This window comes from Pseudomonas sp. 008, assembly GCF_016861935.1.
In the GTDB taxonomy this organism is placed as follows: domain Bacteria; phylum Pseudomonadota; class Gammaproteobacteria; order Pseudomonadales; family Pseudomonadaceae; genus Aquipseudomonas.
Genome location: NZ_BOMA01000020.1, coordinates 1 through 57,671, shown reverse-complemented (window position 1 = coordinate 57,671; position 57,671 = coordinate 1). Strand labels below are relative to the sequence as shown.

Annotated in this window: 48 protein-coding genes, 1 tRNA gene, 1 pseudogene and 2 riboswitches (1 of these 52 running past the window's edge); of the genes and pseudogenes, 26 read left to right on the top strand and 24 right to left on the bottom strand. The window is 60.6% G+C overall.

The features are described from left to right. Positions 1 to 546 carry the 3' portion of a leucine-rich repeat domain-containing protein gene (locus JUI81_RS29710; RefSeq protein WP_204125558.1) on the top strand. The gene continues 3,285 nt to the left of window position 1, outside the view, so only the last 546 of its 3,831 coding nucleotides appear in the window; the start codon falls outside the window, past its left edge; it ends in the stop codon at positions 544 to 546. 42 nt (positions 547 to 588) lie between these two features. Here the strand turns inward: JUI81_RS29710 and JUI81_RS29705 are convergent, their stop codons facing one another. Both JUI81_RS29705 and JUI81_RS29700 read right to left on the bottom strand, forming a co-directional pair. Next, positions 589 to 1,083 carry a DUF934 domain-containing protein gene (locus tag JUI81_RS29705; protein ID WP_018927639.1) on the bottom strand — a complete coding sequence of 165 codons (495 nt, stop codon included), beginning with the start codon at positions 1,081 to 1,083 and terminating at the stop codon, positions 589 to 591. Beyond that, positions 1,067 to 2,725, bottom strand: a complete 1,659-nt coding sequence (locus tag JUI81_RS29700) for a nitrite/sulfite reductase (RefSeq protein WP_019578477.1) — start codon at positions 2,723 to 2,725, stop codon at positions 1,067 to 1,069. Before JUI81_RS29700 ends, JUI81_RS29705 begins: the two co-directional genes overlap by 17 nt. Positions 2,726 to 3,246: 521 nt before the next feature. Between JUI81_RS29700 and JUI81_RS29695 the strand changes: the two genes are divergently transcribed. After that, positions 3,247 to 4,332, top strand: a complete 1,086-nt coding sequence (locus tag JUI81_RS29695; RefSeq protein WP_204125557.1) for an ABC transporter substrate-binding protein — start codon at positions 3,247 to 3,249, stop codon at positions 4,330 to 4,332. A 6-nt stretch (positions 4,333 to 4,338) separates the two neighbouring features. On the opposite strand, the gene JUI81_RS29690 is transcribed toward JUI81_RS29695, so the two are convergent. Continuing rightward, positions 4,339 to 4,569 (bottom strand): DUF2970 domain-containing protein, encoded by a 231-nt coding sequence (locus JUI81_RS29690; protein ID WP_018927642.1) that lies wholly within the window; start codon positions 4,567 to 4,569, stop codon positions 4,339 to 4,341. 119 nt (positions 4,570 to 4,688) lie between these two features. Then, positions 4,689 to 8,399: a methionine synthase gene (metH, locus tag JUI81_RS29685; protein WP_019578479.1), complete on the bottom strand. Its 3,711-nt coding sequence runs from the start codon at positions 8,397 to 8,399 to the stop codon at positions 4,689 to 4,691. A gap of 155 nt (positions 8,400 to 8,554) precedes the next feature. On the opposite strand from metH, the gene JUI81_RS29680 reads away from it, so the two are divergent. Together JUI81_RS29680 and nfuA are read left to right on the top strand one after the other, a co-directional pair. Beyond that, the gene (locus JUI81_RS29680) at positions 8,555 to 10,840 is read left to right on the top strand and encodes a fatty acid cis/trans isomerase (RefSeq protein ID WP_204125556.1); all 2,286 of its coding nucleotides are present in this window, start codon (positions 8,555 to 8,557) and stop codon (positions 10,838 to 10,840) included. A 217-nt stretch (positions 10,841 to 11,057) separates the two neighbouring features. After that, entirely contained in the window at positions 11,058 to 11,642 is a 585-nt protein-coding gene (nfuA, locus tag JUI81_RS29675; protein ID WP_007946504.1) for a Fe-S biogenesis protein NfuA, read from the top strand. A 222-nt stretch (positions 11,643 to 11,864) separates the two neighbouring features. On the opposite strand, the gene cobM is transcribed toward nfuA, so the two are convergent. From cobM to JUI81_RS29655, 4 genes are all read right to left on the bottom strand, one after another. After that, complete coding sequence (gene cobM, locus JUI81_RS29670) at positions 11,865 to 12,611, bottom strand: precorrin-4 C(11)-methyltransferase (protein WP_007941756.1); 747 nt, start codon at positions 12,609 to 12,611, stop codon at positions 11,865 to 11,867. 82 nt (positions 12,612 to 12,693) lie between these two features. Next, positions 12,694 to 13,107, bottom strand: coding sequence for a cobalamin biosynthesis protein (locus JUI81_RS29665; RefSeq protein WP_019578481.1), 414 nt, complete (start codon positions 13,105 to 13,107; stop codon positions 12,694 to 12,696). Continuing rightward, positions 13,104 to 13,808: a CbtA family protein gene (locus JUI81_RS29660; protein ID WP_019578482.1), complete on the bottom strand. Its 705-nt coding sequence runs from the start codon at positions 13,806 to 13,808 to the stop codon at positions 13,104 to 13,106. Before JUI81_RS29660 ends, JUI81_RS29665 begins: the two co-directional genes overlap by 4 nt. 11 nt (positions 13,809 to 13,819) lie before the next feature. Beyond that, a complete protein-coding gene (locus JUI81_RS29655; RefSeq protein ID WP_018927647.1) occupies positions 13,820 to 14,023 on the bottom strand; it encodes a CbtB domain-containing protein in 204 nt (67 codons plus the stop codon). A gap of 121 nt (positions 14,024 to 14,144) precedes the next feature. Next, positions 14,145 to 14,373, bottom strand: a riboswitch (cobalamin riboswitch). 118 nt (positions 14,374 to 14,491) lie between these two features. Next, positions 14,492 to 14,707, top strand: a riboswitch (cobalamin riboswitch). 101 nt (positions 14,708 to 14,808) lie between these two features. On the opposite strand from JUI81_RS29655, the gene cobW reads away from it, so the two are divergent. The 5 genes from cobW (at position 14,809) to JUI81_RS29630 (ending at position 23,387) form a co-directional block, all read left to right on the top strand. After that, the gene (cobW, locus tag JUI81_RS29650) at positions 14,809 to 15,876 is read left to right on the top strand and encodes a cobalamin biosynthesis protein CobW (protein WP_028940951.1); all 1,068 of its coding nucleotides are present in this window, start codon (positions 14,809 to 14,811) and stop codon (positions 15,874 to 15,876) included. A 3-nt stretch (positions 15,877 to 15,879) separates the two neighbouring features. Next, the gene (cobN, locus tag JUI81_RS29645; RefSeq protein ID WP_204125555.1) at positions 15,880 to 19,788 is read left to right on the top strand and encodes a cobaltochelatase subunit CobN; all 3,909 of its coding nucleotides are present in this window, start codon (positions 15,880 to 15,882) and stop codon (positions 19,786 to 19,788) included. A 203-nt stretch (positions 19,789 to 19,991) separates the two neighbouring features. After that, on the top strand, positions 19,992 to 20,999 hold the full coding sequence (locus tag JUI81_RS29640) for an ATP-binding protein (RefSeq protein ID WP_204125554.1): 1,008 nt from the start codon (positions 19,992 to 19,994) through the stop codon (positions 20,997 to 20,999). Between the two features lie 119 nt (positions 21,000 to 21,118). Next, entirely contained in the window at positions 21,119 to 21,664 is a 546-nt protein-coding gene (locus JUI81_RS29635; protein WP_204125553.1) for a VWA domain-containing protein, read from the top strand. 76 nt (positions 21,665 to 21,740) lie between these two features. Beyond that, positions 21,741 to 23,387: a phospholipase D-like domain-containing protein gene (locus JUI81_RS29630; RefSeq protein ID WP_204125552.1), complete on the top strand. Its 1,647-nt coding sequence runs from the start codon at positions 21,741 to 21,743 to the stop codon at positions 23,385 to 23,387. A gap of 186 nt (positions 23,388 to 23,573) precedes the next feature. On the opposite strand, the gene JUI81_RS29625 is transcribed toward JUI81_RS29630, so the two are convergent. Continuing rightward, positions 23,574 to 24,797: an NADH:flavin oxidoreductase/NADH oxidase family protein gene (locus JUI81_RS29625; RefSeq protein WP_204125551.1), complete on the bottom strand. Its 1,224-nt coding sequence runs from the start codon at positions 24,795 to 24,797 to the stop codon at positions 23,574 to 23,576. A 77-nt stretch (positions 24,798 to 24,874) separates the two neighbouring features. Here JUI81_RS29625 and JUI81_RS29620 point away from each other — a divergent pair, with 77 nt between their 5' ends. Then, positions 24,875 to 25,306, top strand: a complete 432-nt coding sequence (locus tag JUI81_RS29620; protein ID WP_050438319.1) for a MerR family transcriptional regulator — start codon at positions 24,875 to 24,877, stop codon at positions 25,304 to 25,306. A 70-nt stretch (positions 25,307 to 25,376) separates the two neighbouring features. Here the strand turns inward: JUI81_RS29620 and JUI81_RS29615 are convergent, their stop codons facing one another. Continuing rightward, the gene (locus JUI81_RS29615; RefSeq protein ID WP_204125565.1) at positions 25,377 to 25,805 is read right to left on the bottom strand and encodes a co-chaperone YbbN; all 429 of its coding nucleotides are present in this window, start codon (positions 25,803 to 25,805) and stop codon (positions 25,377 to 25,379) included. A 58-nt stretch (positions 25,806 to 25,863) separates the two neighbouring features. Then, a complete protein-coding gene (locus tag JUI81_RS29610; protein ID WP_204125550.1) occupies positions 25,864 to 26,277 on the bottom strand; it encodes a hypothetical protein in 414 nt (137 codons plus the stop codon). 442 nt (positions 26,278 to 26,719) lie between these two features. Between JUI81_RS29610 and JUI81_RS29605 the strand changes: the two genes are divergently transcribed. From JUI81_RS29605 to JUI81_RS29570, 8 genes are all read left to right on the top strand, one after another. Next, positions 26,720 to 27,565 (top strand): transporter substrate-binding domain-containing protein, encoded by an 846-nt coding sequence (locus JUI81_RS29605; RefSeq protein WP_204125549.1) that lies wholly within the window; start codon positions 26,720 to 26,722, stop codon positions 27,563 to 27,565. Between the two features lie 52 nt (positions 27,566 to 27,617). Next, positions 27,618 to 28,280, top strand: coding sequence for an amino acid ABC transporter permease (locus tag JUI81_RS29600; RefSeq protein ID WP_018927655.1), 663 nt, complete (start codon positions 27,618 to 27,620; stop codon positions 28,278 to 28,280). Positions 28,281 to 28,288: 8 nt separating this feature from the next. Next, positions 28,289 to 28,951, top strand: coding sequence for an amino acid ABC transporter permease (locus JUI81_RS29595; RefSeq protein WP_018927656.1), 663 nt, complete (start codon positions 28,289 to 28,291; stop codon positions 28,949 to 28,951). Further along, the gene (locus JUI81_RS29590; protein ID WP_019578494.1) at positions 28,948 to 29,739 is read left to right on the top strand and encodes an amino acid ABC transporter ATP-binding protein; all 792 of its coding nucleotides are present in this window, start codon (positions 28,948 to 28,950) and stop codon (positions 29,737 to 29,739) included. Before JUI81_RS29595 ends, JUI81_RS29590 begins: the two co-directional genes overlap by 4 nt. A gap of 30 nt (positions 29,740 to 29,769) precedes the next feature. Next, on the top strand, positions 29,770 to 30,159 hold the full coding sequence (locus JUI81_RS29585; RefSeq protein WP_018927658.1) for a RidA family protein: 390 nt from the start codon (positions 29,770 to 29,772) through the stop codon (positions 30,157 to 30,159). Positions 30,160 to 30,285: 126 nt separating this feature from the next. Continuing rightward, positions 30,286 to 31,050 carry an IclR family transcriptional regulator gene (locus tag JUI81_RS29580; RefSeq protein WP_018927659.1) on the top strand — a complete coding sequence of 255 codons (765 nt, stop codon included), beginning with the start codon at positions 30,286 to 30,288 and terminating at the stop codon, positions 31,048 to 31,050. A 37-nt stretch (positions 31,051 to 31,087) separates the two neighbouring features. Then, positions 31,088 to 32,305: an amino acid deaminase gene (locus tag JUI81_RS29575; RefSeq protein WP_028940942.1), complete on the top strand. Its 1,218-nt coding sequence runs from the start codon at positions 31,088 to 31,090 to the stop codon at positions 32,303 to 32,305. A 13-nt stretch (positions 32,306 to 32,318) separates the two neighbouring features. Then, the gene (locus JUI81_RS29570; RefSeq protein WP_204125548.1) at positions 32,319 to 33,254 is read left to right on the top strand and encodes a sugar kinase; all 936 of its coding nucleotides are present in this window, start codon (positions 32,319 to 32,321) and stop codon (positions 33,252 to 33,254) included. Positions 33,255 to 33,323: 69 nt separating this feature from the next. Here the strand turns inward: JUI81_RS29570 and JUI81_RS29565 are convergent, their stop codons facing one another. Continuing rightward, entirely contained in the window at positions 33,324 to 33,599 is a 276-nt protein-coding gene (locus JUI81_RS29565; protein ID WP_007933743.1) for a peptidylprolyl isomerase, read from the bottom strand. Between the two features lie 66 nt (positions 33,600 to 33,665). After that, the gene (locus JUI81_RS29560) at positions 33,666 to 36,203 is read right to left on the bottom strand and encodes a PAS domain-containing protein (RefSeq protein ID WP_204125547.1); all 2,538 of its coding nucleotides are present in this window, start codon (positions 36,201 to 36,203) and stop codon (positions 33,666 to 33,668) included. A gap of 118 nt (positions 36,204 to 36,321) precedes the next feature. Here JUI81_RS29560 and JUI81_RS29555 point away from each other — a divergent pair, with 118 nt between their 5' ends. Then, positions 36,322 to 37,431 carry a PilT/PilU family type 4a pilus ATPase gene (locus JUI81_RS29555; RefSeq protein WP_204125546.1) on the top strand — a complete coding sequence of 370 codons (1,110 nt, stop codon included), beginning with the start codon at positions 36,322 to 36,324 and terminating at the stop codon, positions 37,429 to 37,431. A gap of 8 nt (positions 37,432 to 37,439) precedes the next feature. Here the strand turns inward: JUI81_RS29555 and JUI81_RS29550 are convergent, their stop codons facing one another. The 11 genes from JUI81_RS29550 to JUI81_RS29500 all read right to left on the bottom strand — a co-directional run bounded on the left by JUI81_RS29550 (position 37,440) and on the right by JUI81_RS29500 (position 51,837). Continuing rightward, positions 37,440 to 39,395 (bottom strand): acetoacetate--CoA ligase, encoded by a 1,956-nt coding sequence (locus JUI81_RS29550; RefSeq protein WP_204125545.1) that lies wholly within the window; start codon positions 39,393 to 39,395, stop codon positions 37,440 to 37,442. A gap of 202 nt (positions 39,396 to 39,597) precedes the next feature. Beyond that, positions 39,598 to 40,371, bottom strand: coding sequence for a 3-hydroxybutyrate dehydrogenase (hbdH, locus tag JUI81_RS29545; protein WP_028940939.1), 774 nt, complete (start codon positions 40,369 to 40,371; stop codon positions 39,598 to 39,600). Positions 40,372 to 40,378: 7 nt separating this feature from the next. Continuing rightward, positions 40,379 to 41,770 carry a GntP family permease gene (locus JUI81_RS29540; RefSeq protein ID WP_204125544.1) on the bottom strand — a complete coding sequence of 464 codons (1,392 nt, stop codon included), beginning with the start codon at positions 41,768 to 41,770 and terminating at the stop codon, positions 40,379 to 40,381. Positions 41,771 to 42,057: 287 nt separating this feature from the next. Beyond that, positions 42,058 to 43,473, bottom strand: a complete 1,416-nt coding sequence (locus tag JUI81_RS29535) for a sigma-54-dependent Fis family transcriptional regulator (RefSeq protein WP_204125543.1) — start codon at positions 43,471 to 43,473, stop codon at positions 42,058 to 42,060. 58 nt (positions 43,474 to 43,531) lie between these two features. Beyond that, entirely contained in the window at positions 43,532 to 45,112 is a 1,581-nt protein-coding gene (locus tag JUI81_RS29530; RefSeq protein WP_204125542.1) for an ABC transporter ATP-binding protein, read from the bottom strand. A gap of 14 nt (positions 45,113 to 45,126) precedes the next feature. Further along, positions 45,127 to 46,149 (bottom strand): ABC transporter permease, encoded by a 1,023-nt coding sequence (locus JUI81_RS29525; protein ID WP_028940936.1) that lies wholly within the window; start codon positions 46,147 to 46,149, stop codon positions 45,127 to 45,129. Beyond that, entirely contained in the window at positions 46,149 to 47,210 is a 1,062-nt protein-coding gene (locus tag JUI81_RS29520; RefSeq protein ID WP_096480592.1) for a microcin C ABC transporter permease YejB, read from the bottom strand. Before JUI81_RS29520 ends, JUI81_RS29525 begins: the two co-directional genes overlap by 1 nt. Beyond that, the gene (locus JUI81_RS29515; protein ID WP_204125541.1) at positions 47,210 to 49,078 is read right to left on the bottom strand and encodes an extracellular solute-binding protein; all 1,869 of its coding nucleotides are present in this window, start codon (positions 49,076 to 49,078) and stop codon (positions 47,210 to 47,212) included. Before JUI81_RS29515 ends, JUI81_RS29520 begins: the two co-directional genes overlap by 1 nt. Before the next feature lie 135 nt (positions 49,079 to 49,213). Continuing rightward, complete coding sequence (locus JUI81_RS29510) at positions 49,214 to 49,495, bottom strand: peptidylprolyl isomerase (RefSeq protein WP_007933754.1); 282 nt, start codon at positions 49,493 to 49,495, stop codon at positions 49,214 to 49,216. A 95-nt stretch (positions 49,496 to 49,590) separates the two neighbouring features. After that, complete coding sequence (locus JUI81_RS29505) at positions 49,591 to 50,472, bottom strand: triacylglycerol lipase (RefSeq protein WP_019578507.1); 882 nt, start codon at positions 50,470 to 50,472, stop codon at positions 49,591 to 49,593. 276 nt (positions 50,473 to 50,748) lie between these two features. Continuing rightward, positions 50,749 to 51,837, bottom strand: coding sequence for a 3-deoxy-7-phosphoheptulonate synthase (locus tag JUI81_RS29500; protein WP_019578508.1), 1,089 nt, complete (start codon positions 51,835 to 51,837; stop codon positions 50,749 to 50,751). 645 nt (positions 51,838 to 52,482) lie between these two features. Between JUI81_RS29500 and JUI81_RS29495 the strand changes: the two genes are divergently transcribed. The 7 genes and pseudogenes from JUI81_RS29495 to JUI81_RS29465 form a co-directional block, all read left to right on the top strand. Beyond that, positions 52,483 to 53,241, top strand: a complete 759-nt coding sequence (locus JUI81_RS29495; protein WP_204125540.1) for a carbon-nitrogen hydrolase family protein — start codon at positions 52,483 to 52,485, stop codon at positions 53,239 to 53,241. Then, the gene (locus JUI81_RS29490; RefSeq protein WP_019578510.1) at positions 53,242 to 53,685 is read left to right on the top strand and encodes a GNAT family N-acetyltransferase; all 444 of its coding nucleotides are present in this window, start codon (positions 53,242 to 53,244) and stop codon (positions 53,683 to 53,685) included. It begins immediately after the preceding gene. A gap of 127 nt (positions 53,686 to 53,812) precedes the next feature. Further along, a complete protein-coding gene (gene uvrY / locus JUI81_RS29485; protein ID WP_008015884.1) occupies positions 53,813 to 54,454 on the top strand; it encodes a UvrY/SirA/GacA family response regulator transcription factor in 642 nt (213 codons plus the stop codon). A gap of 2 nt (positions 54,455 to 54,456) precedes the next feature. Further along, positions 54,457 to 56,280, top strand: a complete 1,824-nt coding sequence (gene uvrC / locus JUI81_RS29480; protein ID WP_007933764.1) for an excinuclease ABC subunit UvrC — start codon at positions 54,457 to 54,459, stop codon at positions 56,278 to 56,280. A gap of 33 nt (positions 56,281 to 56,313) precedes the next feature. Further along, positions 56,314 to 56,874 (top strand): CDP-diacylglycerol--glycerol-3-phosphate 3-phosphatidyltransferase, encoded by a 561-nt coding sequence (gene pgsA / locus JUI81_RS29475; RefSeq protein WP_007933765.1) that lies wholly within the window; start codon positions 56,314 to 56,316, stop codon positions 56,872 to 56,874. 63 nt (positions 56,875 to 56,937) lie between these two features. Beyond that, positions 56,938 to 57,013, top strand: a tRNA-Gly gene (locus JUI81_RS29470). A 253-nt stretch (positions 57,014 to 57,266) separates the two neighbouring features. After that, positions 57,267 to 57,510, top strand: a pseudogene (locus JUI81_RS29465) (Arm DNA-binding domain-containing protein); the annotation flags it as partial. Between the last annotated feature and the right edge of the window lie 161 nt (positions 57,511 to 57,671).

Here is a 57,671-nt window from a genome sequence, read left to right as displayed (position 1 = left end):
ACGTCGTTGGACCTGCGTAATAACCAGATAACCCGAGTGCCGCCAGCAGTGCTGAACCAGGCTATCTCGAGGGACCGTGTGCTGCTGCAGGGCAATCCATTGACGGATGAGGACACCTTGTTGCGCATTGTCGATCATCGGCGGCGAACGGGTATCAACCTGTGGTTAAGCGATCCCGGGGTTAATTACGGGAATGTCATCGAGTGGTTGCGCGAAGGCGATGGGGAGTTGCAAGCGACGCGACGATTGATCTGGCAGAGGCTGGCAGCCAGGCCCCTTGGCGCCCGGTTCCTGAGGATAATGGATGGACTGAGTCTGACGGCGGACTTCCGGGTCGATTATCTGTCGCTTCAGGCGAGGGTGTGGCGACTGCTCGGTGAAGCCGATGCTTCGCAAGCGCTTTGGGAAAGACTGGTTCAGGATATTGAATCGGCCGAGGTCGATCCTGAAAACCCGTTTGCGCTGTTCACGGCACTTGAGGACCGTGCCCGGTTTTATCGGAACTGGGAGGCCATGGGACGACCGTTTCCGATAGGCACGCAATAAGGGAAAAACCTTGAACCCCGCAAGGGGTTCAAGGTGTGACGATCAACGGCGACGGAACAGCGGCAGCGGTTCGTCTGTTGCGGCCTGATAGGTCACCGAGAAGTCCTTGAGGCCTTCAAGGGCTTCGTAGGGGTCTTTATCGGCGCGAATGGCAAACGCATCGAAACCGCAGCGGTGCATGTAGAACAGCTGGTCGCGCAGCACATCGCCAATTGCCCGCAGTTCGCCTTTGAAACCATAGCGGTCACGCAGCAGACGGGCGTTGGAGTAGTTGCGACCATCGGTGAAGGCCGGGAAGTTCAGGGCGATGACCTGGAAGTTCGCCACGTCGTCACCGATTTCTTCGGCTTCTTCGTCGGCATCCAGCCACACACCCAGGCCGCCATCGCGGGCCATGAGCATGCGGCTGTGTTCGCGCCACATGTGCAACGGGACGATCAGGTCGTCGCAGTTGCTAATCTCGTCGATGTTGAAATCTTTCGGCAACAGGTGCCAGGTTTCGTCGACGACTTCGTTGTTCTTAATTATTCGCTGCATAGACGCGCTCCTTGAAGAGGTCGATGCCGATACGCTGATAAGTGTCGATGAAGCGCTCGTCTTCGGTACGTTGTTCGATGTACACGTCGATCAGCTTCTCGATCACATCAGGCATGGCTTCCTGGGCGAAGGATGGGCCGAGGATCTTGCCCAGGCTCGCATCGCGGCTGGCGCTGCCACCCAGGGACACCTGGTAGAACTCTTCGCCTTTCTTGTCCACTCCGAGAATACCGATGTGGCCGACGTGGTGGTGACCACAGGCGTTCATGCAGCCGGAGATGTTCAGGTCCAGCTCGCCAATGTCGAACAGGTAGTCCAGGTCGTCGAAACGGCGCTGGATCGATTCGGCGATCGGGATCGACTTGGCGTTGGCCAAGGAGCAGAAGTCGCCGCCAGGGCAGCAGATGATGTCGGTCAGCAAGCCGATGTTCGGCGTGGCGAAACCTTGCTCGCGCAACTCGCTCCACATGGCGAACAACTGGCTCTGCTCGACATCGGCCAGAATGATGTTCTGCTCGTGGGAGGTGCGCAGCTGACCGAAGCTGTAACGGTCGGCGAGGTCGGCAACGGCATCGAGCTGCTTGTCGGTGATGTCGCCCGGTGCAACGCCGGTCGGTTTCAGGGACAGCGTCACGGCGACGTAACCCGGCTTTTTGTGGGCCAGGGTGTTGCGGGCACGCCAGCGGGCGAAACCCGGGTGTTGCTTGTCGAGGTCGGCCAGTTCGGCCGTCTGGTTTTCCAGAGCCTTGTAGTCCGGATCGACAAAGTGCTTGGCCACGCGATGCACTTCGGCCTCGGTCAGCGTGGTCTGGCCACCGCGAAGGTGTTCCATTTCCGCATCGACTTTCTGCGCGAACACTTCAGGCGTCAGGGCCTTGACCAGAATCTTGATCCGCGCCTTGTACTTGTTGTCGCGACGGCCGTAGCGGTTGTAGACCCGCAGAATGGCGTCGAGGTAGCTCAACAGGTCCTGCCACGGCAGGAATTCGTTGATGAACGCGCCCACCACCGGAGTACGGCCCAGGCCGCCACCGACCAGTACACGGAAGCCCAGTTCGCCCGCGGCGTTGTGCACCGGCTCGAGGCCGATGTCATGGACTTCGATGGCCGCACGGTCGGACGTCGAACCGTTGATGGCAATTTTGAATTTACGCGGCAGGTAAGCGAATTCCGGGTGGAACGTGGTCCACTGACGGACGATTTCGCACCATGGCCGCGGGTCGATCAACTCGTCGGCGGCGACACCGGCGAACTGATCGGTGGTGACGTTGCGCAGGCAGTTGCCGCTGGTCTGGATCGCGTGCATCTGCACGGTCGCCAGCTCAGCCAGGATGTCCGGGATGTCTTCCACAGCCGGCCAGTTGAACTGCACGTTCTGCCGGGTACTGATGTGGGCGTAGCCCTTGTCATAGTCGCGGGCAATCTTGGCCATCATTCGCGTCTGGCGCGAAGTGAGTTGGCCGTAAGGCACCGCCACCCGCAGCATCGGGGCAAAGCGCTGGATATAAAGGCCATTTTGCAGGCGCAGGGGGCGGAATTCTTCTTCGCTCAGCTCGCCTGCCAGATAGCGTCGGGTCTGATCACGGAACTGCTTGACGCGGTCCTCGATGATCCGCTGATCGTACTCGTCGTATACGTACATATAAGTCCTGTTCTCAGGCTTGGGCCGGTCGGATACAGCTGCGTTTTCGCAAGCTTTCATCCGATTCTGCCTCGGCAATTCTGCGCGCACGGCCGCGCACTCCCAACGGAGCCGACGCAAGATACCAGTTTGCAGTTATGCGCAAAAGTGATGTTTGAGTATATGCAAAGAACCAAAACGACTAATGAAAGTCGTTGAGATAAAACCCTCATTTGTCGTGCGGGCAATCATCGTCTTAACTGTGCTCGAGTCTTTATGCAATCACCGATAAAACCGACAAGAGGCGATGCAATGAGCAACCCAACCAAAGCAAGGAAAAGCGATAGCACGGTCGATGCCTGGGCGATTCTGTTCCTGATCATCCTGGTCGTGGGTACGGCGGTATTCTGGGTCAGCCATCAATAAACGACCCCGTCCGGGCCCGGCGCCGACGATTGTCGGACTAAAGCCGGAATAAGCGCCGTTTCCAGGGACTTCGCTGGCTATAATGCGCTGCGGATTTTCGGGGGCTCGGACGATCAATGTTGAAGTTCTTCTGTGGTGTAGTGCTGGCGCTTGGCGCGGTCCTGGGACCGTGTGCCCAGGCGGCGTCCGTATTGTTCCTCAATCCCGGGACCAGCCAAGAGACGTTCTGGGTCAGTTACTCGCAGTTCATGCAGGCCGCGGCCAAGAACCTGGGCATGGATTTGCAAATCCAGTATGCCGAGCGAAACGCCGAGACCACACTCAAACAGGCCCGCGAAGCGCTGCAAGGGCCGAGTCGGCCGGACTATCTGGTGTTCTCCAACGAACTGTATGTCGCCCCCGAAATCCTGCGCCTGGCTCAAGGCAGCGGGGTGAAGCTGTTTTTGGTCAACAACGGCCTGACCGCCGACCAGATGCGCCTGCTCGGCGCACAGCCGGGTAAGTATCCCGACTGGTTGGGTAGCCTGGTGCCCAACAATGAGGAGGGCGGCTACCTGATGCTCAAGGAACTGATTCGCCTGCATGGTCCGGTCGCACCCGGTGAGGTCATCGAACTGGTGGCCTTTTCCGGCCTGAAAATCACGCCGGCCGCGCAACAGCGTGAGCAGGGCATGATGCGGGCATTGGCCGAACACCCTGAAGTGCGGTTGCGCCAGTTGGTGTATGGCGGCTGGACCCGCGAGCGTGCCTATGAACAGGCCAGGTTATTGTTCAAGCGTTACCCGCAAACATCGCTGGTCTGGTCGGCCAACGATGAAATGGCTTTCGGTGCCATGCAGGCATACGCCGAAACGGGAGGCCAGCCGGGCAAGGATGTGCTGTTCAGTGCCATCAACAATTCAGCGGCCGCCTTGCAGGCGCTGTTGGAAGGGCGGCTAAGCGTGTTGTTGGGCGGGCACTTCACTCTGGGCGGCTGGGCTCTTGTGCAGTTGCATGACTACGATCAGGGGGTGGATGTCAGCCAGTACGGCGGGCGCGACCGGCAGATTCCGTTATTGCAGCTGATCGACCACGCGCAAGCCCGGCGACTGTTGGCGATGAGTGCTACCCAGGATTATGGCGTGGATTTTCAAAAGCTCTCGGCCAAAGGGAGACCGACGTCGTATCGCTACCCGTTCAGCCTGCAAACCCTGATGCACTGAGTCGGCTCAGATCCCGGCCAGATGTAGCACCAGTTTGACGATGCCGAACAGGGTCAGGGCGAACACCACCGTGAACAGAATCCCCAGAATCACGAAATGACTGGGCTTGCCGTGGGTGAAATCCCGCGCCCGGTTTTTCCCGCTCTGCACCCCGAACGCCGCCGCCATGACGCTGTGCAGCATCTGCCAGAAGGTCGGCGGTTTGTTGTGGTTATTATTGTCGACTGGATCGTCCATAAATCCCCCGTCACGAATGTGTATGAGGCAAGCATAGACAACAGGCACGAACTCTGTGGGAGCCTTTGTGGCGAGGGAGCAAGCTCCCTCGCCACAAAGGCTCCCACAGGGGAAGGGGGTTAGTTGTCGTAACCCAGGTTAGGCGCCAGCCAGCGCTCGGTCACGCTCAACTCCTGGCCTTTGCGCGAGGTGTAGCTCTGCACCTGATCCTTGTCGATCTTGCCCACGGCGAAATACTGCGCCTGCGGGTGAGCGAAGTACCAGCCGCTGACCGCCGCCGCCGGGAACATCGCGTAGTGCTCGGTGAGGAATACGCCGCTGCGGCCGGCCTTGAGCTCTTCCGCTTCCGGATCCAGCAGCTTGAACAGCGTGGCTTTCTCGGTGTGATCCGGGCACGCCGGGTAGCCCGGAGCAGGGCGGATGCCGGTGTATTGCTCTTTGATCAGCGCCTCGTTGTCCAGCGTCTCGTCCTTGGCGTAGCCCCAGTAGTCTTTACGCACTTGCTGGTGCAGCCACTCGGCGCACGCCTCGGCCAGACGGTCGGCCAACGCCTTGACCATGATCGAGTTGTAGTCGTCGCCCGCTTCCTGATAGGCCTTGGCCACTTCTTCGGCGCCGATCCCGGCGGTGGTGATGAAACCACCCACGTAGTCGGTCACGCCGCTGTCCTTCGGCGCGACGAAGTCGGCCAGGGAGAAGTTCGGCTTACCGTCGGTCTTGATGATCTGCTGGCGCAAGTGATGCAGCTTGGCCAATGGCTTGCCGTCATCGCCGTAGACTTCGATGTCATCGTCGCGCACCTGGTTGGCCGGCCAGAAACCGAACACCGCACGGGCGCTGATCAGCTTCTCGTCGATCAACTTGGCAAGCATTTCCTGGGCATCGGCGTACAGCGCGGTGGCGGCTTCACCGACCACTTCATCCTGCAGGATGCGCGGAAACTTGCCGGCCAGGTCCCAGGAGATGAAGAACGGTGTCCAGTCGATGTATTCGGCCAAAACCTTCAGGTCGATGTTGTCCAGCACCTTGGCGCCGGTGAACGTCGGTTTGACCGGCTCATAGTTGGCCCAGTCGAACTGCGGTTTCTTGGCGATGGCTGCCGGGTAGCTCAGGCGCTCGGTGCGGGCGCTGCGGTTGGCGGTGCGCTCGCGAACGTCGATGTATTCCAGGCGGGTCTTCTCGACGAAACCGGCTTTCAGTTCCTTGGACAACAACTGCGTCGCCACGCCCACGGCGCGGGAGGCATCGGTGACGTAGATCACCGCGTCGTTGCTGTACTTGGGTTCGATCTTCACCGCCGTGTGCGCCTTGGAGGTGGTCGCGCCACCGATCATCAGCGGCAGGTGGAAGTCCTGACGCTGCATTTCGCGGGCCACGTGAACCATTTCGTCCAGCGAAGGCGTGATCAGGCCGGACAGGCCGATGATGTCGCATTTCTCGTCTTTGGCGACTTGCAGGATCTTCTCCGCCGGCACCATCACGCCGAGGTCGACGATGTCGTAGCCGTTACAGCCCAGCACCACGCCGACGATGTTCTTGCCGATGTCGTGCACGTCACCCTTGACGGTGGCCATGAGGATCTTGCCCTTGGCCTCCGGCTTGTCGCCTTTTTCCAGTTCGATGAACGGGATCAAGTGAGCCACGGCCTGCTTCATCACGCGGGCGGACTTCACCACTTGCGGCAAGAACATTTTGCCGGCGCCGAACAGGTCGCCGACGATGTTCATGCCGGCCATCAACGGGCCTTCGATGACTTCGATCGGGCGCGCGAACGACAACCGCGATTCTTCAGTATCTTCAACAATGTGCGTGGTGATGCCCTTGACCAGCGCATGCTCCAGACGCTTGTTGACGTCCCAGTTGCGCCACTCTTCGGTCTCGGCTTCCTTGACGCTGCCGTCGCCCTTGTACTTGTCGGCGATGGCGAGGAGGGCGTCGGTGCCTTCCGGAGTACGGTTGAGGATCACGTCTTCAACGGCGTCGCGCAGCTCCACCGGGATCTGGTCGTAGATCTCCAGTTGGCCGGCGTTGACGATGCCCATGGTCAGGCCGTTGCGGATTGCATACAGCAGGAACACCGAGTGAATCGCCTCGCGCACCGGGTTGTTGCCACGGAACGAGAACGACACGTTGGACACACCGCCGGAGCTCAGGGCGTAGGGCAGTTCGTCGCGGATGTAGGCACAGGCGTTGATGAAGTCCACAGCGTAGTTGTTGTGTTCTTCGATACCGGTGGCCACGGCGAAGATGTTCGGGTCGAAGATGATGTCTTCCGGCGGGAAGCCGACTTCGTTGACCAGAATGTCGTAGGAGCGTTTGCAGATTTCTTTCTTGCGCGCTTCGGTGTCGGCCTGGCCGGCTTCATCGAAGGCCATCACCACCACCGCGGCGCCGTAGCGTTTGCACAGTTTGGCGTGATGAATGAACTGCTCGACACCTTCCTTCATGCTGATGGAGTTGACGATGCCCTTGCCCTGGATGCACTTGAGGCCGGCTTCGATCACTTCCCACTTGGAGGAGTCGATCATGATCGGTACGCGGGAGATGTCCGGTTCGCCGGCAATCAGATTGAGGAAGGTCACCATGGCCTTCTTCGAATCGAGCATCCCTTCATCCATGTTGATGTCGATCACTTGGGCGCCGGCTTCGACCTGCTGCAGGGCGACTTCCAGGGCCTCGGTGTAGTTGTCTTCACGGATCAGGCGGGCGAACTTGGCGGAACCGGTGATGTTGGTCCGCTCGCCGACGTTGACGAACAGCGAACTGCGATCGATGGTGAACGGTTCCAGGCCCGACAGGCGGCAGGCCTTGGGGATGTCCGGAATTTCACGCGGGGCGTAACCGGCGACCGCTTTGGCGATGGCTTCGATGTGGCCCGGCGTGGTGCCGCAGCAGCCGCCGACGATGTTGAGGAAGCCACTTTGGGCGAACTCTTCGATGACCTTGGCGGTTTGGGCCGGTAGTTCGTCGTACTCGCCGAATTCGTTCGGCAGACCGGCGTTCGGGTGCGCCGACACGTGGGTGCCGGCCTTGTTCGACAGCTCTTCCAGGTACGGGCGCAATTCGCGGGCGCCGAGGGCGCAGTTCAGGCCGACGGAAATCGGCTTGGCGTGGGCCACGGAGTTCCAGAACGCTTCGGTGGTCTGGCCGGAGAGGGTGCGGCCAGAGGCATCGGTGATGGTGCCGGAAATCATGATCGGCAGCTCGACGCCCAGCTCTTCGTAAACCCCTTGCACGGCGAAGATCGCCGCTTTGGCGTTGAGGGTGTCGAAAATGGTTTCGATCAGGATCAGGTCGGCGCCGCCTTCGATCAGGCCTTTGGTGGCCTCGGTGTAGTTCTCCACCAGTTCATCGAAGGTCACGTTGCGGTAGCCGGGGTTGTTCACGTCGGGCGACAGCGAGCAGGTACGACTTGTAGGACCGAGCACACCGGCGACGAAACGCGGCTTGTCCGGGTTCTCGAGGGTTTTCGCATCGGCAATCTTGCGGGCCAGGCGTGCGCCTTCTACGTTCAGTTCGTAGGCCAGTTCTTCCATGCCGTAATCGGCCATGGAAATCCGGGTGGCGTTGAAGGTGTTGGTTTCCAGAATGTCGGCGCCGGCATCCAGGTAGGCTTTCTCGATGCCACCAATCACGTCTGGGCGGGTCAGCACCAGCAGGTCATTGTTGCCTTTGACATCGCTCGGCCAGTCAGCGAAGCGTTTGCCACGGTAATCCTGTTCCTCGAGCTTGTAGCTCTGGATCATTGTCCCCATGCCGCCGTCGAGAATCAGGATGCGCTCTTTGAGGGCGTGCTTGAGAGCTTGAAGGCGAACGCTGCGATCGGACATTTGGACTACTCGGTAAGGCCATGACGAAGGGCCGGGATAATAACAAACCTGTGTGCTTTTGGAGCATGTGCCGGTTTTGCATGAATATCGTTCATGTTGGTGCGCAAGCCAGACCGGTAGAATCGCGGCGTTTTCTCATGATCAGGACCAGGGATATGTCGTATCGCGTCGTCACCAGCCTATTGATGCTGTTTTTAAGCGGGGGCGCCGCTGCGCAAGGTCCGGATATTTCCTACGTTCGCGACATTCAACCGATCTTCACCGAAAAGTGCGTGGCCTGCCATGCCTGCTACGACTCCGCCTGTCAGCTCAATCTGGGCAGTGGCGAAGGGGCGTCCCGAGGTGCGACGAAGGCGCCAGTCTATGACGGCGAACGTAGCAAGGCAGCCGCGCCGACCCGGTTGTTTTATGACGCCTTCGGCAAGCGTGCCTGGCAGCAAAAGGGCTTCTATTCGGTGCTCGACGCCCAAGGCAGTCAGGCGGCGCTGATGGCGCGCATGCTTGAACTAGGCCATAGAATGCCGTTACAACCCAACGCCAAATTGCCGGAAGAGATCGTCCTGGGCCTGAACCGGGAAACGCTGTGCGCCATGCCGGCGGAGTTCGAGGGTTACGCCAGCTCTCATCCGAAGGAGGGCATGCCGCTAGCGGTCACCGGTCTTACCGATCAGCAATACCAGACGCTGCAGCGCTGGCTGGCCTCCGGCGCGCCGATCGATCAGCAGGGCTTGGTGCCCAGCGCCAGGGAAGCCTTGGAAGTGGTGCAGTGGGAAAACCTGCTGAATGCGCCGGGCGCCCGGGAGAGCCTGGTCGGGCGCTGGTTGTTCGAGCACTGGTTCTTGGCCCATATCTATTTCAAGGACGGCGAGCCGGGGCATTTCTTTCAGTGGGTACGTTCGCGCACGCCGACGGGCCAGCCCATCGACTTGATCAATACGCGCCGTCCGAATGACGATCCAGGCACTCAGGTCTATTACCGTCTGTGGCCGGTGCAAGGCGTGATCGTGCACAAAACCCACATCACCTACCCGCTGAGCGCGGCCAAGATGGCGCGGATCAAGAGCCTGTTTTACAACGGTAACTGGCAGGTCCACGCGTTACCGGGCTACGGGCCGGAGCGGCGGGCCAATCCGTTTGCCACGTTCGAAGCGATCCCGGCCCAGGCGCGTTACCAGTTCATGCTCGATAACGCCGAATACTTCGTGCGCACCTTTATTCGCGGTCCGGTCTGCCGTGGTCAGATCGCCACCGACGTGATTCGCGACAACTTCTGGGCACTGTTCCAGGCCCCGGAACATGACCTTTACATCACCGATCCGAAATATCGCGGCCAGGCTACGCCGTTGCTGGCGATGCCGGGGCAGAACGATGACGTCGGCAGCGTCCTGAGCCTGTGGCACGACTACCGCAATAAGCGTAACGAATATGAGGCCCTGCGCCGGGACAGCTATGCCGACTTGCCGGCGCCGAGCTGGTCGACCCTGTGGGCCGGCAATGACAACGCACTACTGAGTATCTTTCGGCATTTCGACAGCGCCTCGGTGACCAAGGGCCTGATCGGCGATGTGCCGCAGACGATGTGGCTGTTCGATTACCCGTTGCTGGAACGCACGTATTACCAGTTGGCGGTCAACTTCGATGTGTTCGGTAACGTGTCCCATCAGGCTCAAACCCGGCTGTACTTCGACCTGATCCGCAATGGCGCCGAGCAGAACTTCCTGCGCCTGATGCCGGCCGACTCCCGCGACGGCTACCTCGACGATTGGTACCAGAACAGCGGCAAGTTCAAGATGTGGCTGGATTACGAGGACATCGACAACGACAAGCCGACGGCGCTGAATCTGGACGAAAAGGACCCGAAACGTGACTTCGTCCAGCAGTTGCTGACCCGTTACGGCGAGCTCAATGCCAGGCCCGATCCGATCAACCGCTGCGACGGCGCTTACTGCTCGCGGCCGAATATTGATCCGGCGTTGCAGAACGCCGAACAGGCCCTGAGTCGTCTGACGTCGCGCCCGGCCGCCGGTTTGAAAGTCATCGATCAGTTGCCGGAAGCCACGATGTTGCGCATCGAGGCCCCAAGCGGCAAGCGCGAGGTCTACAGCCTGTTGCGCAACCGCGCCCACAGCAACGTGGCGTTCCTGCTCGGGGAGTCGCTGCGTTATCAGCCGGGGCTCGACACGTTGACGATCTATCCGGGTGTTCTGAGCAGCTACCCGAACTTCATGTTCAACATTCCGGCCGGGCAAGTGCCGGCGTTTGTCGACGAGATGGAAAACGCCAAAGACGCCGCCAGCTTCGAGAAAATCGTCGAACGCTGGGGCATACGCCGCAGTCATCCGCAGTTCTGGCAGTATTTCCATGATCTGAGCCGGTACATCCACGACACCGACCCGGTGGAAGAGGGCGTGCTGGACATGAATCGCTACGAGAATCTCTGAAATGCCTGCAACCCGGTGTGGGAGCGACTGTGGCGAGGGGGCTTGCCCCCGCTTGAGTGCGCAGCACTCACAAGATCTTCGGTATGTCAGAGATTTTGGGGCTGCTGCGCAACCCAACGGGGGCAAGCCCCCTCGCCACAGTTCCCGACAAAAATACTAGGACTTTGTGCGGCGCGTCGATTGGCGTAAACTGCGTCCAAGCCTGCGAGGAGTTTCCATGACCGCTATTACCATTACCGACGCCGCCCATGATTACCTGGCCGATCTGCTCTCCAAGCAGAACACCCCGGGTATCGGCATCCGCGTCTTTATCACCCAGCCTGGCACCCAGTACGCCGAAACCTGCATTGCCTACTGCAAGCCGGGCGAAGAAAAACCTGAAGATACAGCGCTGGGGCTCAAAAGCTTCACCGCCTATATCGACTCGTTCAGCGAAGCGTTTCTGGACGATGCGGTAGTCGACTACGCCACCGACCGCATGGGCGGCCAACTGACCATCAAGGCGCCAAACGCCAAAGTCCCGATGGTCAACGCCGACAGCCCGGTCAACGAGCGCATCAACTACTACCTGCAAACCGAGATCAACCCGGGGCTGGCCAGCCACGGCGGTCAGGTCAGCCTGATCGATGTGGTCGAAGACGGCATCGCCGTGCTGAAGTTCGGCGGCGGTTGCCAGGGCTGCGGCCAGGCAGACGTCACCCTGAAGGAAGGCATCGAGCGCACCTTGCTCGAGCGCATTCCCGAGCTCAAGGGTGTACGTGACGTGACTGACCACACGCAGAAAGAAAACGCCTACTACTAAGGCGTTCGCTGCAGAAACGAAAAAACGGCACCCGTGAGTGCCGTTTTTTTATGGGGGGTCGGTAACCTGTGGCTGTGGCGAGGGGGCTTGCCCCCGTTGGGTCGCGAAGCGGCCCCCTGCATTATTCGGAAACACCGAGTTGTCTGGTCTTACGATTGCTTCGCAGCCGAACGGGGCGATGCGGCGTTCCGACAAGCCCCCTCGCCACAGGGTGTGTTTGGCTTAAGGTCTGTACAAATGCGCATGCCCCGCGCGATACAGCGACGACTCACTGAAGTGATCGCTGCCCAGCACCCGACCCACCAGAATCAGCGCCGTTCGGCGAAAGCCCTTGGCTTGTACCTTCTGCGCAATGTCTTCAAGCGTTCCCACCACCCAATCCTGATCCGGCCAGGTCGCCCGGTGGATCACCGCGATCGGGCAGTCGGCGCCGTAGTGCGGTAGCAATTCGGCAAGGATCTTTTCCAGATGATTGACCCCCAGATGGATCGCCATGGTCGCCCCGTGCTGCGCCAGACTGCCCAGTTCTTCACCAGCGGGCATCGCGGTTTTGTCGGCATAGCGGGTCAGAATCACGCTCTGTGACACGTCCGGCAGGGTCAGTTCGGCACCCAAAAGGGCCGCGCAGGCGGCGGTGGCGGTGACGCCGGGAATGATTTCGAAAGGGATGTCGAGTTCACGCAAGTAGCGAATCTGCTCGCCGATCGCGCCGTACAGGCTCGGGTCGCCGGAATGCACCCGGGCCACGTCCTGGCCGTTAGCGTGGGCGGTCTTGATCAGCTCGACGATCTGTTCCAGATGCAGTTCAGCGCTGTTGACCACCTGTTCGGCCCGGTGGCCTTCCAGAACGGCGGCGGGGACCAGGGAGCCGGCATAGATGATGACCGGGCAGCTACGAATCAGCCGCTGGCCTTTGACGGTGATCAGTTCCGGGTCGCCGGGGCCGGCGCCAATGAAGTAGACGGTCATCGTCGTTTCCTGTCAGAAATAGGTGCTGGGCATGCTTCAGATGAAGAATGCTCATGATCGAGGGCAGGGATTATCGGGGATTTTACGCGGCGCTGGCCAATGCCAGGGTGGCCTGGGCGTATTTTTGTCGTGGAATCAGTAACTTTGCCGGTGCCTGGGCCAATTGTTCGGCCAGGGCCAACGCAGCGCTTTCCGCCACGCCGTAGCAACCGGTGCGTTCAAACGCGATGTCCGAGTGGTGGCTCAGTTGCGCTTGATAAGCCGCCAACTGTTCGCTGCTGAAGTACATCAATGGTAATGCCAGCTGTTCGGCCAGTTGGATCAGGCCAGGTTCTTCGCGCTTCAGGTCAATGCTGGCCAAGGCCTTGATCTCACTGAGCCCGATTTGATGGGCCTGTAACGCCTGATCGAGCAGCGCCCGCAGCGTGCTGACGGGGCAGCCGCGCTGGCAGCCCAGGCCGACCACCAGGGTCGGCGCGGAGCTGACGTCAGTCATGCGCTGTAATGGCCATCGCTTTTGCGGCGGAACAACCAGGCGCTGATCAGGCCCAGGGCCAGCCAGAACGCCACGTTGGTCAGCTGCGAAGCGATTTTGAATTGCGCTTCCAGGGCTTCCGGCGCCAGCATTGAATGGACTTCCGGTTGTGGTGCGCCAATCACATGCGGCACGGCCAGGATCGCCACGCCGAGAGTTTTCATCAGCCAGTGACGGCTGAACACGATCAACGCGATGCCGACGGCCGTGGACGCGGCAGTGCCGATCCACCAGATTTGCCGTTGCGCCAGATCAGCCGCGGCAGTGCCCGGCAGCTCAGGCGGCAGGCCGAGAGTCGGAGCCAGCACGAACGTCGCATAACCGGCCAGGCCCCAGAGCAGGCCCTGAGAGGTTTTGGTCGGTGCGCGCAGGGTGTAAAGGCCGGCGAGCATCAGGGCGAAACCGACGGCTACCACCAGGTTGCCGCCGGTAGTGGACAGCACGCGCTGCCAGCCGTCTTCCGGTTCCCAGGCTTCGGCATCGTGGGTATGAGCGACTGCGCCCGCCGCGTGCTCGTGGATTTCAACAGCGGCCGGCTCGGATTTTTCGTAGGTCTCGGCCTGCAAAATCAGCGGGGAGACCCAGAAGCTTTGCAGCAGGGTCAATAGCAGGGCAGCCAGCAGCCCGGTGAAACCTGCGGTTTGCGCAATACGCTTGATCATCTCAGCAGGTCTCAATGGCACGGAAAGGCGGAGCTGTGACGGGTATCGTGCGCGGCGTTGTGCACCGCTTCGATGTGCGAGAAACCGGCGAAATACACAAGGCTGGCGCCAAGGATCGACGCACACACGGCGGCGGTCAGGCGTTGAGTCAGGGTCGTGGTGGTGCTGGCGATGCTCTTGTCGGTGTTGCTGGCGGTGCTGCTGATGATCGTCATGGCGCTTCCCTCTGGTCTGTCAGCGGGTGAATAGAGCGCATGAAAACCTCCGCACGCCAAGGGCTCGCAGAGATTTCGAACAGCGCCCGCCCACCGCGGGTTTGTTATTCAGTGAACGTAAAAGTCACTTTGTGTTGCGGGCCGGTCTCCGGGCTCGCGAGGGGCTGGGCTTGCGCCTGAACCTGCAAGCATCACCTTCCCATGCCGTATGACCGGCACAGTGGATCTGACGCTTCACTCGCTTACCGTTGCGGGGGCAGCACCGGACTGACATGGCTTTAGAGTAAAGCACATGATTCACCGGTTTCCCGTTTCACCCTGTGAAGGGCACCCGTAACAAGGCGTGTAGGAGAGCATGGGCGAGGGCGGGGAGTCAATTGGCAGGGGTTCTCACTTGGATACCAAAATGATTGGCTCTTTGTAAGTGCGGGTGGCGTGCGCAGTGATTGACCCGCCCCCACACGATGCGTAGCCTTGCGCTTTCGAGGTTCTTCGGCGTCTGTCGAAGCTAAGAAGGGAACGCGGTCGATGCCGCGGCTGCCCCCGCAACTGTGAACGGTGATGTTCGCTGCCACGCCACTGCAAACCCTGTGCAACGGGCTCGCGGGAAGGCGCAGCGAATGCCAGGCTGACCCGCCGGGCACACCGTCAGCCAGGAGACCTGCCTCGACACAGATTCTCACTTTCAACCGGGCGGGGTGATCCGGTGGCGAACTCTTCAGGCACGCGCGCCCGCGTTGCCGGTTGTCGTCCCGTATGCCCGCCACCTTGCCAAAGGGCATCCGATGAAAACACTGGCCAAACTCCCCGTCACCATCGTTACCGGCTTCCTCGGCTCGGGCAAAACCACCTTGCTGCGGCACATGCTCGACAACGCCCAGGGCCGTCGCATCGCGGTGATCGTCAACGAGTTCGGCGAGCTGGGCATCGACGGCGAGATCCTCAAGCAGTGCTCAATCGGCTGCACCGAAGAAGAGGCCAGCGGCCGCGTCTACGAACTGGCCAACGGCTGCCTGTGCTGCACCGTCCAGGAAGAATTCTTCCCGGTGATGCGCGAACTCGTAGCGCGTCGCGGCGACCTCGACCACATCCTCATCGAAACTTCGGGCCTGGCCCTGCCAAAGCCTTTGGTTCAAGCCTTCCAGTGGCCGGAAATCCGCAGCGCCTGCACCGTTGACGCGGTGATCACCGTGGTCGACAGCCCGGCCGTCGCTGCCGGCACTTTCGCTGCATTCCCGGATCAAGTGGATGCCCAGCGCAAACTCGACCCGAACCTGGACCACGAATCGCCACTGCACGAACTGTTCGCCGACCAACTGGCCAGCGCCGACCTGGTGATCCTCAACAAGGCCGACCTGATCAGCGCCGCAGACCTGGCCCGCGTGCGCCTGGAAGTCGCCGAAGAGCTGCCGCCGGCGGTGAAAGTCATCGAAGCCAGCAGCGGTCGCCTGCCACTGGACGTGCTGATCGGCCTTGGTGCCGGTTCCGAAGAACACATCGACAGCCGCCACAGCCATCACGATCACCACCACGAAGATGAAGACGACCACGATCACGACCATGACGCGTTCGACTCCATCTCGATCGAGCTGCCACAAGCCGACGAAAGCCTGCTGATGGACGCGCTGACGCAACTGGTGGTGCAGCACGGCATTCTGCGGGTCAAGGGTTTCGCGGCGGTGCCGAACAAGCCGATGCGCCTGCTGATTCAGGGCGTGGGCACGCGTTTCGACAAGCACTTTGACCGTCAGTGGGGCGCCGAGGAAGCGCGCACCACCCGTCTGGTGTTGATCGGTCAGGCGCTGGACGCCGTTCAACTCGAAGCGCAATTGCGCGCTGCGCTCAGCGTTTAACCCATGCACCTGCTCAGGACCCAGCCCGGCGGTTTCGTGTCGGATGACAACATTGCCGACCTTGGACAAACCCCCGCCGAGCTGGTGATCCTGTGCAGCGGCGATTCCAGTCTGGCGTTGCTCGCCGAGGCGGCGCAGCAGCTGCCCGACGATTACCCGAGCCTGCGCCTGGCCAACCCGATGCAGGTGCAGAATCACGCCTCGGTCGATCTTTATGTCGACGAAGTGCTGCGCCACGCCAAGGTGATTCTGATCTCGCTGCATGGCGGTATCGCCTATTGGCGTTACGGCATCGAGCGTCTGGTGGAATTGTCCCAGCGCGGTGTGCAGTTGATTCTGGTGCCGGGCGACGATCGTCCGGACCCGGAACTCAGCGACCTGAGCACCGTAACTCCCGAAGACCGCGACCGGCTCTGGCACTTCCTGCGTCAGGGCGGCATGGCCAATGCGCTCGACTTGTTTCGCTGCCTCGCCAGTCGCTGGCTGGGTCGCGATTATCCATGGTCCGAGCCGCAAACCCTGCCACGCACCGCGATCTACCACCCGCAAAAAAGCCCCGCGCACCTTCAGGATTGGCAAGCCGACTGGCAGGCCGATCAGCCGGTGGCGGCGGTGCTGTTTTACCGCTCGCACTTGCAGGCGGCGAACACCGGGTTCATCGATATTTTCTGCCAGCGCTTGCAGGCGGCGGGGCTCAACCCGTTGCCAATTGCGCTGGCCAGTTTGAAAGAGCCCGGCTGCCTGGCGGTGGTCGAGGACTGGCTGGATGAAGTCGAGGCGGGGGTGATTCTGAACACCACCGGTTTCGCCCAGTCCAGCCCTGAAGCGCCGCACCTGCGGCCGTTTCGTCGCAACATCCCGGTGATTCAGGCAATCTGCGCCCAGGACAACGAGCCCGGTTGGCGTGCCAGCGAGCAAGGCCTCGGTCCCCGTGACTTGGCGATGCACATCGCGCTACCGGAGCTGGACGGGCGAATCATCAGTCGGCCGATCAGCTTCAAGGATCTGGCGTGGCGCAGCGAGCGCAGTCAGTCCGATGTGGTTTGCTATCGACCACAACCGGAACGGATGGATTTTGTCGCTGAACTGGCACGGCGCTGGATCGATCTGGCGCGAGTGCCCAACGGTGAAAAACGCATTGCCCTGATCCTCGCCAACTACCCGACTCGCGATGGACGCATCGGCAATGGCGTCGGTCTCGACACACCCGCCGCGGCGCTGAATATCCTGCGTGCGCTGCATCAAGAAGGTTATCCGTTGCCGGCCGAGTTGCCGGACAGCGGCACCGCGCTGATCCAGCAACTGCTCGGTGGCGTCAGCAATGTCCTGGACACTATCGATCAACGCCCGTGTCAGCAAAGCCTGGCGCTGGACGATTACTTTTTGATGTTCAACGCGCTGCCCGAAGCCAACCGCGAGGCGGTGTTGCAACGTTGGGGCTCGCCTGAAAACGATCCGATGTTCCGTGGCGGGCGAATGATGATTGCCGGGTTGCGCTTCGGCCTGACCTTCGTCGGCATTCAACCCGCGCGGGGTTATCAGGTTGACCCGAGCGCGGTCTATCACGACCCGGACCTGGTGCCGCCCCACGGTTATCTGGCGTTTTACTTCTGGTTGCGCAACACCTACGGGGCCCACGGCGTGATCCACGTCGGCAAGCACGGCAACCTCGAATGGCTGCCGGGCAAGGGCGTCGGGCTGTCGGAAAACTGCTGGCCCGACGCGCTGCTTGGACCGCTGCCGAACATCTATCCGTTTATCGTCAACGACCCGGGCGAGGGCGCCCAGGCCAAGCGTCGTACGCAAGCGGTGATCATCGATCATCTGATGCCGCCGCTGACCCGCGCCGAAACCTACGGCCCGCTGCGTAATCTCGAATTGCTCGCCGACGAATATTACGAAGCGCAGTTGCTCGATCCGCGCCGTGCCCGGGAACTGCAGCGCGATATTCTGCAACTGGTGCGCGACACGCACATTGATCGCGAACTGCAACTGGACGAGAAGCTCGACAGCGATGCCGACGCGGCGATCTGGTTGCCGCGCCTGGACACCTACCTGTGTGACTTGAAGGAATCGCAGATTCGCGATGGCCTGCACGTGTTTGGCGAGTCGCCGACCGGGCGATTGCGCATCGACACTTTATTGGCCTTGCTGCGCATTCCCCGTGGCGACGGTCGTGGCGCGCAATCGAGCGTACTGCGGGCGCTGGCCAAGGCGTTCGAATTGGGCTTCGATCCACTGGATTGCGTGTTGGCTGATCCTTGGAACGGTTCTCGGCCGGATGCCTTGCAGGCGGTCAGTGATGAGCTGTGGCGCACGGCGGGGGATACCCGTGAGCGTCTGGAACTGTTCGCTGCGCAACTAATCTCGCGGACGTTGAATGCCGAGCCTGGCCCGTGTGGGAGCGAGCCTTTGTGGCGAGGGGGCTTGCCCCCGTTGGGTCGCGAAGCGGCCCCAAAAAACGGGACTGCTGCGCAGTCCAACGGGGGCAAGCCCCCTCGCCACAAGGCCCCTCACCACCTAGACCCGCTCCCACAGGAGGCAGATTGGTCCGACGTGAGCGCGATCATCGACAGTTTGTGCGAGGTGGTTGCGCCACGCCTGGACGCCTGCGGCCCGGCGGAAATGCGCGGCCTGCTGGACGCCCTCAGCGGTCGATTCGTCCCGGCCGGGCCGAGTGGTGCGCCCAGTCGTGGACGGCTGGACGTGTTGCCCACCGGGCGCAATTTCTATTCGGTGGACGTGCGCAACCTGCCGACCACCACGGCGTGGCGCATCGGCTTTCAATCCGCGAACCTGATTCTCGAGCGGCATTTGCAGGATCACGGCGATCACTTGCGTCAGCTCGGCCTGTCGGTCTGGGGCACCGCGACCATGCGCACCGGCGGCGACGACATTGCCCAGGCCATGGCCTTGATGGGTGTGCGGCCGGTGTGGGCGACGGGCAGCCAGCGGGTCGATGACTTTGAGATTCTGCCGTTGAGCCTGCTGGACCGGCCGCGGGTGGACGTGACCTTGCGCGTCTCCGGATTCTTCCGTGATGCCTTTGCCAACCTGATCCGGCTGTTCGACGCCGCCGTGCAAGCGGTCGCCGCGCTGGATGAACCGGACGATCTCAATCCGTTGGCGGCCAAGGTTCGTGCCGAGCGCGAAGCGCTGCTGAAGTCCGGTCTGGATGAAGAGGCGGCCAGGCGACAGGCCGGCTGGCGGATCTTCGGGGCCAAACCGGGTGCTTACGGTGCCGGCGTGCAGGGCGCCATCGACGGTCGTTTGTGGCAAAGCCGCGAAGACCTGGCCGAGGTTTACCTGAACTGGGGCGGCTACGCTTACGGCGGCTCCGATGAAGGCACCGCCGCCCGCGAGCAGTTCGCCCAGCGTCTGAGCCAGGTGCAGGCCGTGCTGCAAAACCAGGACAACCGCGAGCACGACTTGCTCGATTCCAACGACTATTACCAGTTCCAGGGCGGCATGCTGGCGGCCGTCGAAAGCCTCAGCGGTGCAGCGGCGGCGAGTTATCACGGCGACCACAGTCAGCCGGACTTGCCGAAGATCCGTACATTGAAGGAAGAGCTGAACCGGGTGATCCGTTCCCGGGCGGCCAATCCGAAATGGATCGACGGGATCAAGCGTCATGGCTATAAAGGCGCGTTCGAACTGGCGGCGACGGTCGATAACCTGTTTGCGTTCGACGCCACCACGCAGCTGATCGACGATCACCAGTATGCGTTGCTGGCGGACGCCTATTTGCTTGATCCGGCGACCCGGGAGTTTGTTCGCGAACACAATCCCCACGCCTTGCGCGACATGACCGAGCGCCTGCTCGAAGCGCAGCAACGGGGGATGTGGCAGGAACCGGGTGAATACCGCGAGGCGCTGGAGAATTTGTTGCTGGATATAGAAGAAGACAGTTAGCCGGTGAGCAAAGGAAATTTGTGGCGAAGGGGGCTGTGGCGAGGGGGCTTGCCCCCGTTGGGTCGCGAAGCGGCCCCCGCTTTTACCTCTGTTTACACCGAGTTGTCCGGTTTTACGACTGCTTCGCAGCCGAACGGGGCGATGCGGCGTTCCGACAAGCCCCCTCGCCACAATGTAATCTCTGACCACAAGCGAGACCCGACATGACCGACACCCCCCATTTCCCGCTCTCCGCCGTGGTCGGCGCCGATGACTTGAAGCTCGCCCTGTACCTGACCACCATCGACCCGAAAATTGGTGGCGTGCTGATCGAAGGCCCGCGCGGCATGGCCAAGTCGACCCTGGCCCGAGGCCTGGCGGACCTGCTGGCCAGTGGTCAATTCGTCACCTTGCCCCTGGGCGCCACTGAAGAACGGCTGGTCGGCACCCTCGATCTCGACGCGGCCTTGAGCGAAGGGCGCGCACAGTTTTCTCCGGGTGTATTGGCCAAGGCCGACGGCGGCGTGCTCTACGTCGATGAGGTGAACTTGCTGCCCGATCACCTCGTGGACCTGCTGCTCGACGTGGCCGCCAGCGGCACCAACCTGATCGAGCGCGACGGGATTTCCCATCGGCATTCGGCGAAGTTTGTGCTGATCGGCACCATGAACCCGGAAGAGGGCGAACTGCGTCCGCAACTGCTCGACCGCTTTGGTCTGAACGTCGCCCTCAGCGGCCATACCGCACCCACCGAGCGCGGCCAGATCATCCGTCGTCGACTGGATTTCGACAGCGATCCGCAAGGCTTCTGCGCCGAGTGGGAAAGTCAGCAACACGCCCTGCGCGAACGTTGCCAGAAGGCGCGTGCGGCCCTGGTGAGTATCCCGCTCGACGATGCCGCACTGGCGCAGATCACCGAGCGCTGCTTTGCTGCCGGCGTCGACGGTTTGCGGGCCGATCTGGTCTGGTTGCGTGCGGCGCGGGCACATGCGGCCTGGCGCGGTGCGAACGCCATTGCCGAAGAAGATATCGACGCGGTCGCCGAATTTGCCTTGCGTCATCGTCGTCGGGAGCATTCGACCTCTGCGCCGCAACATTCCCAAGCGCCACAGCAATCCCCTGCGCAAACCCCCAACCCGAACGAAGGTCAGGGCCAGTGGGGCGAAATGCCCGCCCAGGCGCTGCCGGTCGGTGCTCGACGTGAAGTGCCGAGCTGGCCAAAAAAGCCCTAGGCATTCGCCCTCGATCAGACGCGGGGGCGAATGCCAGACCCCGCGCAGGCCGGCTGGATCACGGTAAACAGGGCAAGCGTCACGCCGCCCGTAGCGGATCGGTCAATTGGCCCGGCACCTTGCTCAACGGCCGACCGCGTCAACGCGATGACCTACTGTTCCATCTGCGGACCCGCACCCCGCATGAACTGTGGCTGGTGATCGTCGATGCCTCGGCCTCGACCCGGCGCCATCAGGCGTTGAGCGATGCCAAGGGCTTGCTGGCGCAACTGTTCGACGATGCCTATCGACAGCGCGCACGTCTGGCTTTGCTGACCGCCAGCGGTCACTTGCCGAAGTGGCAGGTGCAGGGGTTGAAAGCCTCTGCGGGCTTACGCGATTGGCTCGAGGGATTGGGCGCCGGCGGCGGGACGCCGATGCTGGCGGCGCTGGGCGAGGCGGGGCACTGGCTGGTGGCACGGCAAAAGCGTTTTCCGGCCGAACAGCAGCGGCTGTTGCTAGTGACGGATGGACGGTTGAAGGAATGGTCGACATTGCCGGAGCTGGATTGTCCGGGGTTGCTGATCGACATCGAGCGCGGGCCGATTCGGCTCGGGCGGGCAAAGGTGTTGGCAGCGCAGTTACAGGTTGATTATCGACATATCGATGAGCTGATTTTAGGTTGAGTTTTGTGCTGACAGTGCTGGCCCCATCGCATCGCTGCCCTATGCTCTGTAAGCAAACCCATCACAGGAGTGACCCATGCGCGTTCTAGCCCGCAACGATCAGGACGATTTCCGCGTCAAAGCCTACGCTGGCACCAACGGTGTGCTGCTGGCCATCGACCTGGCCGAACCCCGCCGCAAAGGCCTGTTGGGGTTTGCCATCGAAAAACAGCAAGGTGACAAACCCTGGTTGTTTCTGTTCAACAGCCTGACCTTCCCCGGCAAGGATCATACGTTCCCTCAGTTTCACGCCACCCCCAGCGATGCCGCGCCTTTGCAGAAATTTCGCTGGGCCGATTACGCGGTCAATCCGGGTGTGACGATCCATTATCGGGTTCACCTGGCTTATGGCACTGCCGATGCGCCACAGTTGGGTGAAAGCCTGGAAGTGACGGTCACCACGGACAATGGCCTGCCCAAGGGGCAGAACGTGATATTCAACCGGGCAGTGGCTGCCAGTCAGGCGTTCCAGCGCAAATTCGCCGACCTCGATGCGCTGCTCAGCGTCAACAAGACACTGCCTATCGAAGAATGGCCCGATGCGCCGCGGCAATGGCTGGAAAATGGTCTGCTCGCACGCCTGCTCGGGTTTATCGAACGTGCCGTGGATGGCCAGTGGGCGCTGGACATCGCGATCTATGAATACCAGTTGCAGGCGATCGTCGATGCGGTGAACGCCGCCTTCGAGCGTGGCGTAAAGGTTCGGGTCCTGTACCACGCCCAACCTGGCGAAGACACCACGGCGCTGAACGAAGCCAGCCTGGAAAAAATCCCGGCGGCGAACAAACGCGGGCGAGTCACCCACAATATCTTTCACGACAAGTTCATGGTCCTGAGCCGGCTCGATGCGGCGGGGCAGCATCAGCCCGAAGCGGTACTCTGCGGCAGTACCAACTTCACTGCCAACGGCGTCTACCGTCAGGCCAACGTCGTGCATGTGCTGGACGACGCTCGGATCGGCGCCACTTACCTGCAAACCTTCGAGCAGGTCTGGGCCACACCGACGGACGTCGGCGCCACGCGGGACTGGCTCACGGAACATAATCCGATGCAGCCTGACCAGCTGCTGTTCGCCGGTTTTTCACCGCGCTCGGGCGAGGGCGACTTGAGTGAGTTCATCAAGATCATCAACGCCGCCAAAAAAGACCTGCTGTTTGTCACCGCATTTACCTTGCCGGACAAAATACTCAACGCGCTGCTCGGCCAACCCCACGACGACATCTTGCGTTACGGCCTGCAAAATACGGTCAGCAGCATCACCGGTTTCCACGCCGACCGCACCGCCGAATTCGCTGCCACCGCGCTGCTCAACACCGGCCTGGAAGGCTGGCTCAAGGAAAACATGAAAGGCCAGAAGGGCAACCTGCTGGTGCACACCAAAGCCATCGTCGTCGACTTCACCAGCGATTCACCAACCATCATCAGCGGCAGCCACAACCTCAGTGACGCAGCCAGCAATGGCAACGACGAGAACTATCTGATCATCCGTGGCAACACCGACCTGGCCGATCGCTACGGGTTGGAACTGCTGCGCTTCTACGAACATTACCGGTTCCGCTACTTCGCAAAGAAACTGCAACTCAAGCAGGTCCGGCCGTTGGCTGCGGATGACAGCTGGACCGATGACTATTACCGCGAGGGCGACCTGCGGATGTTATCGCGGCTACGTTTTTCCGGACGATAAACACGCTGGTGATTCCCTCTGGGAGATTCTTTGTGGCGAGGGGGCTTGCCCCCGTTGGGGTGCGAAGCGCCCCTAAAACCAGTCGCTACGATCTTGAATCCGAAGACGGTGACTGGGTTTACGATCGCTTCGCAATCGAACGGGGGCAAGCCCCCTCGCCACAATGGCTCCCACAGGTTTCTTCGGTTATTTGCCCATTGCCTGGCGGTACTGGCGGGTACGCCGGGCGATGTACAACCGATCGAGGATCAATGCCCATACCGCCGAAACCTGCGGCCTGGGTGTGCGTCCGCGACTCAATCGATGGAGCTGAAACTTCACCACGGCCATGTTCGCCAGCGACGCCAGGGCTTTGCGTTTCCAGCGAATCGGTGGCAGCCGTGGGTGGCTGTTCTGGCCTTCGCGCCAGCGTTTGACCAGCTGCGGTTCAATAGCCAGTGCCGTGCCGATACCGGCCATGGCGATGCCGCTGTTGAGCACCTGTTCGACGATTGCCAGCCGACGAATTCCCCCAGTCACCATCACTGGCATGTGCGCCACACCGGCCAGTTCGCTGGCCATTTCCAGAAAGTACGCTTCTCGCGCCAGGGTCCGACCGTCGCGAGCCTCGCCTTGCATGGCCGGTGCTTCGTAGCTGCCGCCTGAGAGCTCGAGCAAATCAATCTGTTGCTCGTTGAGCCACTGGATCACTTGCCGGGCGTCATCGGCGTCGAAACCGCCGCGCTGGAAGTCCGCGGAATTGAGCTTCACCGCTACGCAAAACTGCGGCGACACCGACTTGCGAACAGCGCCGAGCACTTCCAGCAGCAAACGCGCACGGTTTTCCAGAGAACCACCCCAGCGGTCGGTGCGGCGATTGGTCAACGGCGATAGAAACTGGCTGAGCAGATACCCGTGCGCGGCATGAATCTGCACCCCGGTGAAACCGGCCTTTTCCGCCAGGGCGGCACTGGTGGCGAAGCGTTGAATGACTTCTGCAATGTCGTTCTCGCCCATGGGCTTGGGCTCGGCAAACATCTTCGAAAACCCGCCCAGGTCCAGCGCTACCGCCGAGGGGGCCAAGGCCTGCTGGCCGAGGTTGGCCATGGTCTGGCGCCCGGGATGATTGAGTTGCATCCAGAACTGCGCACCACTGGCCCGGCCGATGGTTGCCCACTGACGAAAGCGGTCCAGGTGTCGCTCGTCTTCCAGCACCACGCCACCGGGGCCGGTCATGGCACGGCGGTCGATCATCACATTGCCGGTCAGCAACAGCCCGGCCTCACCGTCAGCCCAGGCTTGATACAACCGAAACAACTCGCCGGAAGGTGCCTGCCCGGTATCGGCGAGGTTCTCTTCCATCGCGGCTTTGGCGATGCGGTTGCCGATGGTCTGGCCGTTGGGCAAATTCAACGCTTGGAAGGGCGACATACTTGACTCCTCATCAGTGATGAGCGGAGGCTAGGCTTAAAGTTAACTTTAATGTCAAGCGTGCAAATGAGGCCGTGATGAAGATTGGTGAATTGGCGCAACTGAGCGGGTTGAACGCTTCGCGCATTCGGTTTTACGAGGCCCAGGGGTTGATTCGTCAGGTCGAACGTCAGACCAACGGCTATCGGCGTTATCCGCCGCAAGTACTGCAAACCCTGAAAATCATCCAGTGCGCCCAACAGGCCGGTTTCAGCCTGGAAGAGCTGAAGTTGCTGTTGCCGGATGCCGCGACGGGTGAGTTCAAGCACGACGAACTGGTGGCGGGTCTTGAGCGCAAGGTCGAGCAGATCGAGGAGATGCAACTGCACCTGGCCCAGAGCAAGGCGCGGTTACTGGAGGTGATCGAGAGCATCCAGGCGCGGCCCGAGGGCATGGGGTGCGGTGCGAATGCCGAGCGGGTGCTGGCATCGCTCAATGTAGGAGCGAGGCTTGCCCGCGAAGAACGATGACGCGGTGTACCTGAAAAAAAGCGGTGCATTCCTTCGCGGGCAAGCCTCGCTCCTACAGGGGGGCTGTGTCTTACCGGCTCAACATTTCCCGTGCCCTTGGCGCAGTGCATAAAGTGCTGAGGGTTTTCTGTAACCACGGCAAGTCGCGACGAGGTTTGCGGGCAACTCTTTTGGGCTTGAGCTTGCCGATGTGCTTTTTGAAATGTTCTTCCAGGGTTTCCGGGGTCCCTATGCCCTTGAGCTTCGTCAGCAGCTTCCCCTCCTTGTAAAAGAGCACAGTGGGTGTGCCTTTGACTTCCGGATGCCGAGGGGACTTGCTCGTATCCAGCACATAGATGCACGCGTGATTTTTGTACTTCCCGGCAACTTCACGGAAAACCGGCTCGGCCATTTCGCAGGCGGGACAGTGTTGGTTGCCGAAATACAGAATCACCGGGCGCCAGGTGTTGAGCGCTTTGCGGTAGGCCGGATCCAGTGGGTGGGGGGATATCGAGCTCATTGAAATCTCTTTTTCGAAGACTATCGAAGGCCTGAATAAGCCCCCCCAGCTTTTATCTTCAACGTTGCTCAAGCCTTACGTCATCGAAATACGATCCAAAAGTGCCGAACGAACCGTCGTTTGCTTGCAGCTTGATAGTCACTTCGGTGGTATCAGAAGGTACTGTGAAATTTACGGATTTTGCAGTCCAGGGGGTGCCACCTCCGATACTGAGGCTGTGCACTTGCCATGAGGGATATAGCAAAACTTGTGCTGTGCAAGCAGAACCCTGCTCCGTTTTCATTTTTACGGAAAACCGAAACTCGCCCCCGTTGGTGAGCGTAACCTTCTGAGTGATCCGACCTGGTAACTGCAAGGCACAATAACCGTCTTCATAGCGGGCTTTCTCCGGCGTATCAGAAGTCCAGTCCTTGCCCTCCTGTGTGAAATCACCATTACGCACCAAATTAGCTTTTGTGGATTGTTCAGACATGTGGAAACTCCTGTAAGTGTTTGTCAAAAGTCCGCAGGCCAGTGTTGCATGATGGAAGGCTTGAACGGCTTGCACAGATTGAGCGCCCGCAACCCGCGATCCACAACTGTCAGATCTGACAGGTATGGGCTCTAATCCGATGGGTGGTAAATCGTGCGGGCGATCCCTGAGCATGGGCGCGCCTGTCGAATTGCTTCTTTTTGGACTCTCGCGCACTCGAATGTTGCCTTGCTACCCAACCCTGTAGCCCTTGGTAGCGCTCATTGACCCGTTGTTGCTGCGCAAGTCTGCATTGGGAAATTTCCCATCTCTCTGAATTTATTACCGTTTAGTAAGCAACAGGATTTTCCAACAATCCTGTGGCACACTTTCTGCTGTCTATTCCGTTGTTACATACCAAGTTCCGGTATAGCGGAATAAACACAGCCCTGGAGTGCTTGCCATGCATCGCCGACCTTCCTTGTTTAAAGCGTGTGTTTTCCTGTTCGCGGCTTCGGCTGCTGTCATGGGTGTCGCCCAGGCAGACAGCAAACTCGACAGCGTATTGGCCCGTGGGAAATTGATCGTGGGCACGGGCAGTACCAATGCCCCGTGGCACTTCCAGGGAGCGGACGGCAAGTTGCAGGGATTTGATATCGATATCGCGCGGATGGTGGCCAAAGGGTTGTTCAACGACCCGAGCAAGGTCGAATTCGTGGTGCAGTCGTCCGATGCGCGGATTCCGAACCTGCTGACCGACAAGGTCGATATGAGTTGCCAGTTCATCACCGTGACCGCCAGCCGGGCCCAACAGGTCGCGTTCACGCTGCCGTACTACCGCGAAGGTGTTGGCCTGTTGCTGCCGGCCAACAGCAAGTACAAGGAAATCGAAGACCTCAGGGCTGCCGCCGACGGCGTGACCGTGGCGGTGCTGCAGAACGTGTACGCAGAAGAACTGGTGCATCAGGCGCTGCCCAAGGCCAAGGTCGATCAGTACGACAGCGTGGATCTGATGTATCAGGCAGTGAACTCCGGCCGGGCCGACGCGGCGGCCACCGATCAGTCGTCGGTGAAATACCTGATGGTGCAGAACCCTGGCCGTTATCGCAGCCCGACCTACGCCTGGAGCCCGCAAACCTACGCCTGTGCGGTCAAACGCGGCGATCAGGACTGGCTGAACTTCGTCAACACCGTCCTGCATGAAGGCATGACCGGCGTTGAATTCCCGACTTACGCGGCGTCGTTCAAGCAGTGGTTCGGTGTAGACCTGCCTACACCTGCAATCGGTTTCCCAGTCGAATTCAAATGATCCCGTGAGAGCGGGGCGGTGATAAATCGCTCCGCTCAAGGTACTGCTGACCATGAACTATCAGTTGAATTTTGCCGCCGTGTGGCGCGACTTCGACACCTTGCTGGCGGGGCTCGGCCTGGGCCTTGAGCTGGCGCTGGTGTCGATCGCCATCGGCTGCGTGATCGGCTTGCTGATGGCGTTTGCTTTGCTATCGAAGCATCGCGCATTGCGAGGGCTGGCGTCGGTGTATGTGACGGTGATCCGTAATACGCCGATTCTGGTGTTGATTCTGTTGATCTACTTCGCGTTGCCGAGCCTGGGGATTCGTCTGGACAAGATCCCCTCGTTCATCATCACCCTGTCGCTGTATGCCGGGGCGTACCTGACCGAAGTGTTTCGTGGGGGGCTGTTGAGCATTCCCAAGGGGCTGCGTGAAGCCGGGTTGGCGATCGGCTTGGGCGAGTGGCAGGTCAAGGCGTACATCACTGTGCCGGTGATGCTGCGCAATGTGCTGCCGGCGCTGTCGAACAACTTCATTTCGCTGTTCAAGGACACCTCGCTGGCGGCGGCGATTGCCGTGCCGGAGCTGACCTATTACGCGCGCAAGATCAATGTCGAGAGCTACCGGGTGATTGAAACCTGGCTGGTGACCACAGCGCTCTATGTTGCGGCCTGTTACCTCATTGCCATGATGCTGCGTTACCTCGAACAGCGTCTGGCGATTCGCCGATAGGAGGCCCCATGTACGAATCCCCCAGTTGGTTGCATGAGTTATGGGTGGCCCGGGATGTCCTGTGGCAGGGCTTCCTGACCAGTGTGCAGTGCTCGGGCCTGGCGATTTTGCTGGGCACGCTGGTCGGCATCGTCGCCGGCCTGGTACTCACTTACGGCACGTTCTGGATGCGCGCGCCGTTCCGGTTCTACGTCGACATCATTCGCGGCACGCCGGTGTTTGTATTGGTACTGGCCTGCTTCTACATGGCGCCGGCACTGGGCTGGCAAATCAGCGCCTTCGGGGCAGGCACTTTGGGCCTGACGCTGTTTTGCGGTTCCCATGTCGCCGAGATCGTGCGCGGTGCGTTGCAAGCGCTGCCCAGCGGTCAGATGGAAGCGAGCAAGGCCATCGGCCTGACGTTTTACCAGGCGCTGGGTTATGTGTTGCTGCCCCAGGCATTGCGGCAGATTTTGCCGACGTGGGTCAACTCGTCCACCGAGATCGTCAAGGCGTCGACCTTGTTGTCGGTGATCGGCGTCGCCGAGCTGCTGCTCAGCACTCAACAGATCATCGCCCGGACCTTCATGACCCTCGAGTTCTACCTGTTCGCCGGATTGCTGTTTTTCGTCATCAACTACGCCATCGAATTACTCGGCCGGCACATTGAAAAGCGGGTGGCCTTGCCATGACACAAGCACAAGTTTCGACCCAGAACCAGGCGCTGCTGGACATCCGCGGCCTGCACAAACAATACGGCCAGCTCGAAGTGCTCAAGGGCGTCGACCTGACCATGCAGCGCGGCAATGTGGTCACGCTGATCGGCTCCAGCGGCTCGGGCAAGACCACGCTGCTGCGCTGCGTGAATATGCTCGAAGAGTTCCAGGGCGGGCAGATTCTGCTCGACGGTGAATCCATTGGCTATGACGAGGTGAACGGCAAGCGCGTGCGCCACCCGGAAAAAGTCATCGCCCGCCATCGCGCCATGACCGGCATGGCTTTCCAGCAATTCAATCTGTTCCCGCACCTCACCGCGTTGCAGAACGTCACCCTCGGGTTGCTCAAGGTGAAAAAACTGCACAAGGATGAAGCCGTGGCGCTGGCGGAGAAATGGCTGGAGCGGGTCGGCCTGCTGGAGCGCCGCGATCATTACCCCGGTCAGTTGTCCGGCGGCCAGCAACAGCGCGTGGCGATTGCCCGGGCGATTGCGATGAACCCGAGTTTGATGCTGTTCGATGAAGTCACCTCGGCCCTCGATCCGGAACTGGTGGGCGAAGTGCTGAACGTGATCAAGGGCCTGGCCGAGGACGGCATGACCATGTTGCTGGTGACCCACGAAATGCGTTTTGCCTTCGAGGTCTCGGACAAGATCGTGTTCATGAATCAGGGGCGGATCGAAGAGCAGGGGCCGCCCAAGGAATTGTTCGAACGCCCGCAGTCACCGCGATTGGCGGAATTTCTCAAGAGCACCCGCTTTTAAGCCTTCACTTTTTAATCAGGAGAAACACCCATGAGCATTACTCGTTACGGCACCGGCAGCACCGCCGGTGGCGGCCAACCCCGTCCTTTTGCCCGTGCCGTCGAAGCCGATGGCTGGCTGCACGTGTCCGGCCAAGTGCCGGCGGTGGACGGTGAAATCATCGTGGGCGGGATTGTCGAGCAGACTCACCAGACCATGAAAAACCTGATAGCGATTCTGGAAGAGGCCGGTTACGGGCTCGAAGATGTGGTGCGCACGGGCGTGTGGCTGGAAGACCCGCGGGACTTCTGGAGTTTCAACAAGGTGTTTTCCGAGTACTTCAAAAGCGAACACGCCCCGGCCCGGGCCTGCGTGCAGGCGAACATGATGGTCGATTGCAAGGTCGAGATTGATTGCATCGCCTACAAGAAGAAGGCCTGAATCGCGGTGGATTCTTCGCGGGCAAGCCTCGCTCCTACAAACAGCGAAATCCTGTAGAAGCGAGGCTTGCCCGCGAAGGCGGCCTTCTGGGTAAACTCCCGGCACTCTGAATGGGAACCTGAAGATATGACCGAAGACACCATCAAGCGTCGGGCTCGCGGTCTGGACCGGGCGTTCGACATCCTCGATTTCCTCAAGGAAATCGGCCAGCCCCTGCGCCCGAACGAAATCGCCAGCGGCATTGGCAGCCCGAAATCCACGGTCTACGAACTGGTTGCGTCCTTATTGGAGCGGCGCATCCTCGAACCCGTGGGCAAGGAAGGTCACGTTTACCTCGGTCGTCAGCTGTACTTCCTCGGGCAGGCGCATTTGCGTCATTTCGACCTGTCCCGCGAGGCCGATCACGCCTTGCAGGAAATCGTCAGCCAGACCCGCGAAACCGCGCAGATGTGCCTGCTCAACGGACGCAAATACACCGTGGCATTGATGAAAGAGGGTGAGCGGCATTTCCGCATTTCCTCGGACATCGGCGAAAACGCGCCGATCCCCTGGACCGCTTCCGGGCGCCTGCTGCTGGCGCACCTGAGCGATCAGCAGATCGTCGATTTGATCGACCCCGACGATTTCATCCTGCCCGACGGCGAACGCCTGCCGCTGGAGCAATTTCTCCGGGAGATCCGCCAGGCCGCCATCGACGGATTCTTTTCCTTCGACAGCGTCGCCGACACCTTTACCCATTGCTTCGCCGCCCCGGTCAAAGACCCGAACGGCGTGGCCATCGCGACCCTGTGCATCGTCGCCCCACGGGCCGATGCGAAGAACAATTACAACGACTATCGCCGGGTGCTGATCGACAGCGCCAACAGCCTCGCCCGGCGTATAAACGAATAACAGCGGCTGCCTGCGGCCGTGTGTGAGGAGATCGACCATGTCTACTGCCATCAATACCGCCGCCATGGAAAAGGGCTATGCGCAAACCGGCGCCAACCTGGTGCGGGACGTCAGCCTGCCGGCCCTGGTGCTGCACCGCGACGCGCTGGAACACAACATTCGCTGGATGCAGGACTTCGTCAGCCACAGCGGCGCGGAACTGGCACCTCACGGTAAAACCAGCATGACCCCGGCGCTGTTTCGTCGCCAACTGGACGCCGGTGCCTGGGGCATCACCCTGGCCAGTGCCACGCAAACCCGTGCGGCCTACGCCCATGGCGTGCGCCGGGTGCTGATGGCCAATCAACTGGTCGGCAAGCCGAACATGGCGCTGATCGCCGACCTGCTGGCAGACCCGACTTTCGATTTTTATTGCATGGTCGATCACCCGGATAACGTCGCCGACCTCGGCGCGTTTTTCGCCTCGCGCGGCGTGCGCCTGAACGTGATGATCGAGTACGGCGTGGTCGGCGGTCGTTGCGGTTGCCGCACCGAAGCCGAAGTGCTGGCACTGGCCAAGGCTATCAACGCTCAACCGGCGTTGGCGCTGACCGGTATCGAGGGCTACGAAGGGGTGATTCACGGTGATCATGCGGTGAGCGGCATCCGCGAGTTCGCAGCCTCCTTGGTGCGATTGGCGGTGCAGTTGCAGGACAGCGGCGCGTTCGCGATTGCCAAACCGATCATCACCGCGTCGGGCTCGGCCTGGTACGACCTGATCGCCGAGTCGTTCGAAGCGCAGAATGCCGGCGGGCGTTTCCTCAGCGTGCTGCGCCCTGGCAGTTACGTGGCCCACGACCATGGCATCTACAAAGAAGCGCAATGCTGCGTGCTCGACCGTCGCAGCGACCTGCACGAAGGTTTGCGCCCGGCGCTGGAAGTCTGGGCGCATGTGCAGTCGTTGCCCGAACCGGGTTTTGCGGTGATCGCCCTGGGCAAGCGCGACGTGGCCTACGACGCCGGTTTGCCGGTGCCGTTGCTGCGTTACAAGGCCGGCGTGGTGCCGGCGACCGGCGATGATGTGAGTGCCTGCAAGGTGACGGCGGTGATGGACCAGCACGCGTTCATGACCGTGGCGCCGGGGGTTGAGTTGCGGGTGGGCGATATCATTTCGTTCGGGACTTCGCACCCGTGTTTGACGTTCGACAAGTGGCGTATCGGGTGTCTGGTGGATGAGCAGCTGAATGTTATCGAGACCATGGAAACCTGTTTCTAAGAGCCCCCACAACATGAACAACATCAGCCCTCTGGGCCCCAACATCCCGCGCATCGCCCTGATCGGCGAGTGCATGATCGAACTGCAGCAGCGCGCCGACGGCTCTCTGCAACAGAGCTTCGGCGGCGATACCCTGAACACCGCGGTCTATCTGGCCCGTGAACTGGGCGATGGCGGCACGGTGGATTACGTCACTGCCCTGGGTGACGACAGTTTCAGCGATGCGATGTGCCAGAGTTGGGCCAGCGAACATATCGGGCTAGATATGGTTCAGCGGTTGCCCGGTCGCTTGCCCGGTCTGTATTGCATCCAGACCGATGCGGCCGGCGAGCGGCGTTTTCTCTACTGGCGCAATGAAGCGGCCGTGCGCGATTGCTTTACCACCCCGGCGGCCGCGCCGATCCTGGCAGCACTGCCGGATTACGACGTGCTGTATTTCAGCGGCATCACCCTGGCGGTGCTCGGTGAGCAGGGCCGGGAGAAGCTTCTGGAGACCCTGATCGAAGCCCGGCAGCGGGATGCGCGGATCGTGTTCGACAACAATTATCGACCACGCCTGTGGGCTTCGGTCGAGGACGCACGAGCGGCTTATCGTAAAGTGTTGCCCTATGTCGACCTGGCGTTGCTGACGGTTGATGACGAGCAGGCGCTGTTCCACTTTTTCGATTGCGCGGCGGTGTTTGCCGCTTATGAGCAGATGGGCACGCCCGAAGTGGTGCTCAAACGCGGTGCCGAGGCGTGTCTGATTCGCTGTGACGGCGAGTCGTTCGAAGTGCCGGCGCAGGTGGTTGAACGGGTGGTGGACACCACGGCGGCGGGGGATTCGTTCAGCGCGGCCTATCTGGCTTGCCGCCTCAAGGGCGGGAGCCCGGTCGAGGCTGCTGAAGCGGGGCATCGGTTGGCGAGTCGGGTGATTCAAGTGCCGGGGGCACTGATCCCCAAAGATTGAAATGCAATGCCTGTGGTGGCTGTGGTTTTTGTGGCGAGGGAGCCTCACCCTGTATATCGAGCCAACCGATCAGTCCCGGTAAAACACCTGCACCAGGTGATACCCGAACTTGCTCTTGATCGGCCCATGCACCACCCGCAGCGGTTTTTTGAAGATCACCGCATCGATCGCCCCGACCATCTGCCCGGGCCGTACTTCGCCAAGATCGCCGCCGCGTTTGCCGGACGGGCAGGTGGAGTATTTCTTGGCCAGCACATCGAAGGCTTCGCCCTTGGCGATGCGTTGTTTGAGCTGCTCGGCTTCTTCCGAGGTTTTCACCAGAATATGGCGGGCTTGGGCTTTCATGGGCAGTACCTTGCAACGGTGGTGGCTATGTTGGTGCCAGCGTGGGGCGCGCGATTATGCCTTAACTTAGCCGGCTTGGCCGATCATCGTGCGAATCTTGTTGGCCAACAGGTCCATGGAAAAGGGTTTGGCCACCATGTCCATGCCTTCCTCCAGGAAGCCCTGGCGTTCGGCGGCTTTCTCGGCATAGCCGGTAATGAACAGCACTTTGAGTTCCGGGCGGTGCTGACGAGCGATTTCCGCCAGTTGCCGACCGTTCATGCCCGGCAGCCCGACATCGGTTACCAGCAGATCGACCCGCAGGTCGGACTCCAGCAAGGGCAGGGCGCTCTGCGCATCTTCGGCTTCATGGGCGTGATAACCCAACTCTTTGAGCAGGTCGAGCACCAGCATGCGCACCGCCGGATCGTCTTCCACCAACACCACGGTTTCACCGGCAACCGCTGGCGGTGCTTCACCTGCGACGGGCAGCTGAGCGTGTTCCGGCAGGGCGACGTGCAACCGTGGCAAATACAGGCGAACGCTGGTGCCCTGGCCCGGCCGGCTGTGCAGGCTGACGTGCCCGCCCGATTGCTGGGCGAAACCATAGATCATCGACAACCCAAGGCCGGTGCCCTGGCCGATGGGTTTGGTGGTGAAGAACGGATCGAAGGCCTTGGCCAGTACCGATGGGGTCATGCCGGCACCGTTGTCGCTGACGGCAATCATCAGGTAATCCCCGGCCCTGACCGGCTCCAGCGGGGTGACGTCGCTGCCGTCGAGGTGAACATTGGCGGTTTCGATCAACAGCTCGCCGCCATCGGGCATCGCATCCCGGGCATTGATCACGAGGTTGAGCAAGGCGTTTTCCAGTTGGCTGACATCGGTACTGACCGGCCAGACCTCATCGGCCAGCTTCAGTTTGAGCTCGATGTGATCGCCCTTGGTCCGGCTGAGCAAGTCTTCCAGGGAATGCACCAGCTGGTTGGCGTCCAGTGGCCTGCGATCCAGTGACTGACGCCTTGAGAATGCCAGCAACCGATGGGTCAGGGCGGCGGCGCGATGGGCCGAGGACACCGCCGCGTCGGTGAAGCGACCGATCTCGGCCGCGCGCCCATCGGCGATGTAGCGCTGCATCAAATCGAGGCTGCCGATGATCCCGGTGAGCATGTTGTTGAAGTCATGGGCGATGCCGCCGGTGAGCTGGCCGACCGCTTCCATTTTCTGCGCATGCCGCAAGGCGTCTTCGGCACGCTCACGCTCGAACATCTCGTTCTGCAGTCGCTGGTTGGCTTCGGCCAGTTGTTGGGTGCGAGCGCTCACGCGTTCTTCCAGGGTTTCGTTGAGGTTGCGCAGCGCCTCTTCGGTCTGTTTGCGCTCGGTCTCGTCGATCACGAAGATGTAGAAACCATTCACCGCGCCGTCTGCGCCGTGGCGTGGCAGGTAGTTCATCAGGGCCTGGCGGGTGCTGCCGTCGCGGTGGTCGGCGCTGATGCTGAAACAACAGGTCTTGCCTTTCAGCGCCTCGGCGATGTGTTCGGCGCGCAGGGCATAGGCTTCATCACCCAGCACTTCGCGAATGGTGCGGCCGTAAAGCTCCTGGGGCGTCAGGCCATACCATTCAAGGTAGGCGGCATTGTTCAGGCGAAAGCGCTCTTCGCGGTCCACGTAACTGATCAGGATCGGCATGGCGTTGATGATCAGTTGCAGCTCGGTCTGGCTTTGGCGCAGGGCCTGTTCGATGTTTTTGCGTTCGGTCAGGTCCAGCGCGGCGCCGAGGAAACGGATCGGCCGGCCATGGTGATCCTTGTAGCAACGACCCCGGGCAAACACCCAGCGCAATTGGCCGTCGGCTTGCAGCAAGCGATATTCCTCGGCGTACTCGCTGCCATGGGTAATGCAGTGCTTGATGCTGCGGGCAATCATGGCGCGGTCTTCCGGGTGCACGCCGTGGAGGTATTCGCTGATCGGCAACTGGCTGGCCATGGCTGGATCTATGCCATGCAATTGCGCGAAGTGCGCATCGGCGATAAAGCGGTCTTCGCCAATGTCCCAGTCCCAGGTGCCGACGGCATCGGTGGCGGCCAGTGCCAGTTGCAGGCGCTGCTCGGTGTCTTGCTGGGCCTTGAGGCTGGCGGCGGAGCGTTGTTCCAGTTCGAGGGCGATGCGGCGGCGTTCGTTGGTTTCGATGGCCGTGACCAGAATCCCGGCAACCTCGGCGCTTTCGTTGCGAATGGGGCTGTAGGTCAAATCCAGCCAGAAGTCAGAATCCCGACCGTCGCGTTGCAAGGTGAAGCGCTGTTCGCTGTAGGTCCGCACCTGACCCTGTAGGACGGCGCTGTAAATCGGGTCGGTAAAGTCTTTGAGTTCCGGCCAGATCTGGTGCGCCGGTTGTCCGAAGGCGTGAGGGTGTTTGCTGCCGGCGAGGAAGGCGAAGCCGTCGTTGTAGATCTGGGTGAGCTGCGGGCCCCACAGCAGCAGCATCGGCATTGGCGAGTGGATCACGATGTCCACCGCGGTGCGCAGGCTCTGCGGCCAGTTTTCGGCGGCGCCCAGCGGGTTGTTTGTCCAGTCCAGTCGGGCAATCAAGGCCTGGGCATCGCTGGCGGTTGGTGGTGCGTTCATCTACATGTCCTGCGCGTGAGTCAGTGTGGCGGCGTCTACTATCCTTGCTGGGCGGTAGACGCTGGATGACCCGCATGGGGTCATTTTTTTATTGAATGCTTCGCGGGTGCTTTTTGCCATGGAAATCGATGCACTGCTGCAGATTCTGGCCAGCCGCCATGGCTCCGATCTTTACCTGTCCACGGGCGCGCCACCCAGCGCGAAATTTGACGGTGTGCTCAAAGCCCTGACCGGTCAACCGTTCAAGCCGGGAGAAGTGGCGGCCATTGCCGCGTCCATCATGGACGCCGAACAGCGCCTGGAGTTCGATCGGGACCTGGAAATGAACCTGGCACTTTCCCTGCCCGGGGTCGGGCGTTTCCGGCTCAATATCTTCAAGCAGCGCAATGATGTTTCCATCGTGGCGCGCAACATCAAACTCGACATTCCACGCTTCGAAGACCTCAACTTGCCAGCGGTGCTGCTTGAAACCGTGATGCTCAAACAAGGGCTGATGCTGTTCGTCGGTTCGACCGGCTCGGGCAAGTCGACCTCGCTGGCAGCGCTGATCGATTACCGCAACCGCCACAGCAGTGGCCATATCATCACTATCGAAGACCCGGTCGAGTTTATCCATCGGCACAAGAAGTCGATCGTCAATCAGCGCGAGGTCGGCGTCGATACCCGCAGTTTCCACGCCGCGCTGAAAAACACGTTGCGCCAGGCGCCGGACGTGGTGTTGATCGGCGAAATCCGTGACCGCGAGACTATGGAGCACGCGCTGGCGTTTGCCGATACCGGTCATCTGGTAATTTCCACGTTGCATGCGCACAACGCCAATCAGGCGCTGGATCGGGTGATCAATTTCTTTCCCGAAGAGCGCCGGGGGCGGTTGCTCAACGACCTGGGCAACAACCTCAAGGCGTTTGTTTCCCAACGCCTGGTGCGTACCCGCGATGGGCAGCGTCGGGCGGCGGTGGAGGTGATGCTGGGAACGCCGACCATCGGCGACCTGATCCGGCGCAACGAGTTTGGTGAACTCAAGGGGATCATGGAGAAGTCTTCAGAGGCAGGGATGCAGACGTTTGACGGGGCGCTGTTCGCGTTGTTTGCCGAGGGCGCGATCGATGAGGCAGAGGCGTTGAAAAATGCTGATTCGGTGAACAATCTGCGCTTGCGCCTGAAAATGCACGCCGAGGCCGCGCCCACCCCCCATGCACCGCCGGGTGAATGGGGTTTGGTGGACTAGCGCCGGCGTCAGTCATTCAGTTCGGGGCGGTTTCGAAATTGCTCCAGGGCTTCGGGGTTGGCCAGTGCATCGGTGTTCTTCACCTTCTGGCCATGCACCACGTTGCGCACCGCCAACTCGACCACCTTGCCGCTGATGGTCCGCGGAATGTCCGTCACCGCGACAATCTTCGCTGGCACATGCCGTGGCGTGGTGTTGGCGCGGATGACCTGGCGGATCTGTTGTTGCAGCGCTTCGTCCAGTTCGACGCCTTCGCGCAAGCGCACGAACAACACCACTCGCACGTCATCCTGCCATTGCTGACCGATGGCCACGCTGTCCAGCACCTGCGGGACTTTCTCCACCTGACGGTAGATTTCCGCCGTGCCGATGCGTACGCCGCCGGGGTTGAGCACCGCGTCGGAGCGGCCGTGGATCAGCATGCCGCCATGGGGCAGTTGTTCGGCGTAATCGCCCTGGGCCCAGACGCCGGGGAACAGGCTGAAATACGAAGCGCGCAGCTTTTCCTGTTGCGGGTCGTTCCACAAGCCGATGGGCATGGCCGGAAAATGCCGGGTGCACACCAGTTCGCCTTTTTCACCGATCACGGGCTTGCCATCGTCGTTCCACACTTCGACCGCCATGCCCAGGCTCTTGCATTGCATCTCACCACGGCGCACCGGCAGGACCGGGTTGCCAATCACAAAGCACGAAACGATATCGGTACCACCGGACATCGAAGACAGGCACAGGTCGGACTTGAACGCGCGGTAGACGTAATCGAAGCTTTGCGGCGACAGCGCCGAGCCGGTGGACAGGATGGTTCTCAGGCTGCTCAGGTCATGACTGTCGCACGGCTTCAAGCCATTGCTTTCCAGCGCAGTGAGGAATTTCGGACTGGTGCCGAAGACGTTGAGGCGTTCGTCGTCGATCAGGTCGATCAAGCGCTCCGGCCCTGGATGAAACGGCGAGCCGTCATACAGCACCACGGCGCTGCCGACGGCCAACGCCGAGACCAGCCAATTCCACATCATCCAGCCGCAGGTGGTGTAGTAGAACAAACGGTCACCGGCACCGAGGTCGGTGTGCAGGCCATGTTCCTTGACGTGTTGCAGCAGCACGCCGCCGGTGCCGTGCACAATGCACTTCGGTACGCCGGTGGTGCCGCTGGAGTAGAGGATGTACAGCGGATGGGCGAAAGGCACGGGAACGAATTGCGGCTCGCCGCCCGGGTCGTAAAAATCGTCCCACAGCGTCACGTTGGCCTGGCAGCGGAAATCCTCGATGCGCGCTTGAGGACGCGCATAAGGCACAACAATCAATTGCTGCAAGGACGGCAACTGTCCGAGGATTTCATTGACCTTGGTGGTCTGGTCGATCTCTTTACCGGCGTAGCGGTAGCCGGCGCAGGTGATCAGCACTTTCGGTTCGATCTGGCCGAAGCGATCGATCACCCCGTGGGTGCCGAAATCCGGTGAAGAACAGGACCAGATCGCGCCCAGGCTGGTGGTGGCGAGCATGGCCACCAGAGTTTGCCAGGTGTTCGGTATGCACGCCGCCACGCGGTCGCCGAGGCCGACACCGGCGGCTTTCAGGCTATTTTGAAAACCGGCGACGTGGCTTGCCAGTTCGGCCCAGGTCAGCTGTTCCCGTTGACCGTTTTCGCCGATGGCGACGACTGCCACGGCATCGTCACGACGGCGCAGCAGGTGTTCGGCGAAGTTCAAGGTAGCGCCGGGGAACCACTGGGCGCTGGGCATTTGCGCGCCTTCGATCAGCACCGCGTCTGGCTGATCGTGAAAACGGATGTCGAAGAAATCGACGATGGCCTGCCAGAAGGCTTCCCGCTGGTCGATGCTCCATTGGTGCAGGGCAGGGTAGTCGGCGATCCCAAGGGCGTGTCGCTGATTGACGAAACGCCGGAAGGCCTCCATGCGGGACTTGCCGATGCGCTCGGTGCCGGGTTGCCAGAGGATGTCGGACATGGCTTGGCCTCTTCTTATTTATGCATAACACACAGGCTTTTGTGGCAAGAGCGCTTTTGTGGCGAGGGGGCTTGCCCCCGTTCGGCTGCGAAGCAGTCGCCCGCTCGACTCACTGTGCATCAGCGAGGGTGCGGCGTCTATCTGGGGGCCGCTTCGCGCCCCAACGGGGGCAAGCCCCCTCGCCACAGGGTATGGCGGCAGGCTACTGCGCCAACCACCCACCATCTATATTCCACGCTGCGCCACGCACCTGGCTACCGGCTTCGCTGCATAAAAACAGCACCAACTCACCCAGCTGCGGCGGCGTCACGAATTCCAGGGAGGGCTGTTTCTCGGCCAGCAAGTCGTGTTGCGCCTGCTGCGGGTCGATCCCGGTCGCGGCGCGATCATCAATCTGCTTCTGCACCAGCGGCGTCAGCACCCAGCCTGGGCAAATGGCGTTGCAGGTAACGTTGGTGGTGGCGGTTTCCAGACCGACCACTTTGGTCAGGCCGATCACGCCATGCTTGGCCGCGACGTATGCCGCCTTGCCCACCGAACCGACCTGGCCGTGCACCGAAGCGATGTTGACGATCCGTCCCCAGCCCTTGGCGCGCATCCCCGGCAAGCTCAAACGAGTGCTGTGAAACACCGACGACAGGTTGATCGCAATGATCGAATCCCAGCGCTCCACCGGAAAATCTTCCACCGCCGCCACGTGCTGGATGCCCGCGTTGTTGACCAGGATATCCACACCGCCGAACTCACGCTCGGCGTAGTCGATCATGTCGGCGATCTGTGCGGGGTCGCTGACGTCGGCGGGGTGATGGCCGACCTTGCCGCCGAATTGTTCTACTTCGGCAATCACTTTGGACGCATCGCCGAAACCGTTGAGGATCAGGTTGGCGCCAGCCTTGGCCAGGCTCAGGGCGATCCCCAGACCGATGCCGCTGGTGGAACCGGTGACCAGTGCGGTCTTGCCCGAAAGAGTCGTCATGAATACCTCACACAATGCCAGTGGCGTAGAAAGTACCGATCACCACAAAAACAGCGAGTGTCTTGATCAGCGTAATACAGAAAATGTCTTTGTAGGCCTCGCGGTGGGTCAACCCGGTGACCGCCAGCAAGGTAATCACCGCGCCGTTGTGCGGCAGGGTGTCCATGCCGCCACTGGCCATCGCGGCGACCCGGTGCAGCACTTCCAGCGGAATATTGGCGGCGTGGGCAGCGCTGACGAAACTCTCGGACATCGCCGCCAAAGCGATGCTCATCCCGCCTGACGCCGAGCCGGTGATGCCGGCCAGCAAGGTCACGGTGATCGCTTCATTGACCAACGGGTTGGGAATGCTCTTGAGCCAGTCCGACAGCACCAGAAAACCTGGCAACGAGGCGATCACCGCCCCAAAACCGTATTCCGATGCCGTGTTCATCGCCGCCAGCAGCGCGCCGCTGACCGCACTTCTACTGCCTTCGGCCAACTTGCCACGAATCGCCTTAAAGCCGAACACCAGCACCATGATGATGCCCACCAGCAAGGCAGCCTGGACCGCCCAGATCGCCGTCAGCTTGGCGATGTCGGTGGTCACCGGAGCGGCCATGCCCGGCAGCGAAAGGCTGTGGGTCTTGCCATACCATTCTGGAATCCAGCGGGTGAACAGCAGGTTCATCAGGCCCACCAGCAACAGCGGCGACAGCGCGATCCACGGATTAGGCAGTTGGATGTCCGGTGCGGTTTCCGGTTCGTTGCGCAGCTCTGAACCGTAACCCTCACCCGTGCGCTGGGCCTTGTTACGCTGGCGCTGCAGAAACAGCATGCCGGCACAGAACACGAAAATCGTGCCGATCACACCCAGCCACGGCGCCGCCCAGGCGGTGGTGTTGAAGAAGGTGCTGGGGATGATGTTCTGGATCTGCGGCGTGCCAGGCAGGGCGTCCATGGTGAACGAGAACGCGCCGAGGGCGATGGTCGCCGGGATCAGGCGTTTGGGAATATTGCTCTGGCGGAACATCTCGGCGGCAAACGGGTACACCGCAAACACCACCACAAACAGCGACACACCGCCGTAGGTGAGCAAGGCGCAGACCAGCACGATCACCAGCATCGCCTGGCGAGTGCCGAGCAAGCGAATCGCTGCTGCGACGATGGAGCGGGAGAAGCCCGATAACTCAATCAGCTTGCCGAACACCGCACCGAGCAGGAACACCGGGAAATACAGTTTGACGAAGCCGACCATTTTTTCCATGAACACCCCGGTGAAGACGGGGGCGACGGCGGAAGGGTCGGTGAACAGGACGGCGCCGAGGGCGGCGATCGGGGCAAAGAGGATAACGCTGTAGCCACGGTAAGCAGCCACCATCAGCAGCGCGAGGGCTGCCAAGGCAATGATCACACTCATGGTGTGTCTCTCCAGGATTGTTATTTTTGTAGGGTGAAGCTTGGTGGGAGGGCTATAGCGGGTTTCGTGCCAGATATCTAAGCTATTGAAATATAAGGAGATTATTTGTTTGTGAAGTGACTTTGGCGATTTTTGTCTCTGTATTGAGACTTTTGGCGATTGTGCTGACGCTTTCGCGGGCAAGCCTCGCTCCTGCGGGAGTGTGGTTATCTACGAAATTGCACGACCTGTAGGAGCGAGGCTTGCCCGCGAAGAGGCGCTGTCTACCCATGGAGATCAATGTCTCTTTATGGAGACTCAGCAATCCCCAGCGCCGCCATCTTCTTGTACAACGTCGACCGTCCCAGCCCCAACCGCGCCGCCGCTTCGATTACCTTCCCACCGCATTGCGCGAGGGTCGATTCAATCAACTGCCGATCAAACCGTTCGCGAGCCTCACTGAAGGTTTCATGGGCAATCGGCTCAAGGGGCAGAGGCGCCGCACGCTCCACCGGGGTGAAGCTGCCAATCGCCGCGCGGATATCCGCTGCGTTCAGCATCAAGTCATCGCTGAGCAACGCCGCCCGCTCCAGCACGTTGCGCAGTTCACGAATGTTCCCCGGCCAGGCGTGTTGCCCCAACAAATCCAGGGCTTCGCGGTTCAATTCGTGTTGACTGCGCAGCTCTTCGAGGATTGCTTCGCTAAGGGCCGGCAGGTCGTCGAGGCGATCACGCAGGGGCGGGACCTGGATTGGCAGCACGTTGAGGCGGTAATACAAGTCGGCGCGAAACTCGCCGCGTTTGATCGCCGCCACCAGGTCGGTGGAGGTGGCGGCGATCACTCGCACATCACTCTGAATCACTTCGTTGGAGCCCACCGGTTCGAATTCCTTTTCCTGCAACACCCGCAGCAACTTGCTTTGCAGCGGCAGCGGCATGTCGCCGATTTCGTCGAGAAACAGCGTGCCGCCCTGGGCGATCTGCAGCTTGCCGGCGCGACCCTTGCGATCGGCGCCGGTGAACGCACCGGGCGCGGTGCCGAAGAACTCGGCTTCCAGCAGCGACTCGGGAATCGCTGCGCTGTTGATGCTGACGAAGGCTTTATGCGCCCGGGGCGATGCGCCGTGGATCGCCTGGGCCAGCAGTTCCTTGCCGGTGCCGGTTTCACCGAGCAACAACACCGGCGACTCTGCACTGGCGCTGCGTCGGGCGCGGCGTTTGACTTCGAGGCTGGCGGCGCTGGTGCCGATGAAGTGCGCGAAGTTGTACTTGGTCTGCCGTGCTCGCAGCAGCGAGCGGGTGGACGCCAGTTCTTCCTGCATGCTCAGGTAGCGCTTGAGCATTGGCGACAGGCTGCGCAATTCGTCGAACAGGGCAAAACCGATGGCGCCGATCACCGCGCCGGCATCGTCGTGAATCGGCAGGCGCATCACCACCAGCGGTTCCTTGGGGGTGTCTTGCATGTCCAGCAGGATAGGCCGTCCGGTGCGCACCACCTCGCGCAACAGGCTGCCGGGGATCACGCTTTCACAGGCCCTGCCGATGGCACCTGCGGCCGACTCCAGGCCGAATCGCCGGGCATAGCGCTCGTTCATCCAGACAATGTTCGCATCGCGGTCGACAATCACCGTGCCTTCGCTCGATTGCTCGATGATCTCGAACAGCGAGCGGATCGCCAGGGTGCGAACGCGCTGGTAGTCCTTGAGGCTTTCGGTGGTGTTCATCGGTGTCATGTCCAGAGTATGTGGTGTCGCGCGACGCGGTCCAACGGCATGCCGCCGATTATGCCAACCCCGGATGCGCCGCCGCCAACAGCTCCTTGGTATACGGATGCTGCGGCGATTCAAACACATCATGGCTGGCGCCACTCTCCACCACTTTGCCGTCCTTGATCACGATCATGTCGTGGGCCAGGGCACGCACCACCGCCAGGTCGTGGCTGATGAACAGGTAGGTCAGGCCATACTTCTCCTGAAGCTGGCGGAGCAGGGCGACCACTTGTTTTTGCACTGTGCGATCGAGCGCCGAGGTCGGTTCGTCGAGCAGGATCAACGCCGGCTTCAGCACTAGCGCGCGGGCAATGGCAATGCGTTGGCGCTGCCCGCCGGAAAATTCGTGCGGGTAGCGGTGACGGCTTTGCGGATCGAGGCCGACTTCTTCCAGCACCCGGATGACCTGGGCCTCGCATTGGGCAGGGGTGGACTGGCTATGGACCTCAAGGCCTTCACTGATGATCTGCGCCACGGACATTCGCGGGCTGAGGCTGCCGAAAGGATCCTGGAATACCACCTGCATCTTCTTGCGCCATGGCCGCAGTTGCTTTTGCGTCAGGCCATCCAGCGCTTGCCCCTGAAAGCGAATGCTGCCTTCGGAATCAAGCAAGCGCAGGATCGCCTGACCGAGCGTGGACTTGCCTGAACCGGACTCACCGACGATGCCCAGGGTCTTGCCGCGCTGAACGTTCAGGCTGATGCCGTCCACCGCTCGCAGGTACGTCTTACGCTGGAACAGCCCGCCACCGAGGGTGAACTGCACTTGCAGATTCTCCACTTCCAGCACGTTTTCACGCTCGTCCCGGGGCAGGGCTTCACCTTCCGGCTCGGCGTTCAGCAGCACGCAGCTGTAAGGGTGTTTCGGCTCGGTGAACAGCGTTTCGCAAGGTGCCTGCTCGACGATTTCCCCGGCGTGCATCACGCACACCCGCTGGGCCATGCTGCGCACCAGATTGAGGTCGTGGCTGATCAGTAGCAGCGACATGCCAAGCTGCTGTTGCAGGGATTCGAGCAGACGCAGGATCTTGCGCTGCACCGTCACATCCAGCGCGGTGGTCGGCTCGTCGGCGATCAGCAATTCCGGTTCGCAGGCCAGGGCCATGGCGATCATCACCCGTTGTCGCTGGCCGCCGGACAGTTGATGAGGGTAGGCCTTGAGCCGCTCTTCGGGCTTCTGGATGCCCACCAGCTGCAGTAATTCCAGAATCCGCGCTTGCGCCGCTTTGCCACCCAGCCCTTTGTGCAGCAGCAGGGTTTCGCCGATCTGTTTCTCGATGCTGTGCAGCGGATTGAGGGAGGTCATCGGCTCCTGGAAGATTATCGCGATCCGGTTACCGCGCAGTTCGCGCAAGACGTTAGCGTCGGCGCCGATCAATTCCTGGCCGCGATAGCGAATGCTGCCGGTGGTTTGCGTACCGTTTTCGGGCAGCAGTTGCAGGATCGAGTGGGCGGTCACCGACTTGCCGGATCCGGACTCGCCGACCAGCGCCAGGCATTCGCCGGGGTGGATGTCCAGGCACAGGTTGCGCACCACGGTCTGGCCACTGAAGGCTACATTGAGGTCACGGATTTCGATCAGGTTGTCTGTCATTTCACCAGTCCGCTTCAAGAACGAGGGTCAAAGGCATCACGCAACGCCTCGCCAATGAACACCAGCAAAGAAAGAATCAGCGCCAGGGTGAAAAACGCCGTCAGCCCCAGCCACGGCGCTTGCAGGTTCTGCTTGCCTTGGCCGATCAACTCGCCCAGTGACGCACTGCCGGCCGGCATGCCGAAACCGAGGAAATCCAGCGCCGTGAGGGTGGAAATTGCCCCGGTCAGGATGAACGGCAGATAGCTCAGGGTGGCGTTCATTGCGTTGGGCAGAATGTGTCGCACGATCACCTTGCGGTCGGTCAGGCCCAGCGCCCGTGCGGCTTTGACGTATTCCAGGTTACGCCCGCGCAGGAACTCGGCGCGCACTACGTCCACCAGGGCCAGCCAGGAAAACAACGCCATGATCCCCAACAGCCACCAGAAATTCGGCTCGACGAAGCCCGACAGAATGATCAGCAGGTACAGCACCGGCAGCCCCGACCAGACTTCCTGCAAGCGCTGACCAAGCAGGTCGACCCAGCCGCCGTAATAGCCCTGCAATGCGCCGGCGGCGATACCGATCAAGGCGCTGATAAACGTCAGCATCAGCGCAAACAGGATCGACACCCGTGCCCCGAAAATCACTCGCGCCAGCACGTCCCGGGCCTGATCGTCGGTGCCCAGCCAGTTGACCTTCGACGGCGGACTTGGCGCCGGTTGATTGAGATCGTAATTGGGCGTGTCGTCGCTGAACGGGATCGGCGCAAACAGCATCCAGCCGTCGCCCTTGTGAATCAGCTTCTGCACGTAATCGCTGCGGAAATCGGCCTGAAACGGCAACTGGCCGCCGAATTCTTGCTCGGTGTGGTGTTTGAACGCCGGGAAGTACAGCGAGCCCTGATAACTGACCACCAGCGGTTGGTCATTGGCGATCAGTTCGCCGCCCAGAGTCAGCAGGAACAAACCGACAAACAACCACAACGACCACCAGCCCCGGCGGTTTTTCTTGAAGCGTTCAAAACGGCGACGGCCCAGCGGCGAGAGTTTGAGCATCAGGCGTTCCTCGCGGCGAAGTCGATACGCGGATCGACCAGGGTGTAGCACAGGTCACCGATGATTTTTATCAGCAGGCCGAACAAGGTGAAGATGAACAGCGAACCGAATACCACCGGATAGTCCCGCGATACCGCCGCTTCGTAACTCATGCGACCCAGGCCATCGAGGGAGAAAATCACTTCGATCAGCAGCGAGCCGGCGAAGAAAACGCTGATAAAGGCCTGGGGAATTCCCGAGACCACCAGCAGCATGGCGTTGCGAAACACATGGCCGTAAAGCACCTGGCGTTCGCTCAAGCCCTTGGCTCGGGCGGTGACCACGTACTGGCGGGTGATTTCATTGAGGAAGGAATTTTTGGTGAGGATGGTCAGGGTCGCAAAGCCGCCGACCACCAGCGCCGTTACCGGCAGCACCAGGTGCCAGAAGTAATCGGCGATCTTGCCCACCGTCGACAGCGACTCGAAGTTGTCCGAGACCAGGCCGCGCACCGGAAACCAGTTCAACGAGGTGCCGCCGGCGAAGACCACGATCAGGAACATCGCGAACAGGAACGCCGGCATCGCGTAACCGATGATGATCGCGGTGCTGCTCCAGATATCGAAATGGCTGCCGTGGTGCACGGCCTTGCGGATGCCCAGCGGAATCGACACCAGATAAGTGATCAACGTCGCCCAGAGCCCGAGGGAAATGGTCACCGGCATTTTATCCAGGATCAGGTCGGTGACCGTGGCACCGCGAAAAAAGCTCTTGCCGAAGTCGAGGTGGGCGTAGCTCTTGAGCATCAGCCACAAGCGTTCCGGCGCCGGCTTGTCGAAGCCGTATTGCTTTTCGATCTCCTTGATCAGCTGCGGATCGAGCCCGCGGCTGGCCCGAGAGCTGCCGTGCATGGTCTCACTGGAACCGCCGCCGACACTCGCGCCACCGATGCCTTGCAAGTGCGCGATGGCCTGTTCCACCGGGCCACCGGGTGCGGCCTGGACGATGGCGAAGTTGACCAGAAGAATGATCACTAAAGTCGGGATGATCAGCAGCAAGCGCCGCAGTACGTAAGCCCACATCAGTGCGACCCTCCGGATTTGCCGCGCTTGATGAGTTCGGCGGTCATCTGTTCGTTGGTCAGGGGTGTGGAGCTGACTTCCCACCAACTCTCGATGGCTTCGTCATTGCTTGCTTGTACAGAGGGAATGCCGAAGCGGTTCCACCACACGGTCGAACTGCCGGGCGGGTAATAGTTGGGAATCCAATAGAAGTTCCATTGCAGGACACGGTCCAGGGCATGGGCGTAGCGCAGCATGTCGGTTTGGGTGGTAGCGCGGACCAGGCCGTTGATCAACGTATCGACCGCCGGGTTCTTCAGCACCATGTAGTTGTTGGAGCCCGGATCGCTGGCCGCCGCCGAGCCAAAGTAGTTGTACAGCTCGTTACCCGGCGAGTTGGTGACCGGGTAGCCGGTGACGATCATGTCGTAGTCCCGGGACATCAGGCGGTTGACGTACTGGGAGGCGTCGATGCGACGAATGTTCAGGTCAATGCCGATTTGTTTCAGGGTGCGCTTGTAAGGCAGCAGCAATCGGTCCATGCCGTTCTGGCTGATCAGAAAGGTGAAGGCCAGCGGTTGGCCTTCGGCGTTGACCAGTTGATCGCCATCGGGTTTCCAGCCGGCCTGTTCGAGCAGGTCCAGGGCTTGCAATTGTTTGTCGCGAATCACGCCGCTGCCATCGGTTTTCGGTGCTTCGAAGACCTGAGTGAAGACTTCGTCGGGGATCTGCCCGCGAAGCGGTTCGAGAATCGCCCGCTCACCCGCGTCGGGCAGTTGTCGGGCGGCGAGGTCGGTGTTGGAAAAGAAGCTCTGCTGGCGGATGTACAGGTCGCGCATCATCTGCCGGTTGCTCCACTCGAAGTCCCAGAGCATGGCCAGCGCCTGGCGCACGCGGCGGTCCTGGAATATCGGGTTTTGCAGGTTGAACACAAAGCCTTGGGACGGTTGTGGTGCCTGCGTTGCCAGGTGGGCTTTTTGCAGACGACCGTCGCGCAAGGCCGGGCTCTCGTAGCCGATGGAGTAGGCGGTGGCGGAGAATTCGCGGTTGTAGTCGTAGGCGCCGCCACGCAGGACCTGACGGGCGACATCGGTGTCGCCGAAGTACTCGATGCTGAAATGATCGAAGTTGTAGAGGCCGCGACTGACCGGTAAATCCCTGGCCCACCAGTCGGCGTTACGCTCGAAGGTGATGCTGCGCCCGGAGTCGACCTTGCTCACGCGGTACGGCCCGCTGCCCAGCGGCGGCTCGTAACCGCCACCGTTGGCGAAGTCGCGGGTCTTCCACCAGTGTTCGGGAAACACCGGCAAAGTGGCGATGTCGAGGGGCAGGGTGCGGTTTTCGTTGCTCTTGAAGTCGAACCGAATGGTTCGCGGCGATTCCACTTCGACGCCTTTGACGTCGGCGAATTGCGTGCGATAGCGCAGGCTGCCCTGGGTCATCAGCAGGTCGAAGGTGTAGCGCACGTCTTCGGCGGTGATCGGCTTGCCATCGGCGAAACGGGCCTTCGGGTTCAGGTAGAAACGCAGGGACAGTCCATCGTCGGAACGCTCCATCTGCTGCGCCACCAGGCCGTACACGGTGTAGGGTTCGTCCAGTGAGCGCACGGCCAGGGGCGAGTAGATCAAGCCGTCGACTTGTGTGACGCCAATCCCTTTGTCGATGTACGGCAGGACGTGGTCGAAATGACCGATTTCCAGCGCCGAGCGACGCATCGTGCCGCCCTTGGGCGCTTGCGGGTTGGTGTAGTCGAAATGACTGAAACCGGCGGGATACTTCGCCGGTTCACCGTACACGGTCAACGCCTGTTGCGGTTCAGCGTTCACGCCGGCGGCGCCCAACAGCAGGGCCACGGCAGTGAACAGTAAGGAGGGGAAAGCCAGTCGCATTGTCAGCCTTAGAGCCGGGTGATCGATAAGCACAATTTGTACGCTAGCGGCGCGTCCCTCGCCAGCCGTATCACGTAACGAAAACACAACGGCCCACCAAAAGGCGGGCCGTTGTGGAGAAAACTCAGGGGTTGATCAGTCCTGACGGCTGGTCACTTCCAGCAGGTGGTAGCCGAACTGGGTCTTGACCGGGCCTTGCACCACGTTGATTGGCGCGCTGAAAACCACGGTGTCGAATTCCTTGACCATCTGGCCTGGACCGAACGAACCCAGGTCACCGCCCTGGCGGCTCGATGGGCAGCTGGAGTTGGCTTTGGCGACTTCGGCGAAATCGGCGCCGGCTTCGATCTGGGCCTTGAGTTCGTTGCACTTGGCTTCGCTGGAAACCAGGATGTGGCGGGCGGTGGCTTTGGCCATGGGAAAATACTCCATTCAATGTTCAGTAAAGTGCGGAGCCTACCGGATTCAGTGGGCTATTTCTTCTCAAAATACCCTCCAGATTAAGGCATTGTCTAAAGGCCGGCATTTTTCAAGCGTTCGGCATGCTGTACATACAGGTCGATCGGGTCGATGCCCTTGCGGACTTGACCGGTGGTCTGGCTGAGGCTGTCCAGATGATCCAGCGGATAGTCGGAACGGATCACTTTACCCAGATGGGAGCTGAACCGGCCAACCATGCCGTCATTCTGTTCGGCTTCGGTGGTGAAGTAGTGGGAGAACGCCCGCAGGAACCCGTGCAGCGGGTTGAGCGCGTAGAGCCCCTCGTCGAGGATGTTTCCCTGCAGGGTGCCGCTCCAGGAGTAGTAGCGTACGCCGTTCACCAGTTCGCGACCCTTGCCGCCCCAGGTCTTCGGTAACCCTTGAGGGTACTTGTCGTTGAAGGCACCGACGCCTTCGGTGGTCAGCGCGTTGAGTGCGGCGATCGCGCTCTGCGGCAGGTGCCGGTTGCCGCTGAGCAACGACAGGAAGTCGGCGAACAGGGTGGCCACCGCTCCGGCGACTTGTTCCGGCAGGCGCCCGGGCGTCAGCGCCTTGCGCAGGAAGTCGGCCAGTTCCGAGCCGTGGTTCGGCCCGCTGACCGATGTCACCGAAGCGACCACCTGTGGCGCCAGCGCCCCCGCATATCGTGCAGCCAGTGCGCCTTGGCTGTGACCGATCAGGTTGACTTTGCTTGCGCCGGTTCCTTGCAGAACCCGGTCGATCTGTACCAGCAGTTGTTCGCCACGGGTTTCATTGCTGTGGGTAGCCGACAGGTGCGGGATGAAAACCCTTGCACCGGCGCTTCTGAGGGCCTGTTTGACGTCATGGAACAGTTCGAGTTTGCCGATGCGATCGAAGCCGAAGAGCCCGTGGACCAGCAGGATCGGATAGTCAGTGGTTGCATTCCGTAGCATGTACATTTCCTTTTTCGCAGTAGGTCAGGTGTGTGCTCAAGGGGGCACTCTAAAGCACACCCACCGCTCGGCGATGTATGAAAAAGCCGCTGTAACCTGATGAAAACGGAATAGAAATGGTACGAAAACTCGAATGAGCGTGAGGTCTTGGTCGGAATATCCGGACATCTTTTTAACGATGGCCGAGATATTTCTTTCAATGACCTACCTCTGGTAGGTCATTTTTCCGTGTAAACCGACCCGATAGCCCTGCATCGCGGATCTCGGCGCCACAGCTTACTTTGGCTGTTGAGTGCTTCGTTGTGCACGAAGTCGCTCGGCGCCCTGCAACAACAATTGTTCCGTCCCGGTCCAGCCAAGGCAGCCATCCGTTACCGACACCCCGTACCGCAACGACGGGCTCAACGGTTGGCAGCCTTCGAACAGATGACTCTCAATCATCATGCCGACCAGCGAGCGATCACCTTGCAAGCGCTGTTCAAGCACGTCGTTGAACACGGCGGGCTGACGCAACGGATCTTTTGCGCTGTTGGCGTGGCTGCAGTCGACCATGATCCGCGCCGGAATCTTGAGTCTGGTCAAGTCGCTGTGCACCTTGGCGATGCTGTCGCGGTCGTAGTTCGGCCCGCGATGGCCACCGCGCAATACCAGGTGAGTGTCGGGGTTGCCCGGTGTCTGGATAATCGCAGGATGGCCCTGGCTGTCGACACCGAAATGGCGGTGCGGATGAGCGGCCGAGCGCATGGCGTCGCTGGCGACAGCCACACCACCATCGGTGCCGTTCTTGAACCCTACCGGCATGCTCAGGCCACTGGCCATTTCCCGATGGATCTGCGATTCGGTGGTACGGGCGCCGATCGCGACCCAGCTCAGCAGGTCGTCAAAGTAACCGGCGGCCATCGGTTGCAGCAGCTCGGTGGCAACGGGCAGGCCCAGTTGGAGCATTTCGCGCATCAATTCGCGGGACAGGGTCAAACCGCCCGCCATGTCATCGCTGCCATCCAGGTGCGGGTCGTAGGCCAGGCCTTTCCAGCCGACCGTGGTGCGGGGTTTTTCGACGTAGGCGCGCATCACCAACAGCATCTCGTCGCTGACTTGTGCAGACAGACGGGCCAGGTTGGCGGCGTATTCGAGGGCGGAACGTGGGTCGTGAATCGAGCAGGGACCGACGATCACCAGCAGACGGGAGTCTTCACCGTTGAGGATCGCGCGGACAGCCTGGCGGTGGGCGGCGACTTGTTGGGTCAGGGCATTGCTGAGTGGCAGTTGCTGTTTGAGTTGCAATGAGCTGGGCAGACGCAAGGTCAGCGCTTCATTGGCAGGGCTCAAGGTGGACAGCGGCAGAGCAGAGACGGACGAGTTCATATTCGGGCTTCCTGGGCTGGCGGCGGGTTCGTCCCGCGCGCTCGGCCCTAGTGGGGTGTTCGACAATTGGCCGGATTGGCTGCGTGTGTGTGCTTGCCACCTGTGGGTGACCGATCGGAGGCGGCAGGCTGTCCCGAGCGGAAGCTGGTAAATCGCCAGGCGGTAAAAGTGTCGTAACGGTAATAAGTGGCGTAATTCATGTCGTAAATCCTCAAGTTGTCTGGTGTAACGCAAAAAATGTTCAGGGCTGAAAAAACAAAACCCCCGGTCGGGAGGCCGACCGGGGGTTGAGAATTCTCTGGTGGCGACCCGTTTAAAGTGGGCGCCGTGTGGGTATCAGGCGCGCCAGTGGCTAAACCAATACCCAAAATAAAAGCTGACCGAAGCGCAAACGTCATTCACCCGGGCAGCCGCAACCGAGCGCGGGGCGCTGGCGGTACGAAGCGGTGAGAGGGCGTTGAACATGGTCTGTCTCCGATGAATGAGCCGAGCTTACTAGAGGCCGGTACGCGGATTCAATCAGAAAATGCTATCGAGCATCACGGGGCGTTTCTATCGGTTGGGTACGTCGGGAGTTGTGACACACTTGACGCAACGGGCGGCGTGTAACCGGCGCCCAAACCATCAACGTCACAAGGACGAACCATGACGACACTGACCATCGCCGCCGCTCAATCGATCTCCGTCGCTGGCGATCTTGCCGCCAATATTGCCCGGCACCTGCGCTTCATGCAGGTTGCCGCGGAGCAGGGCGTGCAATTGCTGGTGTTTCCAGAACTGTCGCTGACCGGATACGAGCGTGGTCTGGCAGCGGAGCTGGCCATCGCGCCAGACGCCAGAGTGCTACAACCTCTGCGCGATTTCGCGCGGGAGGTCGGTGTGACCAGTGTCGTCGGGATGCCGATTCGTCTGTCGGACGATTCGCCGGTGTTGATCGGTGCCCTGGTGTTGGGGGCCGATGGTTCGCTCGAGATCTACAGCAAGCAGCATTTGCACCCAGGGGAGGAGGTGGCATTTGCGCCGGGAACAGGCGGTTCGACATTGAAGATCGGCACCGACACCGTCGCGTTGGCGGTATGCGCCGATTTTTCTCACGCCAGTCATGCAGCCGCCGCGGCACGGCAGGGCGCTGATCTTTATGCCGCGGGCGTGTTGATCACAGAAAGCGGCTACGCTCCAGATACCGCACTGTTGCAAGGTTATGCCCGCACCCACTCGATGGCGGTACTGATGGCCAACCATGGTGGCGCAACGGGTGGCTGGGAGTCGGCAGGGCGTAGTGCAATCTGGGCGTTGGACGGCTCGTTGGTTGCGGCGGCACCGGGGACGGGGAATCTCATGGTGGTTGCTCGTCGCAATGCTGACGGCTGGAAGGGGCAAATCGTGGCGGTCGTGGAGGCTTGAATGGGGTTTGAATTGCGCCCGGCAACGTCTCGTGACCTGGACTTCGCACGTGACCTGACTTGTCGAAATATGCTGCGCTACTACATTCAACATGAACTGTTGTGGCAGGACGAGGCTTTCGATGTTGCTTGGGAGGGACGCGAAAACTGGCTGATTGTGCGTGATGACACACTGATGGGGTATGTCAGCCTGAGCCGTGACGCCAGCGCCTTGTATATCCGCGAATTGCATTTACTTGAAGCGTATCGGGGGCAGGGCGCTGGCTCCTGGGTGATCGATCAGGTATACGCCATGGCCTGCAAGGAACGGCGCCCGGCATTGCGTCTGACCGTATTTGAAAATAATCCGGCAAAAATTCTTTACGAGAGAAAAGGACTGAAGGTGGTCGGCAAGGACCAGTGTTTCTTGAGAATGCAGCGTGATATCAATGGACTGCACCGCTGAAACACACTGCCAGCAAGCCTCGCCAGAAGAATTGACACTTTTTATATGCTGCTTTCCGCTAGGTCTGCCAGTCGCTTTTTGCTAAGGTGTCCGGCAACCCAATAAGACCAAATCGCGAGGTGTCTGCTTGATTAGGGTGCTAGTAGTCGATGACCATGATCTCGTTCGTACAGGCATTACACGAATGCTGGCTGACATCGATGGCCTGCAAGTAGTCGGTCAGGCCGAGTCGGGAGAGGAATCCCTGCTCAAAGCGCGTGAGTTGAAACCCGATGTGGTGCTGATGGACGTCAAGATGCCCGGGATCGGCGGTCTTGAAGCCACGCGCAAATTATTGCGCAGTCATCCCGACATCAAAGTCGTCGCGGTCACCGTGTGCGAAGAAGATCCGTTTCCAACCCGCCTGTTACAGGCAGGTGCCGCGGGCTACCTGACCAAGGGCGCCGGACTGCCGGAAATGGTCCAGGCCATTCGCCTGGTGTTTGCCGGGCAGCGCTATATCAGCCCGCAAATTGCCCAGCAACTGGCGATCAAATCGTTCCAGCCAACCAACGATTCGCCGTTCGACGCCTTGTCTGAGCGGGAAATCCAGATTGCGTTGATGATTGTCGGCTGTCAGAAGGTGCAGATCATCTCCGACAAACTGTGCCTGTCGCCAAAAACAGTGAATACCTACCGTTACCGTATTTTCGAAAAGCTTTCGATCAGCAGCGATGTCGAGTTGACGCTGTTGGCGGTTCGTCACGGCATGGTTGATGCCAGCCTCTGAAAATGACTGAAACCTTCGATCCAAGTGCTTTTCTGTCGACGGTCAGTGGGCGGCCGGGTGTCTATCGCATGTTCGACAGCGATGCCCGTCTGCTTTATGTCGGCAAAGCCAAGAATCTCAAGAAACGTTTGGCGAGCTACTTCCGCAAAACCGGTCTGGCTCCCAAGACCGCCGCGCTGGTAGGGCGTATCGCCCAGGTCGAAACCACCATCACGGCCAACGAAACCGAGGCCTTGCTGCTCGAGCAGACGCTGATCAAGGAATGGCGCCCGCCGTACAACATCCTGCTGCGCGACGACAAATCCTACCCTTATGTCTTTCTCTCGGATGGCCAGTTCCCGCGCTTGAGCATCCATCGCGGAGCGAAAAAGGCCAAGGGTAAATATTTTGGCCCTTACCCCAGCGCGGGAGCGATCCGCGAAAGCCTGAGCCTGCTGCAAAAGGCTTTTTTTGTTCGTCAGTGTGAAGACAGCTATTACAAGAACCGCACGCGACCTTGTCTGCAATACCAGATCAAGCGCTGCAAGGCGCCGTGTGTCGGCCTGGTGGAGCCTGAGGTGTATGCCGAAGATGTTCGCCACTCGGTGATGTTTCTTGAGGGGCGCAGCAATGCGTTGGCGGACGAGTTGTCCGCGGCCATGGAGGAAGCGGCGGTCAATCTGGAGTTCGAACGTGCCGCCGAATTGCGCGACCAGATTTCATTGCTGCGCCGGGTCCAGGACCAGCAAAGCATGGAAGGCGGGACGGGCGATGTCGATGTGATCGCAGCGTTCGTCAATCCGGGTGGCGCCTGTGTGCACTTGATCAGCGTACGCGGCGGCCGGGTGTTGGGGAGCAAGAACTTCTTCCCGCAGGTGGGTATTGAAGAAGACGTTTCCGAAGTCATGGCGGCGTTTCTCGGCCAGTACTTCATCAGCAGTCCCGAGCGCGACTTGCCGAGCGAGCTGATCGTCAACGTGGTTCACGAAGACTTTCCGACCCTGATCGCGGCCATTGAAGAGCTGCGCGGTCGTGAACTGACCATCAGTCATCGTGTACGGGGCACCCGAGCGCGCTGGCAGCAATTGGCGGTCACCAATGCCGAGCAGGCGCTGGGCGCACGTCTGGCGAACCGGCAACACGTCGCGGCACGTTTCGATGCTCTGGCCGAAGTGCTGAGCCTGGACGAGCCGCCGCAACGTCTCGAGTGCTACGACATCAGTCATTCCAGTGGCGAGGCCACCGTGGCGTCGTGCGTGGTGTTCGGCCCGGAAGGCCCGATCAAGTCCGACTACCGCCGCTACAACATCGAAGGCGTCACGCCAGGCGACGACTATGCCGCGATGCACCAGGCCCTGACCCGACGCTTCAGCAAGTTGAAGGACGGAGAGGGCAAACTGCCGGACATTCTGCTGGTCGACGGCGGTAAAGGTCAGCTGTCGATGGCCCGTGACGTGCTCAATGAGCTGGCCGTGCCCGACCTGATTCTGCTGGGCGTGGCCAAGGGGGCGACGCGCAAGGCCGGTTTCGAAACCTTGTACCTCAACGATGCGGCCCATGAATTCACCTTGCGCGGTGATTCCCCCGCGCTGCATTTGATCCAGCAGATCCGCGACGAAGCTCACCGTTTTGCCATCACCGGGCACCGTGCACGGCGCGGTAAAACCCGCCGGACCTCGACGCTTGAAGGGGTTGCCGGTGTCGGACCGACACGTCGACGGGATTTGTTGAAACATTTTGGTGGATTGCAGGAGCTGTCTCGTGCCAGCATCGAAGAGATCGCCAAAGCACCCGGGATCAGTAAAAAGCTCGCAGAGTTGATTTATGCAAATCTGCACAGCGAGTAGAATGCCCAACTCACCTCGTAGCCAGTTGTGTCGATGAATATCCCTAATCTGATTACCGTTCTACGCGTCCTGCTCATCCCGATCTTCATTTTGCTGTTTTACTTGCCTTACCACTGGAGCTATCTGGCGTCGGCTTCGGTTTTTGCCTTTGCCGCCGCGACCGACTGGCTGGACGGGTATCTGGCCCGACGTCTGGAACAAAGCACACCGTTCGGGGCTTTCCTCGATCCTGTTGCGGACAAGCTGATGGTCGCCGTTGCGCTGGTGCTGCTGGTGCAAGAACACGGCAACCTGTGGCTCACACTGCCGGCCGCCGTCATCATCGGTCGCGAAATCGTCGTATCGGCACTGCGCGAGTGGATGGCCGAACTCGGCGCCCGTGCCCATGTGGCGGTATCGAACCTGGGCAAATGGAAAACCGCCGCGCAAATGCTGGCGCTGGTGATCCTGCTGGCCAATCCGTCGGACTTCAGCTTCTGGGTCCTGATGGGCTACGCTTTGCTGATGGTGTCCGCTGGCCTGACCTTGTGGTCCATGGTCCAGTACTTGCGGGCTGCCTGGCCGCATCTGAAGACGGATGTGGAAAAGAAATAAAACTTTTTTGAATCAAGGGGTTGACGGGGCATCTGAATTCTATAGAATGCGCCTCACCAAGACGCGGGAATAGCTCAGTTGGTAGAGCACGACCTTGCCAAGGTCGGGGTCGCGAGTTCGAGTCTCGTTTCCCGCTCCAAATACAGAAAAACGCCACTCATTGAGTGGCGTTTTTTTTTGCGCGCTATTTTGTCGTCAGCATTGGAAAAAGAGGCTTTTGCCTCTTTTTTCGTTCCAGTGGGTTCTGCTGAAAACCATCATCAGCCACGCTTTTTTGTACATTAAAACGTACATCGAAATCCGGTCCCAGGACGTGCCGGTTTTCAGATAGATGACGCATTGCTGGAACCCGTACATCTCTCCTCAATCGATCGAGACGAGGAGATGTACATATGCCTTTGACTGATACGGCTGTTCGCCACGCAAAAAACCTCGGAAGAAATTACAGCTTCAAGGATATGGACGGCTTGCACCTGTTCGTCAGTTCGACGGGTGCCAAGAGCTGGCATTTTCGTTTCAACTGGCTGGGTAAGCCGGCTCGCATCTCCTTGGGAATGTATCCGGAGCTAAGCCTTAGACGCTCGTTTTGCTCGCGACAATGCGCGTACCCAGGTCGCAAAGGGGGTTGATCCTCGATCCGCTCCTTTGCAGGTAGTGGGTAAGAAATTTCTGATCGATGAGGCAGAAACTCTCCCAAACTAACACCACGAAGGAGCGGTAGGGGAGTCCCTGAAGTGGGATCTGTCGCACAAAATGCAAAAGCGACGCAGAAACGAAAAAGCCTGCGACCAGTCCTG

Coding starts and splice junctions, on each gene's coding strand:
- JUI81_RS29705 (WP_018927639.1), bottom strand. CDS start 1,083: ATGCAGCGAATAATTAAGAACAACGAAGTCGTCGACGAAACCTGGCAC.
- JUI81_RS29700 (WP_019578477.1), bottom strand. CDS start 2,725: ATGTACGTATACGACGAGTACGATCAGCGGATCATCGAGGACCGCGTC.
- JUI81_RS29695 (WP_204125557.1), top strand. CDS start 3,247: ATGTTGAAGTTCTTCTGTGGTGTAGTGCTGGCGCTTGGCGCGGTCCTG.
- JUI81_RS29690 (WP_018927642.1), bottom strand. CDS start 4,569: ATGGACGATCCAGTCGACAATAATAACCACAACAAACCGCCGACCTTC.
- metH (WP_019578479.1), bottom strand. CDS start 8,399: ATGTCCGATCGCAGCGTTCGCCTTCAAGCTCTCAAGCACGCCCTCAAA.
- JUI81_RS29680 (WP_204125556.1), top strand. CDS start 8,555: ATGTCGTATCGCGTCGTCACCAGCCTATTGATGCTGTTTTTAAGCGGG.
- nfuA (WP_007946504.1), top strand. CDS start 11,058: ATGACCGCTATTACCATTACCGACGCCGCCCATGATTACCTGGCCGAT.
- cobM (WP_007941756.1), bottom strand. CDS start 12,611: ATGACCGTCTACTTCATTGGCGCCGGCCCCGGCGACCCGGAACTGATC.
- JUI81_RS29665 (WP_019578481.1), bottom strand. CDS start 13,107: ATGACTGACGTCAGCTCCGCGCCGACCCTGGTGGTCGGCCTGGGCTGC.
- JUI81_RS29660 (WP_019578482.1), bottom strand. CDS start 13,808: ATGATCAAGCGTATTGCGCAAACCGCAGGTTTCACCGGGCTGCTGGCT.
- JUI81_RS29655 (WP_018927647.1), bottom strand. CDS start 14,023: ATGACGATCATCAGCAGCACCGCCAGCAACACCGACAAGAGCATCGCC.
- cobW (WP_028940951.1), top strand. CDS start 14,809: ATGAAAACACTGGCCAAACTCCCCGTCACCATCGTTACCGGCTTCCTC.
- cobN (WP_204125555.1), top strand. CDS start 15,880: ATGCACCTGCTCAGGACCCAGCCCGGCGGTTTCGTGTCGGATGACAAC.
- JUI81_RS29640 (WP_204125554.1), top strand. CDS start 19,992: ATGACCGACACCCCCCATTTCCCGCTCTCCGCCGTGGTCGGCGCCGAT.
- JUI81_RS29630 (WP_204125552.1), top strand. CDS start 21,741: ATGCGCGTTCTAGCCCGCAACGATCAGGACGATTTCCGCGTCAAAGCC.
- JUI81_RS29625 (WP_204125551.1), bottom strand. CDS start 24,797: ATGTCGCCCTTCCAAGCGTTGAATTTGCCCAACGGCCAGACCATCGGC.
- JUI81_RS29620 (WP_050438319.1), top strand. CDS start 24,875: ATGAAGATTGGTGAATTGGCGCAACTGAGCGGGTTGAACGCTTCGCGC.
- JUI81_RS29615 (WP_204125565.1), bottom strand. CDS start 25,805: ATGAGCTCGATATCCCCCCACCCACTGGATCCGGCCTACCGCAAAGCG.
- JUI81_RS29610 (WP_204125550.1), bottom strand. CDS start 26,277: ATGTCTGAACAATCCACAAAAGCTAATTTGGTGCGTAATGGTGATTTC.
- JUI81_RS29605 (WP_204125549.1), top strand. CDS start 26,720: ATGCATCGCCGACCTTCCTTGTTTAAAGCGTGTGTTTTCCTGTTCGCG.
- JUI81_RS29600 (WP_018927655.1), top strand. CDS start 27,618: ATGAACTATCAGTTGAATTTTGCCGCCGTGTGGCGCGACTTCGACACC.
- JUI81_RS29595 (WP_018927656.1), top strand. CDS start 28,289: ATGTACGAATCCCCCAGTTGGTTGCATGAGTTATGGGTGGCCCGGGAT.
- JUI81_RS29590 (WP_019578494.1), top strand. CDS start 28,948: ATGACACAAGCACAAGTTTCGACCCAGAACCAGGCGCTGCTGGACATC.
- JUI81_RS29585 (WP_018927658.1), top strand. CDS start 29,770: ATGAGCATTACTCGTTACGGCACCGGCAGCACCGCCGGTGGCGGCCAA.
- JUI81_RS29580 (WP_018927659.1), top strand. CDS start 30,286: ATGACCGAAGACACCATCAAGCGTCGGGCTCGCGGTCTGGACCGGGCG.
- JUI81_RS29575 (WP_028940942.1), top strand. CDS start 31,088: ATGTCTACTGCCATCAATACCGCCGCCATGGAAAAGGGCTATGCGCAA.
- JUI81_RS29570 (WP_204125548.1), top strand. CDS start 32,319: ATGAACAACATCAGCCCTCTGGGCCCCAACATCCCGCGCATCGCCCTG.
- JUI81_RS29565 (WP_007933743.1), bottom strand. CDS start 33,599: ATGAAAGCCCAAGCCCGCCATATTCTGGTGAAAACCTCGGAAGAAGCC.
- JUI81_RS29560 (WP_204125547.1), bottom strand. CDS start 36,203: ATGAACGCACCACCAACCGCCAGCGATGCCCAGGCCTTGATTGCCCGA.
- JUI81_RS29555 (WP_204125546.1), top strand. CDS start 36,322: ATGGAAATCGATGCACTGCTGCAGATTCTGGCCAGCCGCCATGGCTCC.
- JUI81_RS29550 (WP_204125545.1), bottom strand. CDS start 39,395: ATGTCCGACATCCTCTGGCAACCCGGCACCGAGCGCATCGGCAAGTCC.
- hbdH (WP_028940939.1), bottom strand. CDS start 40,371: ATGACGACTCTTTCGGGCAAGACCGCACTGGTCACCGGTTCCACCAGC.
- JUI81_RS29540 (WP_204125544.1), bottom strand. CDS start 41,770: ATGAGTGTGATCATTGCCTTGGCAGCCCTCGCGCTGCTGATGGTGGCT.
- JUI81_RS29535 (WP_204125543.1), bottom strand. CDS start 43,473: ATGAACACCACCGAAAGCCTCAAGGACTACCAGCGCGTTCGCACCCTG.
- JUI81_RS29530 (WP_204125542.1), bottom strand. CDS start 45,112: ATGACAGACAACCTGATCGAAATCCGTGACCTCAATGTAGCCTTCAGT.
- JUI81_RS29525 (WP_028940936.1), bottom strand. CDS start 46,149: ATGCTCAAACTCTCGCCGCTGGGCCGTCGCCGTTTTGAACGCTTCAAG.
- JUI81_RS29520 (WP_096480592.1), bottom strand. CDS start 47,210: ATGTGGGCTTACGTACTGCGGCGCTTGCTGCTGATCATCCCGACTTTA.
- JUI81_RS29515 (WP_204125541.1), bottom strand. CDS start 49,078: ATGCGACTGGCTTTCCCCTCCTTACTGTTCACTGCCGTGGCCCTGCTG.
- JUI81_RS29510 (WP_007933754.1), bottom strand. CDS start 49,495: ATGGCCAAAGCCACCGCCCGCCACATCCTGGTTTCCAGCGAAGCCAAG.
- JUI81_RS29505 (WP_019578507.1), bottom strand. CDS start 50,472: ATGCTACGGAATGCAACCACTGACTATCCGATCCTGCTGGTCCACGGG.
- JUI81_RS29500 (WP_019578508.1), bottom strand. CDS start 51,837: ATGAACTCGTCCGTCTCTGCTCTGCCGCTGTCCACCTTGAGCCCTGCC.
- JUI81_RS29495 (WP_204125540.1), top strand. CDS start 52,483: ATGACGACACTGACCATCGCCGCCGCTCAATCGATCTCCGTCGCTGGC.
- JUI81_RS29490 (WP_019578510.1), top strand. CDS start 53,242: ATGGGGTTTGAATTGCGCCCGGCAACGTCTCGTGACCTGGACTTCGCA.
- uvrC (WP_007933764.1), top strand. CDS start 54,457: ATGACTGAAACCTTCGATCCAAGTGCTTTTCTGTCGACGGTCAGTGGG.
- pgsA (WP_007933765.1), top strand. CDS start 56,314: ATGAATATCCCTAATCTGATTACCGTTCTACGCGTCCTGCTCATCCCG.